Below are 54,668 nucleotides of genomic sequence, written 5' to 3' on the forward strand. Positions count from 1 at the left end.
CCCGATTTCTCACCAATTGAAAATTGTTGGTCGAAAGTCAAAAGTATACTACGTTCGCTCAGTCCCAGAAATTATCCAGATTTAGCCAAAGCAATTGAAGAAGCTTTTAATAAAGTGTCTCTACAAGATATCCGTAACTGGTTTACTCACTCCTGTTACTGTACCTCACTAGAGTAGTAAACGCTATATTGGCATAGACGCTGAGCAAAAGTAGATATTAGGTTTCCTGACGTCAACTAAATCTATGGTTATAGGCGATCGCACTTGAATTAGTTTTTCTGGCGTAGCCCTCTCTGAAAACGATCTGCTAAAATAACAGCCATGAGTGGTTGTGCGAATCCACCCAATAAGGGTATAGAACTTATAAGAGCTAGCGATATGAGCGTCGGGTCAATCTTTTGGTTGAGGACTCCCAAAATAGCATTCTCTGCTGCTCTGCGCGTGTATAAGCGGCAAGTGACATTCGCATTCTTCATATACACATCGATCATATCTGACGCATTGTTGACAGAGATAAGCTCAATATAGACACGATCTCCTGGATTCAAAAGCTCAATATTTAAATCAAGAACACTATTTTCGCGTTTGGCCTCAATAATTTCTCCAAAGCCAACCTCTGGTTGAGTCTTTAGAGTGTAACCGACTATTTTCGCGCCTTTGTCAAGGCGTATCCGTACTGGTTGGTTTCCGATAGCTTGAGTACCGGAATTAAAGACTTCAAGGTTAAACAAGAATACCGAGTTTGCTCGTTCACCTGCATATGTGACCTCAAGATCGTTACGGATGGTGTCTGCAAATGAAAGTAACGAAGATGCATCATTGACAATGCAATCCACACGCCTGATCTTGTTCGTCTTCTGCCAGATGAATACGGATACACTTGCCGTGACTATTGATCCAGCAAGCGCACCAAGGATAGCAGCAACCGTAGGATTATCATACCAAGCCATCCGCTCGTATCACTCCCTATTAACTTAGCGGTCTAACTCTAGTTTAGACACCTCATTCAACTTAGCCTCGGTCGCATCCAACCTAGCTTCAATAGCCGCTAGCCTATCTGATTCCCCTGTATCAGCTTAAATCCCTTGTGAAATGTACCTCAGCACCAGCCTATTGAGACTGGTGTTTTACTGTTTAGCTATCTCCTCCAGTTGCCTCTTTACTTCAGGGTCTAGCTTGATGCTGAGTGTCATCTTGGTTGCTATCTCAAAAGGAGACCCTTAGCGTAGCATCGCTTTCACTAATTTTGGTATTTTCAACAACCAAAATTTCATCAATCAGCCCACTGGGGAGGTACTGCCCCTCGTACAGCAATGTTGTAAGCATTGCACCTCGCTTTTCGGTCTCCAGTGGAAATAATGGGTGGTATAGGAGTTGAACCTATCTCTGCGGATTAAAAGCCCGCTGCACAGCCGATATGCCAACCACCCTCAAATAATCCGAGTGACAGGATTTGAACCTGCAACATAAAAGTCCCCAGACAGACGCGATCGCCAAACTGCGCCACACCCGGATAAAAAGCTTGAGTTTGCAGGGACACGATATATCGTGCCCCTACGATGCAGTACTCCTGCTGCACCTAATTTGTGCAGAAAGAGTCTACTTCAGAATCTTGGAGACAACGCCAGCACCGATAGTGCGACTGCCTTCGCGAATGGCAAAGCGCATACCTTGCTCGATCGCGATCGCCTTGAATAACTCAACCGTCATCTTGACGCGATCGCCCGGTATCACCATGTCAGTTGCACTGCCATCTTCTGCCGTGAAAGATGCGATCGTACCCGAGATATCGCTTGTCCGCACGTAGAACTGAGGACGATAGCCTGGGAAAAATGAAGTTTTGCGACCTCCTTCTTTTTCCGTCAGGAAGTAAACCTCAGACTCAAACTGAGTGTGAGGTTTAATCGAACCGGGCGCAGCAATTACCATACCCCGCTCGACTTCATCTTTCTCGATACCCTGAAGCAACAAACCGGTAGTATTGTGAGAAATCCTGAGCGCGTCGATAACCGTTGTACTGCGAGTGTCTTTGAGTCCAACCAGTTCAAGCGTATCGCCAACCTTGACTCTACCGCCCTCGATCCTACCCGTCGCCATCGTACCCCGACCTTTGATCCAGAAGACATCCTCCACTGCCATCAGGAAAGGCTTGTCCAGTTCCCGTTCTGGTGTGGGAATGTAGGAGTCTACAGCATCCATGAGTTCGTAGATGCGATCGACCCACTCATTCTGACCTCGCTGAGTCTTAGGTGCAGCCGTCATCTTCTCCAACGCTTGGAGTGCCGAACCTGCCACAATGGGAATCTCATCACCGGGGAAGTTGTAGGAACTCAGGAGATCGCGAATTTCCAGTTCCACTAACTCCACCAGTTCTTCATCGTCCACCATGTCTTTCTTATTTAAAAAGACAACGAGGTGAGGCACTCCAACCTGCCGTGCCAGCAGGATATGCTCCCGCGTCTGCGGCATTGGGCCATCAGCCGCCGACACCACCAAGATGGCACCATCCATTTGAGCAGCACCCGTAATCATATTTTTCACGTAATCAGCATGACCGGGGCAGTCTACGTGAGCATAGTGTCGAGCACTGGTTTCATACTCAACGTGAGCCGTATTAATCGTGATTCCCCATTGCCTTTCCTCTGGGGCTGCATCGATTTCATCGTACCCTTTAGCTGTTGCCTGACCCAGCGCTGCTAGAGTCATCGTAATTGCTGCCGTTAAAGTCGTTTTTCCGTGGTCAACGTGACCGATGGTGCCGATATTGACGTGGGGTTTAGTCCGCTCAAATATTGCGCGTGCCATGCATTTGATACTTGATACTCCTTTTACTTTTACTTGGTGGAAACTTCCTCGACCTGAATTGGAACCAGGAACCCTGCGGTTAACAGGTGAGAAATCTGGCGTTGAGCGATCGAGGAATAACCCCTTACCCAAGAGTCGTTCGCGAAGCGTTCTCCGAAGGAGTACTTGGTCGCCGTCCTTAGGAGGGACAGGTCTCCATCCCGCAGGTAAGGGAAGGATTAACCCGTGCAAGTTTGTAAAGCATTAGGTTTAGTCGGTTAACAGCCGAGTATGTATGCTTTACCTGTTAGGGCACGGGTGAGAATTGGCTCCGGGAGTAGGACTTGAACCTACAACGACGCGGTTAACAGCCGCGAACTCTGCCAATTGAGCTATCCCGGAATAACCCCTCGCCCAAGAGTCGAACTTGGTCACCAGCCTTCGGAGGGCTAGGTCTGCATCCCGCAGGCAAGGGAAAAAAGTAATTTCAAATTTCAGATTGAAGTTGCAGATTTAAAAATTGAAATTAATTGTAAAAACTGAATCAGTTCTAATTTGAGAGGTTTTATATTCATGGCTTCTACAAATCCCAGCTTTTTTCATTTTGTAAGGTACGCGATCGCATATTTGTTGCGCTAACGTTACCAATCAACCGCCGCTACTAACCTCAAATACCTAATAGATAACCTTTCGGTGCTCGGGTGCATTGGGGTTGTTATGCTGTTCGACCGGGTAGCATTTTTTTACTCATAACTCACATCTTTCGTAGATTTAGAAACTTCCAAGTCGCTGTCTGACCAAGTTTGCTAACTTCTGATCTGATCCTTGCCTGAACAATATCGCCTTCTTTGATGCCTTCCTTTTCTAAAAGTCGCTTATCTTCTTCTTCCAAATCCACATTGACTTGTAAGCTATTGCTTACATCTTCAAGCGTAATTTCTGGAGGCTCAATGTCCAAATCAACTTCCAACACTGTATAAAATCCTGAAAACACAACTATTTTCGTGTTTGGATGGAAAGCCGTAGGCATTCCAAGAAGAATTGAAGAAGCATTTCTAAGCTTCAAGTTCACATCTTCAGAGTTTTTAACGGACTCATAATTCTCCGACACAGACTGCTTTGTTGCTTCGTCTACGACTTTCAGAAAACGATCAAACGTCATCTCCGGTGTTGGTGGAAGTTCACCAATCAGATCGCTGACTATTTTCTTAAATTCATTCAATACCTGTATTGCATCACTCTTTAACTCATTATTATCCTTTTGTTTGAAGTCTTGATTGTAATGTAGACAGTCATTTCTAATTTTTCGTATTACATCAAGACTGCCGTGAATGGTTTCTGTAATAAGACCTTCATTTTTTAGGGTGTTGATTCTTCTATACTGACTTTCAGTAACTAGCTTTTCCCGCCCCAAATTGGTAGCTAAAAACTTTGTGAAATCTTCAGCCGAGATTCCTGTGAGAGCAATACAGCCAGTGTAAAACCCAAATTCAAATAAATTTTCCGCCTCTTTCAAAAGTTTTATAAAATCGCTGACAGATGCTAAATATAAAATATCTTCAATTAACCATTTTCTTTCAATAATCTCATCAAGATTATTATCGAACCATTCTTTAATAATATCTCTGTATGCTGCTTTATCTCTCTCGATATATACCTTTCTTTGGCTTCCATCTATTAAAGAATAATTATATTTATTAAAGTCAATATACATAATTCTACAGATAGCTTTTCGGTAAATTGATTTCCCTATACTAGCAGATAGTCTCCAAGCAATGCCTTCACCAGCAACCTAGAGCAACAAAGCTATTAATTGTGTCGCAGTTGCGGTTGAACTCTCCTATTGGTAATATTATCCCGCACTGCCGGTCTAAGGCACTCAAGTCTAGAAATACTACCGCATAAAGCGGTCTGCTTATGAGCAATCCACCGGGGAGGTACTGCCCCTCCTACCTCTGCGTTATCAGCACGGTGCCTCGCTTCTCGGCCTCCGGTGGAAAACCGAAGATGAAGGAATCGAACCTTTACAGGTATTACCTGTACCCCAGCTTTCGAGACTGGTTGCCATCCATTTAGCAGCATCTTCCTTAAAGCACACCAAATAACTATTGCCGTCTAGGAGTGCAAGCTTGGAGGAAGGTGGAAGAATCGAACTCCTACGGTTATTAGCCGTACCACGGTGTTCAAGACCGCTTGCCGTCCACTCGGCGGCACCTTCCTTGAGGGTGTCTGACGGGACTCAAACCCGTTACGGCTTGCCTCACAAGCAAGTGCCGCGATCGCTTTGGCTTCAGACACCATAGTGGAGTCAAGGGGACTCGAACCCCTCACATCCTGCGTGCAAAGCAGGCGCTCTACCAAATGAGCTATGACCCCGTAAAGGTGGATCTGGTGGGGGTCGAACCCACAGCCTCTTCTTTGCAAGAGAAGCGTTCTCCCATTGGAACTACAGACCCATTTAGGCAGGAGTGGTAGGACTTAAACCCACATCATCCGAGGTAGAAGCTCGGCGCTCTATTCCCTTGAGCTACACTCCCATGATTGGTAGTCCTGACAGGGCTTGAACCTGTGACATCCTCTTTGTAAGAGAGGCGCTCTCCCGACTGAGCTACAGAACTAAAAGCGGATGATGGGACTCGAACCCATGCGCTAAGTATGGCGAACTCAGATGCTAGCCACTACATCACACCCGCATATCTGAAAGAGCGGATAACAGGACTCGAACCCGTATCATAAGCTTGGAAGGCTATTGTGCTAGCCATTGCACCATATCCGCTTGAGAGCAGGTGGCGAGATTTGCACTCGCAAGAAGGCTTTACAAGAGCCTCATGTTGCTGTTACATCACACCTGCATTATTCAAAGAGCAGACGGCGGGGGTTGAACCCACATCAAGGACTTACCATGCCCTTATGTTTCCGGTTACACCACATCTGCTTGAAGCAGGCGGCGAGAGTCGAACTCGCATCAGAAGATTACGAAACTCCTATGCTTGCCATTGCACCACGCCTGCAATTTGGTGGCGGGGGCAGGAGTCGAACCTGCTGATAAGAGGCTTATGAGACCTCCAAGCCTACCCTGGCTACTTCACCCGCATCGCACCAATACCCTTAACTGGACTGGAAAATCAAAAATTATGACTATAATCTTTTTATCGCAATACCTCACAGTTATGGCTCAGAAAGCAGAAGTTGAGTGCGATTACTGCCATAAGCGATTTACTCGCTCCATTAGTAAGTACAACCAGGATCTAAAAAAAGGTTGGAGGCAGTTCTGCTCTCAAGAATGTCAATGGTTAGCTCGGAACAAGAGAAAACAGGTGATTTGTGCCTGCTGTGGTACTACATTTATCAAAGAAGAAGCCCAAATTAGACAAACCAAGAATAATTTTTGTTCTCAATCTTGCTCGGCCAGTTATTCTAATCGACATAAAACCAAAGGAAACCGAAGGTCAAAACTTGAAGGTTGGATAGAATCTCAACTATCCCTGCTCTATCCAGCGTTAGAAATACATTACAACCGTAAGGATGCTATTAACGCCGAGTTAGACATCTATATTCCATCTCTCAGCCTAGCCATAGAGCTAAATGGAATTTTCCATTATGAGCCGATATATGGAGAGGATAAGCTGTTAAAAATCCAAAACAATGATGAAAGGAAATTTCAAGCTTGTCTAGAAAAAGGTATAGAGCTATGTTTGATTGATACTTCAAACTTCACTTACTTTAAAATAGACAAAGCTCAGAAGTACCTACAAATAGTTACTCAGATCATCGATAAGAAGTTGGCTCATCTTGAAATCTCAAGGTAGTTGACTTATTACCATGCGAAGCTACACCCTACTAATGCTCTTGGTGGGAGTCGAACCCACATATATAGAAATCGGGTCTAAGCCGATCGCGTCTTCCAATTCCGCCACAAGAGCAAGAAATTGAATACTCCTGGTGAGATTTGAACTCACATCCTACCGTCCCTGAAACGGTCGCCTCTTTCCAGTTGGGCTACAGGAGCAAACATAAACGATTTGGGTGATTCGAGTAGTGCGATCGCTGCGCTTCACACATTTAGGATTTAACACCCAATACCCCTGACTGGGATCGAACCAGCATCAACTTTGTACTCAACAAAGTATGTCTACCTGTTGCATCACAGGGGCGTATCGGGATGACAGGATTTGAACCTGCGACCATCAGCTCCCAAAGCTGCTGCGCTACCAAGCTGCGCCACATCCCGTTGATACTCCTGGTGGGGATCGAACCCACAAAAATAAAGCACAGATTTTAAGTCTGCCGCGTCTTCCAATTCCGCCACAGGAGTGAGTTTTGATGCTCCTAGTGGGAGTCGAACCCACACATAAATAACAACTACTTTTGAGGTAGCGGCCTCTTCGAGTTGGGCTACAGGAGCGTGATTTGGCTGCCCTGCCTGGGTTTGAACCAGGACTCTTCCCGTTCAAAGCGGGAGATGTTGCCAGTTACACCACAGGGCAATGAGTGGATGCCGGGACAGGGCTTGAACCTATATCTCAGATTTCAGAGAACTGCGACTTGCCTATTCGTCCACCCGGCAATGAAATAAATGGCTGCCCTGGTAGGGATTGAACCTACGACCGTTCGCTTAACAGGCGATCGCTCTTCCACTGAGCTACAGGGCAACGACAGCCCCCCAGGTCGGAACCGAACCGACGACCTCCTGTGCTTCAAACAGGCGCTACTACCAACTGAGCTACCGGGGGAAGTTTCAACGGAGAGGGAGGGATTTGAACCCTCGTCAAGTTACACTCGATCAATCTTTCCAGGATTGCGCCTTAAGCCACTCGGCCACCTCTCCATTTGAACGAGAGCGGAGGGACTCGAACCCCCACGTCTTCGGTTTCGTAGACCGAGATTTTATCCATTTAAACTACGCTCTCATTTGTTGTAAGGAAAACAGTCAATTGACTGCACTGCCCTGGCAGGAATCGAACCCGCGATCGCCGAGTTAACAGCTCGCTGCTTTACCACTCAGCTACAGGGCATTAGTAGTGCTGACGGGACTTGAACCCGCAAATCACTTGATTGAAAGCCAAGCGGCTTAAACCATTTGCCTACAGCACTATGAAAGGCGAGGGGACTGAGATTTGAACTCAGATCATCGGTTTTGGAGACCGAGATGTTGCCGTTACACCATCCCCACATAGATTTGAACTTTGAATCTAAAATCCAAAATTCAATGGGTCGTGCAGGAGTCGAACCTGCGATGCATGAAAGCCACCGTTTTACAGACGGTTGCCTACACCAGTAGGCGACACAACCCAGAAACGGAGAGGACAGGACTCGAACCTGCAATGGGATTTCCCAAACTTGTTTAGCAAACAAGCGCCTTAACCATTCGACCACCTCTCCAAATAGCCCCAGGGAGATTTGAACTCCTCGTTTCCGCCTTGAGGGGGCAGCGTCCTAAACCGCTAGACGATGAGGCTTTGTGTATCAGTAGGAGTAGCAGGACTTGAACCTGCGACCTGTCATCTTATGAGGATGCCGCTCTACCAACTGAGCTATACTCCCATCTCCGCCTTGCCAGAGCGGCGTCCTAACCACTAGACGAGCGAACCTTGCGAACTGAAGTGGGAGTAGCAGGACTCGAACCTGCGACCATACGGTTAAGAGCCGTCTGCTCTGCCAACTAAGCTATACTCCCTTAAAACAATTGCAAGGTTGAGAGGTCGAGGAGGGATTTGAACCCACGAATTTCTCTTTTGCAGAGAGACGCCTTCAACCACTTGGCTACTCGACCTCGATTATTCAGGCAATTTGTTCTCTGCAAGGAGATGCAGATACTAAATTGCCCGATAGCCCCAACGGGATTTGAACCCGTGTCTTCCGATCGAAATTCAGAAATCCTTGGCCTCTAGACGATGGGGCCATGTGATGAGAGCAACCAGGTTTAACTGTCTGAATTGCTGCTGAACGAGGCTGACGGGACTTGAACCCGCGACATCTTGTTCGACAGACAAGCACTCTACGCAACTGAGTTACAGCCTCATAATTTCAGCAGAAGTTCAGCAAATGCTCTCACTACAATCGTGTTACATCTCAGGTTTGTGGGGTGATGAGCCTTTAGGAAATGCGCGATCGCGTTTACCTTTTCAGCTACATTCCCCACTTGAGATGTCTGTGCCTAACATAATCAGCACAGATTAACTATCAAATAGGTGATTTATTATTTAGTTTTCAAGGTTCAGTAAAAAGCCTGTGAATATTTACAAAAACAACCTGCGCTCTAGGTAATAAACCTCTTGTATATTACGAATAGCTCTGGCGTTTTTGGCTTGTCTGAAGTTTGTATTATCCGCTTGTTTCGTATCTACTTCAGGTTTTTGGGAAGTAGATTCAGGCGGCACTTCAGGCGATTCTGGCTGATGCCAGAGTTTATTAATTAGTCGGATGTAGATTAACACCATGACTCTTTTAGGGGTTAGAGGTTGTTGTCTCTTTCCCTCTCTCCATACATTTATACTACATAAATGCTACAAGTGATGTCAAGGGGTTTGGAAAAATTTTTTTTGAGGGTGTAAGTGCATGGTTTAGCAGCGCTTCTAGTTGGTTGCGGTAGATAGTAGATGGGTATATCCAGATGTAGCGATCGCCCTTCCGCTTTGCACAGTCGCAAGTCGCTTGAAGCAGAGGCGATCGCATACTTTGCAACAAGCTAGGAGTTGTTCAACACAAAACAGATGTTGCACAAAGCGATCGCCCCCCGTTCCCAATAAAAAAGGCGGGCAAGATGCCCGCCCTACAAAGTGTTTTGAATTGTATTACCTCAAAGAAGAGGTACAAACTTGAGAATCCTGCCAAAGCTTGAAGAGGAAGAATTCAGTGCGATCGCCTTCGCCTTCGCGCGACTTTCGCCTTCGGGCAAATGCGAAGGCTACTTGCTTTTCTTATCTAAATACCCTTTAAGACCAAAACCGCTCCCTAAACCACCTGCAAATGCAACGGTCAACTTCAGTAGCTCTCTATAAACTTCTACATCTTTATTGACTAAGAAAACCGTTAACAATCCAAAAAATATTAAAATTATAACCGTATTAATCAAAGTGTACTTTCTAGCTGCTTGAGCATCAGCAAACGTCCTTTCATCATCTTTTTCTACAATATCAAGTATTTTGGAAATATGCCCTTCATTAATTTTGTCTTGAAGCGGCGAGCCAAAAGGTGTAGAAATACGTTGCATTGAGAGGGTTGCTTGCATAACTCTCTTTACTTCTGGAGGAAGGTTTTCTAGTTCAGCAGTAATTTTGTCTAAATCTCCCCCTTCATCATCTTGTTCATCTCTTTTTTTATCGGGGGTTTCATCGGATGCAGGTTCTCGCTCTGACATACTATCTGCTCCTCAAAATACGAGAAAAATCTGCTTTATAAACAGATGCTTCCATCTCAGAAATATCTGATTCTAGTAAAATACATAATTTTGAACGCCAGAACTGCATAAGCTTACGTTCCAGAGCGTCTTGAACCCTTTCTTCTACTTCATTCTCGATAAATATTGAACAGGCGTACCTAACTAAATACTCAAATGTCTTATCGCTAATTTCTCCCTTTGCGTGCAAATAAGAAAAGTAAGACAAAGAACCCTTAAGGCTTTCTACATTCAAGCCCGTAAAATTATCTCGGCTTAATACTAAGTCTTTGTTTGAAGCAGATTTAGCTATTCTCGCGTTTCGTTTGTCTTGTACAAGCACAGGGATATTCCTCAACTCGTAAAAAAATTGTGGTAAATTACCCTACCTAAACTATTGTACTTTTAGATGGGCTAGGGGAATTAGTCTAGAAGAAAAGGGCGGGCAAGATGCCCGCCCTACAAAGTGTTTTGAAGTGTATTACCTCAAAGAAGAGGTACAAACTTGAGAATCCTGCCAAAGCTTGAAGAGGAAGAATTCAGTGCGATCGCTCATCGCCGTCACAAACACACCCTCTCCACACCCGGAACCTGCCGATAACCAAGTTCCATACAGACAGACTTCGACATACTCAGCATCGCAGACAGACATCTGAATAATTTCCGATCCTTCTCGTCGCGCCTCAATCTGCAACTGAGCTAGTTCTGGCAGATCCGCAGGCAGCAAAAACGAAGCCGTACTGGGTTGCACGCAGACGCCGTTTCCGACTCGTAGCGCCAGCATCACTCGCGCACTCACCCAATCTTCTAGAGATTGAGCCAGATGCTCTAAGTGAAATCCGGTTTCCATGTAAGTGAGTTTCAGCATATTCTGGTGTTTTCCCCCTATTCCAGGTGTTCTTGCTGCTCTTTCCAGAACTGTTCGGCAAACGCAACCGCTGGGTGCATTGGTGCTTTGGGCTGGCTAAGGAGTGGCATACCAGCTATAAGCGGCGTGCGATCGCCCTTTCGTTGGTTACACCTCTCGCAAGCTGTAACTACGTTATCCCATTTGTGTTTTCCACCCTTTGACACGGGAATGACGTGATCGATCGTCAGCTGTTTCGTGCTGCCGCAGTATTGGCAGGTGTGATGATCTCGCTTGAGCAGTTCGCGCCTATTGACTGGCGGCACTTTCCACACCCGTTCAGCGCCAGCTATCGTCAAGCGGATATGTTCTGGCACTTGGTAAACTACACTGGGCGATCGCACTGCTATCCCACTCCCACCCGCAAAATCAAGTGGTTCGGCTTTGCCAGTAACAATCAGAATAATTGCTCGTTTGATATTTACTCGACTGACTGGGAGGTAATTTCTAGAAAAAACCACCACCGATCGACCTAACACTTGAGTTGCGCTTGTCACGACTAGGCTCCTTATACAAGAACCCCCGCTTCTACTTAGTAGAAGCGGGGGCTGGAAAAACTTTTTCAGTCTTCTCGTCCTATGTTTGTACAGCTACTATGCGCCTGTACTTCCCGCTTCGCTCGTCTATATGCGGATCTGCTGCTTGCAGATCCTTTCTACCGTCTAGATTATTGCCAATATTTTTAAATTCCTCTGGTAAGCCCTGCCCTCCTATAAATACATACTCCACGCCCATAGCCGCTGATTCCCAACTGCATGAGCGGCTGGCCAAATAATGACTGGGGTTGGAGTAGGTAGGTCGAAGGTTCACTGAAGGCTACTTTAAAAGATAAAGATCAAGGTGACTTTTTAAATACTACACTGATATTACAACCCTGTCCACTGTTTTAAGGAGAAAAGATCGTGCATACCCTTCCTCGGACTTCAACAACTGAAATGGAAGTTACCAGCATTCGCCTCGAACGCGAACTTAAGGAAAGGCTCAAGGAACTTTCCGGCCATCAGGGATATCAAGCGCTCATCCGAGATATCCTCTGGAATTATGTGCAGCATAAATCCGATGACTATAAACCTTTGGTAACAAAAGCGGATATTCGAGCCAGCATTGAAGCGACTGCCCAGCAGGAGGAACGTTGCGTACTTACAGGCAAGTTTATCCGACCAAATGAGCCGATGTTTCTAGGACTGACGACCAAGGGAGATATGGTGCCCTTGAGTATAGACAGTTTATCGTCGAGGTAGAATTTTTCTTCGAGCAATCGGATAAACGAAAAAGGCGATCGCGAAGCTTATCCCCAAAGAGCAATTTGCATAAATTCCACCTGGAACACCTTCGGGGCGATCGCCGGGCAAATCTATTATCAAGAGACAGCAGATTTTGCTTGCGGCATATACCGCAAGCAAAAAGGCGATCGCTCTCAACTCCCTTCAAGGAGAAGAGGCGCGATCGCCCACAATATCATTTTGTATTTGGGGTTAGCGACTAAGGATTAAGAAATTCCGCGATCGCCACTCCTTGTAGAGACGCGATAAATCGGAGTCTCCCACTTCCCAGCATTAAACATCCTGTTCGCTTAAATCGCGAGTCATGTGGTCGAATGGCTTATCCACAAACGACGTATCAGCAACACCAGCTGCTACAACTTGTTCCTTAACAATATCCTTCATAATCTGGATACCGCGAACAGTAGGCCCAATAGGTACGCCTAACGAGTTGTAGGTTTCCCGCAGACCTTGCAGCACGCGCTCGTCCAGCACATTCATATCACCTGCAACCAGTGCATAACTGGCATAGCGCAGGTAATAGTCCATATCCCGCAGACAAGCAGCATAGCGTCTCGTCGTATACGCATTTCCGCCCGGTCTAATCAGTTCCGGCAATTCTTCAAACAGCCGCGAACCCGCCTGTTTGACAATAGCCGCAGCATTAGAATTAATCACAGCCGCCGCCTGGACTCGTGCCGTGCCCGTCTCAAAGTAAGATTTAAGCGAATCAACGGCATTGCGATCTAGGTAACGCCCGGTAACATCGTAATTTTTAATCAGGTTTGTGACTGCGTCGCGCATGAAATAGCTCTCCCAACAACAGATCTTTATACGTTTACAGCAATCTGCTTATCCTATCCATTTATAATCCCACAGCAACGGCTCGTGCAGGTTTAATTGACAACGTGACTTTACAAAGAAACCCGGTTTCATTTGCGAAACCGGGCTTCTGATATCTTGTTCATAGTTGCGTCCACTAAATTTCAGGCGCTAGTACGAAACGCTTCTACCTTCGCCCCGCCTGTAGACGACTTGCGTGCCCCAGCACCCACTTTCCCACGGCTAGCTCGCTTGAACCAATTTATCTCCAATACTGGCCGCGAAACCAATTCCAATTCTTCTGGATATCTGGGCTTTGGATCGTTGACCAACCATATTGGTGGCACCATCATTGGGTCATATTCAGCAATTATATCTACAACACCAGGACGCTGCTTGAGCTGCACCCTAGCCCCAGCGCGGTACTGGAGTTCTTCTTGGTGGTCTAAATCAGCATTTAAATTAAACATCAATCTTTTTTTGGCTAAACAGTATCTTTTGATACTATTTTACAAACTTATGAATGAGATTGGAAAGCCATATATAAGTTTTGCTACAAATTTTAATGTTTCTCGGTTCATCCCCAACTATGAGGGGATATTCTGTATCCCATAATACAAAACGTCATTTAGCCTATCTTTAGGATGATGCAGGTATAGCGAAGGCTTCTGTCCTAAAGATCGGTTGCCCTAATCGAGTCCTTTATCTCCCACCCCTTGACCTCGCCCTCCACTAGACCTGATGATTGGTTACGCTGTTTTCCCGCTTCCCTGGATTTGAGCCAGCTTAGAAATTAAGGAGTCATTCATGTTCCAGACCCCGCAAGAGTTCCTGAATTACGTTAAAGAAAAGAACATTCAAATAATTGACCTAAAGTTCATCGATACGCCAGGTATCTGGCAGCACCTCTCGCTGTACCAAAACCAAATTGACGAGAGTTCCTTTACAGAAGGCGTACCTTTCGACGGCTCAAGCATTCGGGGTTGGAAAGCCATCAACGAATCAGACATGATGATGGTACTAGATCCAACAACCGCCTGGATCGACCCATTCATGGCAGAACCGACTTTAAGCGTCGTCTGTAGCATCACAGAACCTCGCACAGGTCAACCTTACAACCGCGACCCCCGCACCATTGCACAGAAGGCAGTAGACTACCTAATTTCCACTGGCATTGGCGATACCGTCTTCATTGGCCCAGAAGCTGAGTTCTTCATCTTTGATGATGTCCGCTTTGACCAAAACCAGCATGAAGGCTATTACCACGTAGATTCCATCGAGGGACGTTGGAATTCTGGTAGAAAAGAAGAGGGTGGCAACCTCGGTTATAAGCCCCGCTACAAAGAAGGTTACTTCCCAGTTGCGCCGACCGATACCTCCCAGGATATGCGGACGGAAATGCTGCTGACGATGGCGAAGTGTGGCGTGCCGATTGAAAAGCACCACCATGAAGTCGCTTCGGGGGGTCAGTGCGAACTGGGTTTCCGCTTTGATACTTTGATCAAGGCTGCTGACTCGTTGATGACCTATAAGTATGTCATCAAGAACGTTGCCAAGAAATATGGCAAAACCGTTACTTTCATGCCGAAGCCTGTATTTAACGACAACGGCTCTGGGATGCACACCCACCAGTCAATCTGGAAAGATGGGCAACCGCTGTTTGCAGGCGATAAGTATGCTGGCTTGAGTCAAATGGCTTTGCATTACATCGGTGGTTTGCTCAAGCACGCTCCGGCGCTTTTGGCTTTAACTAACCCCACGACCAATTCTTACAAGCGTCTGGTTCCGGGCTTTGAAGCACCAGTGAACCTTGCCTACTCCCAAGGCAACCGTTCTGCTTCGATACGGATTCCCCTCTCTGGCAGCAATCCCAAGGCGAAGCGGTTAGAGTTCCGCTGCCCTGATGCTACCTCTAACCCATACCTTGCCTTTGCTGCGATGCTCTGTGCTGGGCTTGATGGCATCAAGAACCAGATTGACCCAGGCGAACCTTTGGATGTGGATATCTACGACCTCAGCCCAGAGGAGTTGAGCAAGATTCCTTCTACTCCAGGTTCTTTGGATCTGGCACTCGAAGCGCTGGAGAAGGATCACGCTTTCTTGACCGAACCGGGCGTGTTTACGGAAGACTTTATCAATACGTGGATTTCCTACAAGCTTGATAACGAAGTCAACCCAATGCGTCTGCGTCCTCACCCTTATGAGTTCGCTCTCTATTACGATTGCTAATTTTTGGGGTTTAGGTTAGGGAAGAATTTATTACATCTTGCTTCTTCCATCGCAACTTGCGATCGCCGCTACCATTCTCTGGTGGCGGTTTTTTTGCGTCTGGCTAAGGACAGAGGGCAATTATTAAAAGCTAATTACAATTAAAAATATGTTGTTACAAAACGACATAAAAATAATCGCCGTCATCTTGTTGCACGTATGCTTCGGCGAAGGCAGAGGCGAGGCTGGTCAAGAAAGCGCGATCGCGATCCCCTAATTCTCCGCTCACCCCATTTAAGATAATTCCCATGTCTGACACTCTAACCAAGCTGACCTACCAAACTTTTCAGCAGGGCAAAAGTTACTTTGGTTTAGCTCACAAAATTATAAGTACGCGGTTGCTGAACCTAATTTCTCCTAACGATAAGCAGCTGACCAAACCTCTGCCGCCAGAGCTTCTACTCAAAGCACAACAAAAGCTTGAGCAGATTATTGAAGCAGACTGGCAAGATGCCGAACGCGGTATATATCCCGAAAGTTTGCTCTTTGATAACCCTTGGGAAGATTTTTTCCGCTACTACCCCGTGCTTTGCCTAGATACTCTACAAATCTGGGAGCGAGCTAACCAAAAGCGATATCAAGAATTCTCTCCAGAGATTTCAACAGAAGGTTATCCCAGCTACTACCTGCAAAACTTCCATCACCAAACAGATGGCTACTTAAGCGATTTATCAGCAAATCTCTATGATTTGCAGGTGGAAATCTTGTTTGGTGGTTCGGCTGATGCTATGCGGCGGCGAATTCTCGCTCCGTTGAAAAAAGGGCTGAAAGCTTTTGATTCTATTTCACCAAAACAAATTCGCATTCTTGATGTAGCCTGTGGAACTGGTCGCACGCTTAAAGCAATCCGTGCTGCTTTACCTGGGGCATCTCTTTACGGTACGGATTTGTCACCTGCTTACTTGCGTAAGGCAAATCAGCTCTTGTCGGAAATTCCAGGAGAATTGCCGCAACTGCTACACGCTAATGCTGAGGAACTACCTTACCTAGATAACTATTTCCATGCGACAACATGCGTTTTTCTATTCCACGAGTTACCTCCGGCAGTCCGCCAGCGCGTAATCGAGCAATGCTATAGGGTGACGCAACCTGGGGGAGTATTTGTTATCTGCGACTCTATTCAGGCAAGCGATGCTCCGGAACTGGTACCAATGATGGACAGCTTCCACGAAACATTTCACGAGCCATATTACAAGCACTACATGACCGACAATCTCGTAGAACGTCTTGAGCAAGCAGGCTTCGAGGATATAAGAACGGAAGTTCACTTTATGAGCAAGTATTTGATTGCTCAAAAGCCTGTGGCTGTCACGACAACCCTGCATCAGGAGTTCTCAACACAACGAGAACTGTCTGCACAGAAGAATTAAGTTAATATTGCGAAAGGTAAGTTAATAAAGCGAAATAAAGATGACAGTTGCATATCCCCGTAAATTCGGTAATGCGCTAGGCGGGCGCGACATATTAAAGCAAGTGGTGCGCGATCGCGAAATTCATCTACTTACACTCAATCGCTACCGTTTCAGCGAACAACGCAGCTGCAAAGACCTCACAGATGTGATCGAACAGCTCAACGGCAAGCCAGTTGAACTGGTGCGCGACTTGTCTCGTCACATTTCTGATGAGGCGCGTCATGCCATGTGGTTGACAGACTTGTTAGTAGATTTGGGAGCGGGCATCGGTACGCCGCCTGGGGTATCATACATCGATGAATTTGAACGGTTGCTAGACAGCGACCAAAAAGACCCAGTTAAGGATCTCGAAGACTTTGTGATTTCGTCAATGGCAGCGATTAACGTTACCGAAAAGCGAGGTTGCGAGTATTTCTCCGCCCACATTTACGCCCTCAAAAACGCCCCCCAAACTGAAGAGAATATCAAAATCCGCGAAACTATTGAACGGATTCTGCCAGAAGAAGCAGGTCACGTTCGCTGGGGAACGCGCTGGCTGGCACAAATAGCCGATAAAAGTCCGGAACATCGCCAGAAGGTGGAACAAGCCAAGCGCAAGTATGCGGCAATTGAACAAGCTGCCTTTGAATCCGGCATGGATATCATGCTGGGTGCAGAACTGCGCCGAGTCGGGAAGCTAGTGGATATTGCTAATACGATGCCTTTGTGGCAACGTCCCCAGTATTTGATGGAGCGTTTGCCGCAGACATTGCTAGCACCAGATTTGCAGATGACGCGCATTGAAATTGTGCAGCGAGTTATGCGTCGCAATCCACAGGATTTGATGGAAAAGTTTGTGCCGATGTTCTTGAACGGATTGAACGGCGTTCCGAAAAAGGAAAAGAAGGAAACTGTGTAGATTTGAGTTAGAGGCAAATCCCAAAGTTTTTGGGATTTGCCTGCTAAATTTCTGTTATAAATTGCGCCTTAACTTTCTTTTCATCCAGTTCCAAACTCGGCGAAAACTCAAGTAACGACGATATTTCTGAGCCGCTTCTTTACCTACTAGCAATAAACCAAGCCAAAACATCAGTTCCGCCATAACGCCAAGAAGCGGAATTAGTAGTGTTTTTTGGGCCAAGGAAAGTGGCAGCAATGGCACAACCGAGAATATTGCAATCGGGGGCAGAAAAGATACAACAATTAAAAACAAACCCAAATTCTGGGCTTTCAACTTTTAACCCCAGTTGTAGCAATGCCTCGAATAAACTGGCGCTGACCGATGAGGAAAAGCAGCACTACTGGGACGGTGGCAATTACTACAGCGGCCATCATTAAAGGCCAGTTATTAGTGAATTGCTCTTGAAAGCTAGCTAATGCCAGTTGCACTGTCTTAAGTTCAGGTCGAGTTGTAAAGACCAACGGTTTGAAGAGGTCGTTCCATTCACCAATAAAAGTGAAGAGAAACAGCGTTACTAAGGCTGGTCGAGCTAAGGGTAACATTACACGCCACAAAATCTGTAGGCGGTTTGCGCCATCCAGCGCCGCCGCTTCTTCTAGTTCGATGGGGATGGTTTGGAAGTATTGACGCAGCAGAAAAATGCCAAAGCCGTTAGCTGCTGTGGGCAAAATCAGCGCTCCATAGGTATTGATTAAGTGGCCCCATTTTAGTACTAGAAAAATGGGGATTACCAGCAGTTGGAAGGGAATAACGAGGGTTGCGAGGACAACTAGGAGGATGGCTTGCCGACCCTTGAATTTGAGTCTAGCTAGGGCATAACCTGCTAGGGCTGAGGTGATAATTTGAAAAGCGGTTACGGCGATCGCTACTAGAGTGGAATTGGCAAAGGCTAGGAGAAAGTCACCGCCTTTCCATGCCGCTTGGTAGTTAGCCAAAGTAGGGTTAGCGGGAAAAATCCCCCCTCCGGGATTTGCACCCGCGCTTTCAAAAGAGGTGAGGAACACAACGCCTAGTGGTAGCAGTACAATTGCTGCACCCAGCAGTAGCAAAATTAGGCTCGCCTGCTCCCCCAATCGAGATGGTTTATTATTTGGAGGTCTTTTAGGCATAAATACACATTTAACCCTATGCTTTTACTATTAGATGGGATATTCTTCCTTTTGGGGAAACTTAATCAACACCGATTAGGTCTAACATACATAGACGTTTGTTAAATTAAATTTAACCGTTTTGCTCCTCACCCTCAAGCTAAAGCGTTGAGATATCTCATATAACCCTAGTTACGCAAACAGGAGAAAATCGACTTATGCAGCAGATTGCAGCTAATGACGCAATCGACTACCAGAGCGAAACATATAAAGACGCCTACAGTCGCATCAACGCGATTGTGATTGAAGGGGAACAGGAGGCCCACGAAAATTACATCAGTCTGGCCGAGATGCTGCCAGATGATAAGGATGAGTTGAGCCGCCTCTCTAAAATGGAGAGTCGTCACAAAAAAGGATTTGAAGCCTGCGGTCGGAATTTGAAGGTGACGCCAGATATGGAGTTTGCCCGTGAATTCTTTAGCAGCCTGCACGGGAATTTCCAGCAGGCAGCGGCTGAAGGCAAATTGGTAACTTGTCTGCTGATTCAATCGCTAATTATTGAATGCTTTGCGATCGCAGCCTACAACATCTACATTCCCTTTGCTGATGACTTCGCCCGTAAAATTACTGAAGGCGTTGTCAAAGAAGAATACAGCCACTTAAACTTTGGTGAAGCTTGGCTAAAAGCTCACTTTGAGGAAGCGAAAGCTGAACTCGAAGAAGCAAATCGCCAAAACCTTCCCCTAGTCTGGAAAATGCTGAATAAAGTCGAGGCTGATGCTCGCGTTCTCGGCATGGACAAAGATGCCCTAGTTGAGGACTTCATGATTCAGTACGGAGAAGCGTTGAGTAATATCGGTTTCAACAGTCGCGAACTCATGCGGATGTCAGCGCACGGGTTGGCATCTGTCTGAATAAGAAGCATCTTAAATTAGCCATTAGCCCCTCGCGGCTGACGGCTAATTATTGGCAGCTTTTTGTAATATTTTTAACAGCTTTTCCAGGTCGTTTCTACCATCAATACGGTTGCGGTTCGGAAGTTCAGGTCTAAATAGAGTAATTCATGTTTGGTCTAATCGGTCACCTTACCAATTTGCAACACGCCCAGTCCGTCGCTAGAGAGCTAGGCTACCCAGAATACGCCGATCAAGGGCTGGATTTCTGGTGCAGTGCGCCACCGCAAATCGTCGATAACATAACAGTCACAAGCATTACAGGTCAAAAAATTCAAGGGCAATATGTAGAATCCTGCTTTGTGCCAGAAATGCTGGCAATGGGCAGAGGTAAGGCGGCGGTGCGAAAAGTTCTCAACGCCATGGCTCATGCCCAAAAGAATGGAATTAACATAAGCGCTCTGGGTGGCTTTTCCTCGATTATTTTTGAAGAATTTAACCTGCACGAGAGCAGGCAGGTTCGCAACATCCGCTTAGAGTTCGACCGATTTACAACAGGCAATACCCACACGGCTTATATTATCTGCCGTCAGGTGGAAGAAGCATCCAAGAAGCTGGGGATAGAACTATCCAAGGCGACAGTTGCTGTATGCGGTGCGACAGGAGATATTGGCAGTGCAGTCTGTCGGTGGTTGGACGCCCGTACTGATGTAGCCGAGTTACTATTGATTGCCCGCAAGCAGGATCGATTGCAAGCTTTGCAGGCGGAACTCGGACGGGGCAAAATTATGGTACTAGAGGAGGCGCTGCCCCAGGCTGACATTATAGTTTGGGTGGCAAGTATGCCCAAGGGAGTTGAAATCGATCCAACCACATTAAAGCAACCTTGTTTGGTGATTGATGGGGGTTATCCCAAAAACATGGCCAATAATATTCAGCATCCTGGCGTGTATGTTGTTAACGGTGGCATTGTGGAGCATTCCCTGGATATTGACTGGCGAATTATGAAAATCGTCAACTTAATGGAAGCTCCGACACGACAGTTGTTTGCTTGTTTTGCTGAATCAATGCTCCTGGAATTTGAAAAGTGGCACACCAACTTTTCTTGGGGTCGCAATCAAATTACCGTCGCAAAAATGGAGCAAATTGGTGAAGTTTCGGTGAAGCACGGATTCCGACCGCTATTGTCATTCTGAAGGTAAGACTTGTTATCCCTTGGAATGCAACACATCCCCCAACCCCCCGCTCGTCGGGGGGCTAGGGTAAGTAATTCGCAAGCTAAATGTGCTAATTAATTTCAGGTTTTGCCTTCTTGTGACGGGCTAGTGGCAGGGCTGACTTTGATAAAACTGGTTTTATAGATAACAGGGGTAAACTGGCAATCGAGCCGCAGCTCTATGTAGTTTCTTGCTTTTCAGACGGGTTGACGCAAATCTACATGAATGGCAAGTATTGCTGCTTCGACAAAACTCAGAAGGTTGTAATTATCAGCCGAGTTTGATTGAGTTTAATAATTGTTGGTGAAAAAAGCTAGGGCAGGTGGCGGCTATGATTCCTGTGCTAACTAAGCGATTATCGCTGCAAGGCTTGAAAGTGGCAAGCGGGGGTACATTCGCTTGTAGGAGTAGGGGAGAGCGATCGCCCTACTTAACCTGGAAGTGACGGATATAGGTTTATCCAGCCTTGGCTACGTTTCTTGCACTCACTACAGGTTAGGATCTATAAAGTTTCCTAAATGTTATCGAAATTGTTAACGTGGCAAGTCCTGAGCGCAAGCCGTTACTGTTAGATTTTGAAAAGCCGCTCTCTGAGTTAGAGACGCGGATTGAGCAGATTCGCGAACTGGCTGAAGAAAATAACGTCGATGTCTCTGAACAAATTCGCCAACTGGAGGCGAGAGCAGTGCAACTTCGACAAGAAATTTTCAGCAGTTTATCACCAGTGCAGCGGCTACAGCTAGCTCGGCATCCCCGGCGTCCGAGTACGCTGGACTATATCCAAGCGATTAGCGATGAATGGATGGAAATGCATGGCGATCGCGGTGGTTATGACGATCCCGCTTTAGTTGGTGGCCTCGCCCGTTTAGCTGGTCGTCCCGTCGTGATGCTCGGACATCAAAAAGGCAGAGACACTAAAGATAATGTCGCCCGTAATTTTGGGATGGCGGCTCCTGGTGGCTACCGTAAAGCAATGCGGTTGATGGAACACGCCAATCGCTTTGGGATGCCAATCATAACTTTAATCGACACCCCTGGCGCGTCACCAAAATTGGAGGCTGAACAACTAGGGCAAGGAGAAGCGATCGCCTTCAATCTCCGCGAAATGTTCCGGCTTGACGTACCCATTATCAGCACCGTCATTGGCGAAGGCGGCTCGGGAGGAGCGCTTGGCATTGGCGTCGCCGACCGACTGTTGATGTTTGAACACTCAGTTTACACGGTTGCCACCCCGGAAGCTTGTGCGGCAATCCTCTGGAAAGACGCAGCTAAATCTCCCCAAGCGGCAGAGGCGCTAAAAATTACCAGTACCGATTTGAAAAACCTGGGCATTCTCGACCAAGTGTTGCCAGAACCAGTTGGCGGGGCACACTCTAATCCCCTTAAGGCAGCAGAAATTCTTAAATCCGCGCTGTTGCAGAACCTAACGGAACTTAGTCAACTTACTGGCCACGAGCGTCGAACTCTACGTTATCAAAAGTTTCGTAGCATTGGTGTTTTTACGGAAATGTCTGCCTGAGAAGACTTGGCTTAGCCTATTTCTCGATTAGCAGTGGTATAGTTAGCAAAGTAATAAACTTTTACAATTTTCTCATCTCAGGCAACTCACAATTTTGTCCAGGGAATTGGATGACCCCTATTTCTTCAACAGAACGACGTGCCCTAATTACTGGGGCGAGTAGTGGAATTGGCAAGGAAACAGCTTTGGCATTTGCTAAAGCTGGAATTGATGTGGCGCTAGTAAGCCGCTCTGAGGATAAGTTAGAGGCGGTTGCTGGTGTTGCAAGGGAGGCTGGGGTGAAAGCTAAGGCTTATCGCTTGGATCTGGCAAAAGTTGAGGATGTTCGAGAAAAGATAGGAGCGATCGCGGCTGATTTTGGCCCAATTGATATTCTGGTAAACAATGCAGGGATGGGATATACGGGCAGCTTGATAGAAACACCACTATCTGACTGGCAATCCGTAATTAACTTAAATCTCACCAGCGTGTTTCAGTGCATACAAGGGATTTTACCGATGATGCGCGATCGCAAAAAAGGTCTAATTATCAACGTTGCTTCGATTGCAGGGAGCCAAGCTTTTCCCGGTTGGGGAGCCTACTGCGTCAGCAAAGCTGGTCTGATTACCCTTTCTAAAGTAACCGCGCTAGAGGAACGCACCCACGGAATTCGTGTTGCTACCATCAGCCCTGGTTCTGTCAATACCCCCATCTGGGATACAGAAACAGTTGGGGCTAACTTTGACCGCAATTCCATGCTGAGTGCAGAAACTGTCGCGCAGTCAATTCTGCATATTGCTCTCGCGCCAGAACAAGCCGTAGTTGAGGAATTAACTTTAATGGCTAGCGCTGGGACATTATGAGTGTTGAGTGTTGAGTTGCAATACTGAGTTTTTAGCTTTGAATTAAAACCTAAAATCCTAACTAACACATTCAAAGAATTCCTAACTAACTCAAAACTCATAACTCTCCAAAACACTCAAAACACTAACGTAAACTTAGCATGAGTATTGCTTTTCCCAATGGGTCTAATGGCTCTCAATCACCAGTAGATAAAAGCTGCCAAAACGCTGACAGTACAAACATGAGCAATCGAGACACAGTCAACCAAATCTCTACAAGACCCGACCGCAATACACTTAATGGTCGCGAACCCAACCTGCATCCACCCTCGGAAGAAAGCAACCAAGAGATGATCGATGCAGTGCGAACCATGTTAGTGGGAGTAGGCGAAGACCCAGAACGTGAGGGGCTGCTGAAGACACCCAAGCGTGTAGCTGACGCTATGAGGTTTCTCACGAGTGGCTACAACCAGTCCCTCGAACAGCTTGTCAACGATGCTATTTTTGATGAAGGCCACAACGAGATGGTTCTCGTGAGGGATATAACTTTCTTCAGCCTCTGCGAACACCATATGCTGCCGTTTATGGGTAGAGCGCACGTCGCCTATGTTCCCAATCAAAAAGTAGTGGGACTTAGCAAGCTAGCACGGATTGTGGAAATGTATGCCCGCCGCTTGCAGGTTCAAGAAAGGCTGACACGCCAAATTGCTGAAGCGATTCAAACAATTTTGGAGCCGCAGGGAGTAGCTGTTGTTATGGAAGCTACCCATATGTGCATGGTGATGCGGGGCGTACAAAAGCCCGGTTCTTGGACTGTCACCAGTGCGATGGTGGGCGTGTTTCAGGATGAGCAAAAAACCCGCGAGGAGTTTCTTAACTTAATTCGTCACCAACCCGCTTTCTTTTAATTAGCTCTAATTTTGAAGAATGCTGAAATTGGCATCCTCACGTGAGGATGTCAATTTTGCGATCGCAACTTGTTACGGCATTGTTCGCCCTGATTTATACTATCTTTTGCAGAAGTAAGTATTGCTAGCGAGCTAAAGATGTCCCAGCGAAAACTGGGTACTACGCAGGTTCTCAAATAGCTGCGCTACTTTGTCTAAATCTTTATCCCCAGGCGATCGCTCCACGCCACTGGACAAATCAATTCCACTAGGAGACACTATCCTCAGCGCCTCTGGGATGTTTTCTGGCGTCAACCCACCCGCCAGGAACCAAGGACATCTAGGATTAAACTGTTGCAGAGTTGTCCAGTCGAGGGTTTTGCCCGTCCCGCCTAACATTTGGGGATGGTAGGCGTCAAGTAACAGAGTATCAACACAGGTTGTATAAACATCTGCTAGAGCTAAATCTTCAGGCGTCTTTACTCGCAACGCTTTAATAATTTCCACACCTAGCACAGACTGGCGCAACTGCTGGCAAAAATGTAGCGATTCTAGCCCATGTAATTGCACGCCTGTCAACCCCGCGATCGCTACTGTTTGAGAAATTTCCTCTTCAGTTGTGTTAGCAAATACGCCAATTTTGTCAACAGTAGCGGGCAGTTGTTCTACAATTGCGCGGATTTGTGATGGAGTCACGTAACGAGGGCTTTGGGGGACGCAGATAAATCCCAGTGCGGTTGCGCCTGATGTAGCGATCGCTCTTCCCTGCGCCGCTTTCGTAATCCCACAAATTTTGATCCGCATTCAAATTTCCTAAATTTGTATCAAAAATTTATATAACTGTTAACTCTTAAAACAAATTCTGGCTCTTTGCTAAGAGATTTATATAATCTTTCTTGATTCTAGATGTCTATAAAAGCAGGAGACCGCAACTTGATTAACTTAACCTTACTTGCCGCCGTACAGTCTACGGTTCCCCCTACACCAGGTTGGACTCCTACTATAGGGCTGATAATGATTCTTTGCAACCTGCTTGCCATTGCCATCGGTCGCTTTGCCATTCAGCAGCCTGGGGTTGGCCCAGATCTTCCCGCTGACAAGCCAGCACTGTTCCGCAAGTTTGGCATCCCCGAATTGCTGGCAACAATGAGCTTTGGTCATATCATTGGAACTGGCGTTATCTTGGGGCTAACCAACGCGGGTGTTATTTAGAAAATTCCCCCCTTGTTTGGCTGAAAAACACGCCCACCTCATCCACAAGGAAGAATAAGAGTTTGTTGGTTGGGTCTTATAATCCCTACCATACTAATTTTATCGATGCAGGAGAAAAGAAGTTGATTGACTTAAGTTTACTTGTGGCAGCACTGCCGAGTACTCCCCAACTACCCGAGTGGAGTCCAGGTGTAGGGATAATCATGACTGTTTTCAACATTATTGGCTTGATCGTCGCCCGTTATGCTGTCCAAAAGCCAGGAGTTGGCCCCAAAATGCCTTTTCCCATACCTGGTCTGTCGGGGAAAAACTTTAGCTTGTCTCAATTTTTAGCGGGTCTGAGTTTTGGGCACATACTAGGAGTCGGGACTGTCTTGGGGCTGACCAATACTGGCCTCCTTTAGTCGATTTTGAATTTTGCTTTAATCGGGCTTTAGACTTTAGACTTTAGACAGGTCTAGAGTCTAGAGTCCATCGTTTAAGGTGGTAAGTGGAGGTTGTTTTTAGGGAAATTGGATGCAGGCAGGTTGGCGAATTGGATCTTTATTTGGAATTCCGCTGTTTATAAATCCTTCGTGGTTTTTTATATTAACTTTTGTAACGCTTGCAAATGCTTGGGATTTTTATCCAGACTGGGGGTTGATTGCGGCTGGAAGTGCGGGGCTGGCGATCGCATTATTGATGTTTGGCTCGCTATTGCTGCACGAATTGGGTCACAGTTTAGCAGCGCGATCGCAGGGAATCGGGGTTAACTCGATTACTCTATTTCTGTTTGGTGGAATTGCATCTATAGAACAAGAATCAAAAACCCCAGGCGAAGCTTTTAAAGTTGCCGTTGCTGGGCCTGCCGTAAGCATAGCGCTGTGGTCTTTATTTTATCTGCTGGCGACTGTAATACCAGCATCAACGCCAGCACGAGCCATAGTTTTACAGTTGGGCACGATCAACTTAGTCGTAGCCTTATTTAACTTAATTCCCGGACTGCCCCTAGATGGGGGACAAATTTTGAAAGCAGCGGTGTGGAAGCTGACTGGAAACCGCTATGACGGCGTGCGGTGGGCAGCAAAAACCGGACAAATTTTGGGCGGAGGAGCGATCGCGCTGGGTTTGGCAGTTGCTTGGCTACAGGATCAGTGGTTTAGTGGCTTGTGGATTGGCGCCCTCGGCTGGTTTGCTTTCCGCAACGCCAGTACCTACAACCGCATAACTAATCTCCAAGAAGCACTGTTGCAACTGGCGGCGTCAGATGCAATGACAAGGGAATTTAGAGTTGTGGATGCAAACCAAACACTGCGCCAGTTTGCCGACGAGTATATTTTGGCAAGTACGGGGGCGGACTGCCCCTACTATGCAGCATCTGACGGACGTTATCGGGGACAGGTGTTTGTCGAAGATTTACAGGTTGTAGAGCGCAGCCAGTGGGACATCCAAACCGTTGAAAGTATAGCGCGATCGCTCAATGACATTCTCAGCGTGCAAGAGAAGACGCCTCTAGTTGAAGTAATTAATTACCTAGAAACACAACAATTACAGCGCGTCACCGTGCTATCACCAGCGGGGACGGTGGCGGGTGTAATCGACCGGGGGGACGTTGTACGTGCTTTGGCGTCCAAAATTAATTTAAATATTGCTGATACGGAAATTAAGCGGATTAAAGCTGAGGGGACTTATCCACCTTCTTTGCAACTAGACGCGATCGCTAAAGCAACAACTGTGTAGGAAGGAAAAAGCAAGAAGTTTTCTTAATTACTCTTTCTTTTGCCTTTTTACTTTTTACTTTTTACTGTGATAGCTTGCCACTCGTCTTCAGATAAAGGTTGCATTACCAACTCGACGCCAAAACAATTAGCCGCAGCGGAAGTCAAAGCGTCTACAACAGTATGAATTAACGCATCTCCACGTTGGGATATGGGTAACTTTACTGGTAACAGTTCTTCACCAAATACCTGAGTAAATAGCTGGGTATCTGGTTGCAAACGCATCGAGCCATGCTGCAAAATAGCGTTACCTCGTCGCAGTTGGGCGCTACCAATAAACTTGCGACCATCAGATGAGACTAAATCTGCACCAGTAGCAGTACCAAAACAACTGGGGTTGTGGATGTAATTGCGCCCGGAGTCGCCGTAGTGTAATTCTAAGCCGAGCGATCGCCACCCTTGAATTAAAAACTCGCAAATATCCTGATAAGCCTGAATGCGACTTCCCTTCAACCCAGACATTACCACCGCGTAAGTAAGATCTCCCTGGTGTAAAACCGCACGTCCACCAGTCGGACGCCGTACCAAATCCAAAGGCAAAATTTGCCAAAATTCCGGCGATCGCTGTTGATGATAACCCAGCGATATCGCCGCCGGACGCCAAGTATAAAACCGCAAAGCTGGCGGATGCAAACCCTGGCGGTGCTGTTCTAGCAACCACTCATCGATAGCCATCTGCACCCTTCCCGAAGCTTGAACTAGGGGAATCAAACGCCAAATAGATGCATGCATTAAGAGATGGTAACAACGCACCAGGTAGCGGGGGGAATCGCACAGGTAGCAGAGTCAAAACCTACACTCTGCGTACCTTTGCCTTTAAAAAACTAAAGTAGAGGGGGAAGAGTAGCGAGCGATCGCCTATTGTCCAAATTCAGCTTGTAGAGTTTCATCGTTATTATCAGCAATAGTCGCCACAATAGTCATGATGCGGGAAATTTCGCCAGCAGAAAGTTCTGCTAAGGTGCGAGTAGATAGCACCATTACCTGGTTGTTGATGATGCAGAAACGAGATTCTAGAGTTTGAGTACCGTTCATTTCTAGAAGCTTCCGCATTAATTGCGGCTCATTCTTTGCAGGTAGTTGCAGAACAAACGACCAAACAGTTAGGGTGTCGTCATCGGTCAAACCAGTGAGTTGTACAAAAACCTCTACACTACCGTATTTAAACTTCCACAGATGACCGCTATCGGTTTGACTAACCATCGCGCTATCATCCTTATCCATACCAGCGATGACAGTTTGAATTACATCTATGTAGTTCCTGCTGGTTGCTTCTTCGATAAGGTCGTTGACTTGTTCTTCGCTTAAGGTGGAAGTAGTTTCTGAATATTCCTGTTGTGTTGTCATAAAATCCTCTATTTTGGGGAACGCAACCGAAACGATCTTACTCTGAGAGGACTCGGAGGCGAACTGTGCGTTCGCCTTCTTCATCGAGTTGCAGTTCGATGACTTCGCCGGAGATACGTTCTAGGGCGGTAAGCAGCGATCGCAGGTTGGGCGTACTTGCGCCAGTGTCCACATACAGTCTATCTGCCAGACTGCCCACTCGCTTCCAAGTGGTGTAGAGTTTGGCGATAGTCTGTTCTAGTTGAGAGGCTTGGCGTACTAAGTCGGCGGTGGTGTTGAGACAGCCAACTCGCAGCGCTTCCTCTAGCGCCATTTCTACATCTAGGGAAGTTTGATTGATGGCTTGCACTTGCGCGGCGGCGTCGAGATACTTAGATAAGCTGCGGGCGTTTGAGGTAAGTTGTTTGACAGTATCTACGTCTGGGCTTCCGGCGATTTCTTCTTGTAATGCAGTTTGATGGGATTCTGGTAATTTTTCCATCTCGCGCACTAGGGGAGCAAGATAACGGGTGGGTACTGACCCGTTAGCTGCTTTTTCCTTAACTTCTTCTGGTAGTAAGTCGGAACTCATCGCCATCCACTCGTCGGCGAGTTGGCGGACTTCGCGCCTGGTGATGCGATCGCCTTTGTTAGCTGCGTCTGTTACTAGCTGTTGTATTTCTGGGGATGATTTGGATGTTTCGATGAAGGCGCGTTTGCTAAAGCTGCGAATAGCGCTGGGTTCAAGCTGTCCGTCTTCTAAGAGAGTATCGGCGCTATTGGCTAGCTGGATTAGGGAATAAGCCTGACTTTTGGTAATTTCGCGTTCTTTTAGCCAGTTGAGAAAGCCAGTACCGCGACCTTCGCCGCCTTTTTTCTCTCTGTCGCGGACAACGCGAAGAATGCGACCCCGCCAGATTTCCGTTTGCAAGTCGAAGCGATCGCATACCAGCCAAGCGTTATCTAGCTGCTGCTGAAATTCTAGCTCTGGAATCTCTTCATCTTCGGGGTCGGGGAGTTGGAAATCTAGATCGGCTGGTTCAGATAAAGCAGCGGCGAGATCTTCGGGAGTTTCGGGGACTGGAGGCATTGGGAGCGATCGCGCTAAGACAGACTGATTATTATCGCACGATCCGGATGTCATAAAGGAGCCGCTTCTGGGGAGGCGATCGCTGCAAGGTTAGAATATGAGCCAAATCAATAGAGGTAAATATGTCAATTATTACTAAACCAAGAGGCCAATTATCTATATTTTGTTTAATGGTAACTTGGACAGCCTAGAAATAACGGTATCTTACCCATCCGCAGGTCTGATTAAACTTGGAAAGGTTCTTGTAAGCATCAGTGAAGATTTAATTTCTATGTGTAGCAATAAAATTGAGAATTTTATCCAGATAATTCAATCTGTTTAATAACTTTATCTCAAGTTTGTTTCTAAAAGATATTTCGTATTTACAATCTATCTTAGATAAAAACGCCGCGATGCTGCTATCGCAACCGCTGCTTTAATTATTTTAGAAATTGAATTAGTGGATGCGATCGCTATTTTCCAGCGTGGAAAGTGCGATCGCTTCATGGCTAGGTTTAGCCTAACTTGGCTTTATCTGTATCGTCCAAAAACTCAATTATTGCTGCATTAACTGCATCTGGACTATTCGCCGCCGCATCGTGTCCGCAATTTGGAATAACCTTTAACTTAGAATTGGGTAAGCGTGTCTGTAGTTTCTCGCCATCGCTGACAGGAAACCATTTATCTTGGTCGCCCCATAAAATTAAAGTAGGACAAGCGATCGCGCTTAAATTATCTTGCACCTTGCGAATAAGATTCGGTTCATTATCTACCAAACGCTTAATTTCACGCGCCGCGTGTTGAAAATTTTCGCTAGTTTTCGTTAAAGTATTTTGCATTTCAATGTATGGATAAGTAATCCAATACACGTCTTCTGCTGTTATCTGTGTCGGATCTACAACAATCTCACCACGCCCTAACGCCACAACTTCCCTAACCAATGGTGCAAATAATTGTGCCAGCCGCAAATTATCCACAATCCGAATCAGATCGAGGGGCACATCTGCCAACAATTGCATACCCCAAAATGGCAGTTTTTGTGGAAAAATCGGTACGTTGATCAATACTAATCTGGCGAATAATTCTGGATATTCCTCAGCCGCAGCCATCGCCACCAGCGCCCCTAGTGATTCTGCCACCACAATAGCAGGTTCATCGCACAATGCCTGGATTATCCGCGCCAACTCAACAACTTGATGACCTGGTTTTTCTTCATAGCTAGGCTTTTCGGAAAAACCGCCTCCCTTTGCATCAAAACAAATTACTCGAAACTGTTGGGATAACGCATTAATAGAGTGACGCCACCGGTAACTCCAACTCGCTACTCCATGCACCAAAAATAACGGTTTACCCGTACCTTTTTCGCCGTAAGCAATTCTTGCGGGGTATCCCCAGGCGTCGGTAATTGTAATTGTTTGACGCCCTTTGGGAAATGTCTCTTGCCACCAATCAGATCTAAACATCAGCCGCCGCTTATGAGTCGCCAAAGCAAAGTAAGAATAATCACGCCGATGGCTGTCATTAAAGTCACCACCAGCATCAACCCACCGAACAGCATGGCGAGGAACCACCAATCTGCCTTTTCACTCGCTTGAGGAGAAGCCATGTGAGTTTCCAGCATAGCCATATTTCTGGCATTGGCTTTCCAAGTCACGTCAAAAATATCTCCCACGATGGGTACGGCGCCTGCTATGGTCTCGAAGATGATATTCAACACCATTCTGAGCAAGCTTTGTCGAGGTAAGCCCATCAACGCCGCTTCGAGGACAATATATGCTGAAAACGCACTTCCCAGGTAATCGCCAGCAATGGGCAGCATTCCCAACAGGGGGTCAAGTCCAACCCGATAGTTAGTACCGGGAATGGCGATCGCGTTATCCAACAAATGACTAAGCTTGCGGAGGCGATCCAGCCTAGCTGCCTTGGCTTCTGCTGGTTGGGGAGATGGCTGGGGACTAGACTGGGACATTGCAACCAAGTAGGTATTAGTTTTTATGGGCAATTTGCACTAAAAAGCAGGATTCGGCCAAGTGCCCGGTAGCTTGTTCAAACCCCGCAGCAGTTGTTAAACATAGACTAGCGATTTTAAAGCCGCTTCTTATCTCTACTATTACAGATTCTCAGAAAACAGGTACCTTATGTATTTTTAGTCTGTTGATTTTGTTATCTCTATGGGTTTAGAAGCTTCTTTTTTACCCTTAGTTTTGTGTCGCATTGTATCTCCCACCGTAACATTTAATTGGTCGCCAATCAGAAGTACCAAAGAAGTAACGTACAACCACAACATTAAAACGATTACAGCACCCACAGCGCCATAAGCTCTGTTGTAATTGCCGAAGTTGGCAACATAAAGCCTAAAGCCAGCTGATACTATCGCCCACAACACCGCCGCCAAAATTGCTCCTGGCATAATTGGCGTACCAGGAACCCAACGACTTGGCCCGTAGCGATAGACAAAGCCACTGGCGATTGAAACAATTCCCAAAGCTAGGGGCCAGCTTAAAAGACGCCAAAAGCTCAATACTTCCCAAAACCCACTTTCGCGAACCAGGAGTTGCACGATCAGGTCGCTGATAAATACCACAAATGAAGCTGTAATCAGTAAGACAATCGTGCCAATCGTTAGGGCGAGAGAGACTAACTTAGCTTTCCAAAACGGTCGCACCTGTGATTGGGGAATTTCATGGATTTGGTCGAGAGCAGTCATCGCCGCACTCAGCGCCCCAGAGGATGCCCAGATAGCGGCAATAAAGCTGATGGAGAACAGCCCTTGATTGTGCGATAGGCTGATTTCTTGGACAAAACCTTCAATTAAAAACAGCACTTCTTGGGGTGCAACCTCGCTCAGTTTAGCGGCGATTCCTTCAAAGGCCGATTTTGGAGACTGAAATAAACCGATGGCAGTAAGAACCGCTAAAATCGCTGGAAACAACGCTAACATGGCGTTGTAGGCCATTTCAGCAGATAAGCCCATTAACCGCCGTTGGCCAGCCTGCTGGAAAATTGTCTTTAGGGTTGCCCAGTTGAGGTGTTGAAAAAAACGGACAAAGCGGGGCGATCGCATCAGGTAAAGTAAGTCGGTCAGGTTTGCTCTAGTATAGCGATCGCGCCGCTACTAGCTCACTTTTGATCGCTGCTATCGACTAACTACTCAAAAATAATAACTATATGAGCAACGAACTAACGCAGTGGTTGGCGGAAATCCGGGCGCTTAAGCAGCAGATGACAGAATTAGAGCGCGATCGCGCTGCGGCTCTTGCTGCTGAGGCTAACTGGCGTCAGCTTTACACTACTGAAGCACAGCAACGCCGCACTGAAGCCAAGCTTGCCCAGCAACAAATTCAAACGCTTAAAGCGCAAATTAGGCAGCTCCAGGATTCGCCGCACGCTTCACCGGACGATCCTACGGCTGTGCAAGCGATTCAGCAAGAAATTGGACAGCTACAAAACATCGAGCAATTAAAAGCAAAATTAACTTCTGTAATGTTTGAGCGCGATCGCTTGCTCGATGCCTTAAAAGCCGAACAAGCTAGCCACGCTCAAACTCGCAAAAGTTTAACTACCGTAATCGGCGATACTATCGATAAGCTTGCCAGAGATAAGCAAAAGTAAGTAATGGGGACTAGGGAAGGTTTTTCCCATCACTAATTACCCATTACCCATTACCTAAAATCCCATCGCGCTAGCCACTGCTTCAAGCGTTGGCTCAACGCCCTGCTTAAATGTATTTTGGCTATGTTTAATTGCGGTATCTGGGTCTTTCAAACCATTCCCAGTAAGGACGCAAACGACAGTAGCACCTGTAGGAACTTGGTCTTTTACCTTCAGCAAACCCGCGACAGAAGCCGCACTAGCAGGTTCGCAGAAAACACCTTCTTGAGATGCTAACAGTCTATAAGCTTCTAAAATTTCTTCATCGGTGACTGGTGCGAACTGTCCCTGACTTGCGTGTTGAGTAGCGATCGCTTTCTCCCAATTCGCCGGATTTCCAATCCGAATCGCTGTCGCCAATGTCTCTGGATGCGGTACTGCAATCCCGCTAACTAACGGCGCTGCACCCGCCGCTTGAAATCCCATCATCCGGGGCAAGCGATCGCATTTCCCTTCTTGATGGTATTGACAAAATCCCATCCAGTATGCTGTTATATTTCCGGCATTACCCACAGGTATGCACAGCCAATCGGGAGCGTTCCCCATTGCGTCCACAATTTCAAACGCAGCCGTCTTTTGTCCCTCCAACCGATAGGGATTTACAGAGTTAACCAGCGTCACCGGATAACTTTCCGCCATTTCCCGCACGATTTCTAGCGCTTGGTCAAAATTACCCCTAATAGCTAGAACTTCTGCTCCGTAAAGCAACGCTTGCGCCAACTTACCCAGCGCCACATATCCATCGGGAATGAGGACAAACGCTCGCATTCCGCCGCGTCTGGCGTAAGCTGCTGCTGCTGCTGAAGTATTGCCCGTACTGGCACAGATGACTGCTTTTGCTCCAGCTTCCTTAGCTTTGGAAATCGCCATAGTCATCCCCCGATCTTTAAAGCTACCAGTCGGGTTGAGGCCATCGTATTTTACAAACACGCGCACCCCTTTACCAATTATTTGCGCGATCGCCGGAACTGGTATCAGGGGGGTGTTACCTTCGAGCAACGTTACAACTGGTGTTGTTTCCGTCACTGGTAGATAGCTACGGTATGCTTCGATTAAACCGGGCCAAGACTGAGAGCGAGAGGGAGCCAGAGGAATAGAGGGCGCAGAAGGCATAAGGACAAGCAAATTATGAATTATAGATTATGAAGTATAAACATTGTTTTTAAACTTTAGACTTCATACTTCATACTTTGTGAGGCACGGAGCAAGAGAAAGAAACTAACCCAGGCGGGAGAGGCAACCTTGAAATCAGAGAATTTCTCTAATTTCAAGGTTGCCACATAAAGAAATTCAAATCTGCGAATTTCACAGATTTGAATTTAGCCAAATTAGTGGAGTGACAAATTTGCCTTTAGGGGCAGGGTAAACTAGCCCCTAAATAACCACTAATTTCTGGCTTCTATCTTTTTGATTCCCCGATCTTCGTTGGTGTCCTGAAAAGTCGGCTTGGTGGTAATGACTCGCTTGATCGGCTTCGGCTTGTTGCCGCCCGCCGTTTCTTCGGCTGTGGGTTCCCAGTCGGTTTGCATCCAGGCTGGGCGAGTTTGGTCATACACCATTTGTAAAGCTGCCGCGGCGATCGCGTGAGGATCGTATTCCTCGCTCAACTCGCGCACGATCGGCAAGAATGATGCCATACGCTCGCCAGTTAAAGCTTCGCGCACTTCCGCTTCTAGTTTCTCCAACCACCGCGCTTCAATTTGGGCGCGGGTTGGGATTGTACGCACTTTCAGCATTTGGCGAACTCGGCGCTCAATCATCTGCAACTTGCGCCGATCCATTGGTTGAATCAGGGAAATTGCTGTTCCTGTCTTTCCAGCGCGACCCGTGCGGCCAATCCGGTGGATGTAGCTTTCCACGCTATCGGGCAAGTCGTAGTTGATTACGTGGGTTAGGTGGTCAACATCCAAACCCCGTGCTGCAATATCGGTAGCGACAACCCAGCGTACTTGGTGTTGGCGGAAGCGCATCAACAGCCGTTCCCGTGCTTGTTGATTGAGATCGCCGTGATACTCGTCTACGCTGTGGCCTGATGCTTGCAGTTGGTTGGTCAGTTCCGCAGCAGTGCGTCGCGTCCGCACGAATATCAGGGCTGATTCGGGGTCTTCCAGTTCCAGGATGGGTTGCAAGGCTCGTGATTTTGTCCAACCGCGAGGCACTTGGTAGATGACCTGGTTAATCTGAGATGGAGCCGCTTTGGGTTGTTCGACTGTAACTGTGACGGGCGATCGCAGGAACTTGGCGATCAACTCCTGAATCGAGCGCGGCATGGTTGCCGAGAAAAAAGCCGTTTGCCGCTCTGGTGGCACTTGGCTGAGGATTTTCTCTACATCATCGATAAAGCCCATGCTCAACATTTCATCGGCTTCATCCAGTACCAGCCAGTTTACTTGATCGAGATTGAGACTCTTGCGATCGAGCAAATCTATCACTCGTCCGGGCGTTCCCACTACAATCTGAACGCCCTGTCTCAGGCGCTGCATTTGCCGCTCGATAGATTGACCGCCATATATAGTCAATATTCCCAATCGGCGATCGTCGCTGAAGCTACGGATAGCTTCGTTTACTTGTTGGGCTAGTTCCCGCGTGGGCGTCAGAATTAGGGCTTGAACAGCAGGCTTTTTAACATCTATCTGCTCCAAAATTGGCAGGGAGAAAGCGGCTGTTTTGCCTGTTCCTGTTTGTGATTTCCCCACTACATCGCGTCCAGCCAGCAGATGTGGAATCGCTTGGGCTTGAATTTGAGTAGGGATTGTGAGACCTAACTTTTCTAGCTGGCTAACGCGAGCTTCAGAAAGGCCCAGGCTATTGAACGAAAGGGTCATAAGTATTTGTTCGTTGTTTATGGTCAGTGGTCAAAAAATTTGTTTGTCATCAGTCATTGCTCTTTGGCTTGGAAAATATGACTGCTGACGTGGGGGCATATCGAAGCGATATCTAATTCGCCGCTACATGACCGTAGAGGTCGTAAATGTCTGCCCTAGTAATCTCTACCGGGACTATCGACCCCAGAGTGGCTTGTCCTTGCACGTAAACCCAGCCATCCACCTCTGGGGCAAACCGCGCTGAGCGTCCCAGCAATTCTCCTGTCTCCGGATGTTCTTGCTCGATCAACACTTCCGTGACTTTACCTACCTCGGCTTGATTTTTCTTCAGCGAGATTGGTTGTTGGACTTGCATCAGGGCGTCCCGGCGCCAGTCCATGACTTCTTGGGGTAGCTGATTAGGCAATTTGTACGAAGGGGTTTCTTCTTCTGGAGAGAAGGTGAATACTCCTACATGGTCGAACTCGTGGCGCTGAACGAATTGCAGCAGGTGTTCAAAATGTTCATCTGTTTCCCCTGGGAATCCCACAATAAAGGTGGTTCGCAGGATCGCATCGGGCAGCGCTGTCTTTATCCTGTAAATAATCTCGTCGTTTACCTGCCCCTGCCAGGGCCGATTCATAGCGCGGAGAATTTCTGGATGAGAGTGTTGTAGGGGTAAGTCTAGATATGGTAATACATTTTGCGTCTCCTGCATTGCTTCGATGACTCTGGGAGTAAGGCCGGTGGGATATGCGTAGTGCATCCGAATCCAAGGGATATCTACTTTTCCCAGCGCCTTTAGTAGTTCTGCCAGTTTTGGTTCACCGTACAGGTCGAGGCCGTAGTTTGTTGTTATCTGGGAGATTAATATTAGCTCTTGGACGCCTTCATCTGCCAGATGCTGGGCTTCTGTCACTATGGATTCTATGGAGCGGGAGCGCTGTTTGCCTCTTAGCATTGGGATGATACAGAAGGCACATTTGTAATCACATCCCTCTGCCACCCGCAGGTAAGCTACCGCCTCTGAAGTTGTTCGGTATCGCGGCGTCGTTTCATCGGCAATGTAGGTCGGTTCAGCTGAAACTTGCTTTACCCGCTCTCCGGCTTCTACCCGTTGAATCACATCGACGATTTTATTATAGTCGCCTGTTCCTACCAAAGCTACTGCTTCTGGTATTTCTTCTAGCAGCTGATCCTGGAAGTGCTGCGCCATACACCCGGTAATGACTATTTTTTTATCTGCTTCCGCCAGTTCTACCAGGGTACGGACGGACTCTGCCCTTGCGGCCTCAATAAAACTACACGTATTAACTATAACATAATCTGCCAATTCTTCATCAGAATCGACCTGGTAGCCTGCTTCTACCAGCAGACCTAGCATATGTTCGGTGTCAATACGGTTTTTCTCGCATCCCAAGTGGGAAATCGCAACGGTTGGCTTTGTGCCCATGCAATAGTATATAAAGTGATTTGCTCAAATTAAGTGACCTCAGCTGGTGAAACGGTGTTAATGGCCTAAGTCGCAGGCTAATATTTATGACCCGCGCTCGTAGCGGGGGACTGTCAATCGCCCCTCACGCAGTTGAGATGCAAGGATCATAGTAGCGCAAAATTAACCATCTCAACAAAACTTTATTTTTTAGGCCGAAGTTATCCTACCTTGGGATAGATCCTCTTAAGATGAGTCAAGGATAAAGAATTCAGGCCAAGTACGACCCAAGACAGTTGCAGTGGAGGGGATTACTGGTAGAGTGAGAAATTGGACTAAAAGCGCGATCGCTCTATTTTTAGGATATGCTCGGCGCAAAAACTGGGTTAATCGACTTTGCTGCTGAGTCCGACGGGGACAGACGTGGACTTAAATAAAATCTTCAACACAAAAAATCCCATCATTGGTGTAGTTCATTTACTACCGCTGCCAACTTCCCCCCGTTGGGGAGGTAGCCTGAAAGCAGTAATCGACAGAGCTGAACAGGAGGCGGCGGCGCTGGCGGCGGGTGGCGTAGATGGAATGATTATTGAAAATTTCTTCGATGCGCCGTTTAGTAAGGATCGAGTAGATCCCGCTGTAGTAAGTGCCATGACGCTGGTTGTACAGCGGCTGATGAATCTGGTGACGCTGCCAGTGGGGATAAATGTATTGCGAAATGATGCCCAAAGCGCTCTAGCGATCGCCACCTGCGTCAGAGCTTCCTTTATCCGCGTCAACGTCCTCACGGGGATTATGGCAACAGATCAAGGACTGATTGAGGGACAAGCTCATCAACTCCTACGCTACCGCCGGGAACTGGGCAGCGATGTCAAAATTTTGGCAGATGTCTTGGTAAAACACGCCAGACCTCTGGGTTCCCCCAACCTGACCACAGCCGTGCAAGAGACAATAGAGCGGGGCTTGGCAGATGGAGTAATTCTATCGGGCTGGGCAACGGGTAGCCCCCCAACGTTGGAAGACTTGGAGCTAGCCACTGCTGCTGCTAGAGGCACGCCTGTTTTTATCGGCAGCGGTGCCAGCTGGGAAAATATTTCTACCCTCATGCAGGCGGCAGACGGAGTAATTGTTTCTAGTTCTCTCAAGCGACACGGGCGAATTGAGCAACCAATCGATCCAATTCGCGTACATACATTTGTGGAAGCCACGCGACGTTCTCTAGAAGCGTTGGCAAACCCTCAACCTGTGTCCGAACAAGCACTTAGGAGTCAGGAGTCAGGAGTTAGGAATTAGCGCCAAGGAAGTGAATGTTGAATTTTGAATAAAGAAGTTTCAGCTCAATCTTGAACTCCAAACTCAAAAGCGTGCAGATGAGTTGAGTAAAAATGTAGTAGGGATAATTGTAGGGCTGGCTTCTAGCATCCTGCTACTGTGGTAGCGAGACAAGCATTTAAATCATTGCACTGCAAAAGCCCGTACACAATGGAAGATATCTAGCTAAATCCGCACCTACAACTCAAAATTCAAAATTTAACACTCAAAACGATTATGAGCCGCCGACGTTCTACTCCCTGGATTCAACGCTGGTCTCGACAGATAATAGGCGCGATCGCGATCGCAGGTGCCTTGTTAACAGCTTATCTAACCATTGTTAAGCTAACCGGAGGCACAGCTGCCTGCCTAGCCAGTGCTGCATCATCGGGAGGTTCCAGTTGCAATGATGTCCTTTCGAGCAAATACGCCACCGTTTTTGGTTTGCCTCTATCCTTATTTGGGCTTCTGGCCTATATAAGCATGGCAGCTTTCGCCTTAGCTCCTTTGGTTATCAAGTCAGAAAACAACAAACAACTGCGTGCCAATTTAGAAAACTGGACATGGCTGCTGCTGTTTGCTGGTGCTACATCAATGACCATCTTCAGCGGCTACTTGATGTATCTGCTGGCGTTTCAAATCAAATCTTTCTGTCTCTATTGCTTCGCCTCTGCTTTCTTCTCTTTGAGCCTGCTTGTACTAACACTAATAGGCCGTGCTTGGGAAGATTTAGGGCAATTATTATTCACTGGGATTGTTGTCGGAATGGTAGCGCTTATTGCCACTCTGGGCATTTATGCCAGCGCTAATGCACCCGTCGGCAAGAGCCAGATACCGCCTATATCGGGCGATCCCACACCTGGAGTAGGCTGGCCAATTACCACCACATCTGGAGAGTCAGAAATAGCTCTGGCCGCTCATTTAAAACAGACTGGAGCCAAGATGTACGGTGCTTACTGGTGCCCTCACTGCCACGAGCAAAAGGAGCTTTTTGGTAAAGATGCCTTTAAGCAGATCGTTTACATAGAGTGTGCTGACGCCAAAATTCCGCAGAAGCAGTCAGACGCCTGTCGTCAGGCTGGCGTTCAAAGCTATCCTACTTGGGAAATCAACGGTAAATTAGATCCTGGTGTCGAAGCTCCGGAGACACTGGCTGAATTATCCGGTTACCAAGGCTCGCGCAACTTCCAGTATTCACTTTCTAATCGTTAACTTTGACATAGGGGTAGAGAATAGGGTTAGGAGTTATGATGAGTAAAAATTTTGTGACTCCTAACTCTTTCTTGCGTAGCGAAGCGAACGAGCCTGCGAGTATCGCCTGTTGTTTTACAGATAACTTCTGTTGTTTAGAAGCCAGCCTAAACTTGTAACATAAAATTCTAAACAATGTATCGCACTCAGGGCTGAGCTGAGAGCAAGTAGCAATTTGTATGATGAAGTCTGTTAGTAAACAAAATGGCTGATTGGAGCGGACAATTTAGACACATTAAAGAGAGCTAAATCACGCTCATTTATAAAATCTAAGGTTAACATAAGCGTGCAGCCTGGGCAAATGCCAAAAGAAAATTTATGGGCAAGATTGAAGCAATGGGTGCAGCAAGAGCGCAGAGTGCTAATTACTGCTTCAGGCGTTGCAGGCTGCGTAATTATACTGCGAATGGCTGGGCTGTTGCAGTTAGCAGAGTGGGCAGCGGTTGACCAGGTTTTTCGTCTGCGTCCCCTAGAAAAAATTGATGAGCGGATAGTTATTGTCGAGATTAATGAAACCGATCTAAAGAAGATAAAAAAATGGCCGATTCCCGATGGAGTCATGGCTGAACTGCTGAATAAATTAGATACTTTCAAGCCTAGAGCCATCGGGTTAGACATTTATCGCGATCTGCCAGTTCAACCTGGTCATGATGAATTCGTTAAGGCTTCTAAATCCATCCCTAATGTAGTTGGAATTGAGCTAATTAAGAATACAGAAAGCATAGATGTTCCACCACCGCCTGTATTGAACGAGCTGAAACAGATCGGGTTTAATAATGTGGTGATCGATGCCGATAACAAGGTGCGCCGCAGTTTGCTGTATTGGCACGTAAATGGCAAAACGCATACAAGTTTGGCACTCAAGCTGGCTTCGATTTATCTAAAAGCAGAAGGAATTACTCCCAAAGCGGCGCGGGTTAATCCGAAGTATTTGCAGTTGGGTAAAGCCGTTTTTAGAGCCTTTAAACCAAATGACGGCGCTTATGTGCGTGCTGATAGCAGCGGCTACCAGGTTTTGGCAAACTTTCGCCGAAATGGTGGTTTTCGTACAGTGTCGTTGACAGATGTTTTGGCAGGGAATGTGGACGCAAATTTGATACGCGATCGCATTGTTCTGATTGGTTCAACTGCACCCAGCCTCAAGGATTTTTTCTACACTCCTAGTACTAGCAACCTCATCCAAGTCGTCCAGCCTATGTCTGGCGTTGAATTGCATGCTCATTTTGTCTCTCAAATCTTGAGCGCAGCACTTGACGGACGACCCTTAATTAATATTTGGCCTGAACTAACAGAAGCATTGTGGATTTGGGCTTGGTCGTGGCTTGGTGCTAGCCTCAGTTGGCGTTGTCGTTTCCCTAGAAAGTCGGCTTTTAGTATCCTTTTGGTCGGTACTGTGCTGGTTATCGGTTCTTACGCCGCGTTCATTTTTGGTTGGTGGATACCCCTCGTCCCTCCCACTATTGCTCTAGCTGGTTCGGGTATTGCAATTATGGGTTATCTAGCTCATTTGGAGGAGGAGGGGAAACGCTCTAAAGAGTTTTTGCAAAAAGTTATTAATACTATAGCCGATCCAATTTTTGTTAAAGACAGAGAACATCACTGGATTATCTTGAACAGAGCTTATTGTAAATTTATCGGCTATGCTTATGCAGAGTTAATTGATAAGTCAGATTATGATGTTTTTCCTAAACACGAAGCTGATGTTTTTAGACAGCAAAATGAGCTAGTTTTTAGAAGTGGTGAAGAACAGGAAAACGAGGAAGAATTTACAGATGCGTGGGGAAATACTCATGTAATAGCTACTAAGCGATCGCTCCATAAAGACTCTGCTGGTAATCTCTTCCTTGTCGGCGTTATCCGCGACATGACAGAACGCAAGCGGATGGAAGAAGATCTGAAGAGAACAGCAGAAGAGTTAATCCGTTCTAACACAGAATTAAAAATTTCAGAAGATCGGTTGCGTTATCTCGCTTACCACGATCAGCTCACAGGTCTACCCAATCGCAAACACTTCCACGAAAGCATTATTCAGTCTATCGAATGGGCTGCTAGCAATAAACAACTGGTGGCGTTGCTGTTTCTCGATCTAGATGGTTTTAAAGATGTTAATGACACTCGTGGTCATGATATGGGCGACCTTTTGCTTAAAGTAGTTGCCAAGAGGCTAACTGGTTGCTTGCGCGGTAGCGATACAGTTTCGCGGTTAGGCGGCGATGAGTTTACCGTGATTCTTCCAGGAATTCCAAAACCGGAAGATGCCGCAATAGTTGCAGAAAAAATTGTCAGGACGCTGGCTAAGGTTTTTATCCTAGAAGGACATAGTATTTATATCAGTGTAAGTATTGGTATTAGCATCTATCCTCTCGATGGCGAGAATATGGATACTTTAATGAAGAATGCGGACTCGGCCATGTATCGTGCGAAGCAATTAGGCCGCAATCAATTTTACCATCTTCATAGTTAAAATTATTGCATTGTTATGTTTAACGCTTAAATAAAATCGGGATTAGGCTTGTAAATTTATTTATTTAATACGAAATCTATCAAATTTATACTTCAATTCGGGTAGAAATACAAAATGGTATAACCTGGTTATAGCTTTGTTAAATAAATTGTAAAGATAATTTCCAAAGGTTTCATATCATGGTTTTCATGCCCTTCAATTTCCTGTTTGTATGGTTGGTTGGACTGCTGTCCAGCGGCATACTCGGCGGGGGTATTTATATCCTTTATGAGTGGTACACAGGCGAACTGGCGGAAACGTCCTATTTGGTAGGCGGAGTGGCGATGGTTTTGTGGTCTTTGGGCGGTCGTTTTATCAGTTTGCCCCTTTTTCGTCGCGGGGGTACTGACGAACCTAAGCTAATGCGTAGCAAGACTGTAAAGCGGGTAGAAAGACCTGATGGTAGCGTCATTCAGGTGGAGTTTTATGGCCCCGAAGATGGACAACCGATTATTTTGTCGCACGGTTGGGGGCCTAACAGTACAGTATGGTATTACGCCAAGCGACAGTTGAGCGATCGCTTCCGAATTATTGTTTGGGATATGCCGGGATTGGGAAAATCCACTAGGCCGAAAAACAAAGACTACTCCCTAGAAAAATATGCTAGAGATCTTGAAGCCGTTGTTGCGATCGCAGGCGATAAACCTGTTGTTTTACTCGGTCATAGTATGGGCGGCATGATCGGGCTAACATTTTGTCGCTTGTTCCCAGAACATTTAGGTCGGAAAGTAGCTGGTTTAATCCTTGTAGATACCACTTACACCAATCCGGTAAAAACTTGTATTGGCAGCAATATATTACGCAAGTTGCAAAAACCCCTCCTTGAACCTTTGCTGTACTTAGCTATTGTGCTGTCACCTTTCTTGTGGTTGATGACTTGGTTGAGTTACTTAAATGGTTTGCTGCACGTTAACGTAGAATTATCTGGGTTTACTGGTAAGGAAACACGCGGTCAATTAGAATTTTCGTCTTTATTATCAGCTTTGGGTTCGCCTGGTGTTCTCGCTAGGGGCACGTTGGGTATGTTCAAATTAGAAGAAACTGACACTTTGAGAACGATTAATATTCCCTGTCTGGTCGTCACGGGGGCTTCAGATATAGCGGTTCTGCCTCCGACGGGGGTTCGCATGAAAGCGGAATTGCCTAATGCCGAACTCATAACCTTACAGCCTGCTGGACACATGAGTTTGATGGAGAGAAACCAGCAGTTTTCTGAAGCTGTGAGCGCTTTTTGTACTGAAATATTGTAATTCAGCAAAGGTGTTATAAATTTAGCCCAAGGCGAGGTTGGTGCTAAATCCGACTAAATATAGCGCTGAGTGAAACTGCGGAAAATGGCAAAGAGGAATATCTAGCTTTAATTAAGCTAGCAATACTACTAAAACAGTTGAGTGGTAGAAGTCTCTTTGTCTGTGTTTTCTTGAGGTAAATCTTTGACTGAGATGACCGACTCTGTTGTTAGATGAGGGTCTTTTTGTGTAGTATCCCCGGCTGCTCTAGCCTCGCGCACTACTTCCAAGGCTTCTTTGATCACAACGGCGGTTGGCACTGCCACAACTACCCCCAACAATCCCCCTACCCGTGCGCCAGTCAGGAGGGAAATAAACACCCAGAAGGGATTTAATCCCGTGACGCTGCCCAAGACTCTGGGGGCGATCAAATTCTCGACAATTTGCTGCACGACCAATGCCACAGCTAGCACTTGCAATGCCGAGCCAATGTCTCGCAGTGCCACCAGTAGGGTGACGAGGGCAATCCCAACAGTACCGCCGAAGGGTATTAGTGCCATTGCTCCAATGGTTAAGCCAAACAGCAGACCGAAGGGCACTTTCAGCAGCACAAACAGGGAAATTAACCCGACGCCCATACAGATAGCTATAATGAGCTGCCCAATAAAGTAGTTTTGGAAGCTCAACCGCAGAGTATTAGAGAAGGGCTGCTGAATTTTAGCAGGGAGCCACTCAATTAAGCTGCTCCACACGTCACGACCGTGCTGGATCAAATAAAACGTAGAAATTACGGTTAACAGCACGTCCACTAACTTGGCAACGGTAAACACTGCCAGATTCACGGTTAGATTTAGGGCTTGCGAGGCAATGGTTTGCAGTTGCCCTTTGAGTCGGTCATTAATTTGGGCTATGAAGGCATCGAGGCTAATGGGCCAACCCATAGTATCGATGCGTTCATCGAGCATTACTAACTGACGTTGCCCGGAGTCTAACCATTCGGGCAAACGAGAATATAGCTGTTGTGCTTGAGTCAGAGCCAGTGGCAGTAACGTCACCCCTAGCCCCACTAAGAGCAAGAGGGCTACCAAAAAAACCAGGATCGCCGCTGGCTCGCGTTGGGTTCCCCTTGCCTCTAACCAGCTGACGGGATAGTTCAGCAGAAAAGCTAGCAGGGATGCTACCAAGACGGTGGCGGACAGCGATTCAAAATAACCGAAAATTTCAGAGAAAGCCCAAGCATTCAACACTGTCAGCGGTGCTGCCAGGGCGATCGCCAGCAAACGCGATAGTGGAGTTAGGGATTCCCACCAGCTCAGGAGGCGATTTTTGGGTGTTTTTGGCCCAGAACTAAGCATGAAACCATCTCAATGAAAGAAGCAGTCATAGTAGCTATTATCCCGAACTCTAGAGCTGTAGAGCTATTGTCTAGATTTACTCAGTTTTCTTCTATCCAAAGAGATATCCTTTCGATTTCTGGGGACGGCGATCGCTTTTATGTCTGAGAATTGAAAGCATAAGAGCAATCGGCAGACACAGTATTTATACGTAAAGCTGCCTGCTGACAAGAGCTTTACTATGACATATGAATAAAAATTAAGCAGGCTGGGAGAGAGGTTATGGTAAACAAAAAGAGGAGTAGTAGGATTAATGGGCAAGTGATTCCACATTTTTTTCTTCAGGATCATTATGACTGGCAGTTCTTTCTTCGATGAATCCAGAGAACAATCCTTAGTCAAAGCTGAAATAGTTGCTAAATACTTTTGGGCCTGGGCAAAAGTCATTATTCCGCAGGCAAAGAAAAAGAGTCAAAAAAATATTGCCTATATTGATTTATTTTCTGGCCCAGGTCGTTACAAAGATGGATCTAAGTCTACACCTTTACTTATCTTGGAGCGTGCGATTCGCGATGCAGATATGCGAGAAATGTTACTAACCCTCTTTAACGATGTAGACTCAAACAACACTCAGTCGCTTCAACAGGCAATAGACTCCCTCCCCAATATCGGCAGCTTGAGGAACAGACCAGTAGTTGAAAACAAAGCGGTTGGAGAAGAACTTGTCGAGGAATTTGAAAAAATTAGGCTTGTTCCTACACTCTTTTTTATAGATCCTTGGGGTTACAAAGGGTTGTCGCTCAGGCTCATCGGCTCATTAATAATGAGCTGGGGATGTGATTGCATATTTTTCTTTAACTACAACCGGATCAATATGGGATTGCATAACACAGCTGTGGAAGAACACATGAACTCTCTCTTCGGCAAAGAACGTGCTGATACTCTTCGAGAACAACTCCAACCAATGCAGCCTTATGAGCGTGAGTTAACTATTGTAGAGTCTATTTGCCAAGCTCTCAAAGAAATAGGCGGCACTTATCCTTTACCATTTCGCTTTAAAAATGCTGACGGCAACCGTACTAGCCATCACCTAATTTTCGTTTCTAAGAATGTGCTTGGTTATTCAATTATGAAAGATATTATGGCAAAAGAAAGCTCTATTACAGAACAAAATGTGCCATCTTTTGAGTACAACCCGGCTACTATATATCAACCATTACTTTTCGAGCTTTCACGACCACTGGACGCTCTTGCAGATATGTTACTTGATGAATATGCAGGGCAGACAATGGCTAGGGTAGAGGTCTACAATCGACACCACGTTGGAAAGCGCTATATCGAGAAAAATTACAGGGAAGTTCTGCTAAAACTAGAGTCTCAGGGAAAAATTATGGCAGATCCACCTGCTAATCAGCGAAGGAAGAATACACTTGCCAAAACAGTAAAAATCACCTTCCCACTGAAGCAGTAAGACTGGATTTACCCAGTTGGCGCGGAGATTTCACAGCGACGTTCCCCCACTGCTGAAAGTGTTGCTCCCAGGCTTTTGGCATCTCATCCCAGATTTGCCCATCCAAAAGCCGCCCTCCAGCTTTGGGTGTTCTACCGCCAACCTGCTTGAAGAAAAATGCAACTCCCTCCGCCTGACACTGGTTATGGATGTTCTGCACCCACTCTAGTTGCATAGGACGGTGTTTTTGTCCAGACTCCCCCCCAACAATTACCCAATGAATGTCTGTTAGATCAAGTTGCAAAGAACCTAAAAGCGGTTCGCATGATAGAAATCTTACAGTTGCAGGTACTTGTCGCAAGTAATCAACGCGGTGAACATATTGCTGATTCTCAACAGACACACCCATCCAAACATTTTCAGGCCAGTCCAGTTGAGGAGTTAGTTCAAGTAGACGCTCATGCCGTTTGGTCAAGATTTGATACACATGCCTTGGGGTTTGACGCATCACCTCAAAGACTTCCTTGAGGAATGAAATAGGCACGTTTTCGTGGAAGAGGTCGCTCATTGAGTTGACGAAGATGCGACTTGGAGTACGCCAACGCTTGGGATCTTCTAATCGTTCTGGGTGCAACGTCAAGTCAAATCCCTGGGGAAAATTTTTTCTGAAACGCTTCGTGAGTGCTTCAGCATAGCAGTGTGTGCAACCTGGACTAACTTTGTTGCAGCCCGTTGTGGGGTTCCAGGTTCTGTCAGTCCATTCTATACCAGTCTTAGTGCTAGCCATACCTTGACTCTACCACTCGGTGTGATTGGTTTTACGTTTAGTGTTACTAACATTATATAGTACAATTGTACTATATAATGTTTCCAGGTTCCTCCATAACCGGAAACAACATTGACAAGGAGGAGATCGCCACACACAGTCTTGTCCCAGCGACACCAATCTGTGGAGCTTTACACTAATTAATAGTCCTTGGTAATAAAGCTGGCATGAAAGCACTAGAGGTTGATAACCTCAGAAAAACTTATCGCTACGGTGGAAAGCTTGTTGAAGCCGTGCGTTCCGTCTCCCTAACCCTAGCAACGGGTGAAGTGCTGGCTTTTCTTGGCCCTAACGGTGCAGGCAAGACCACTACTATTAAAACGATCGCGGGTCTAATTAGACCGGATGCTGGTAGGGTTCGCATTGCAGGACTAGACCCCCACCGCAACCCACAAGCTTTGCAATTGCTGGGTGCGGTATTGGAAGGCAATCGCAACCTCTACTGGCGGCTGACTCCAGAAGAGAATCTGGAATATTTTGGAGTTTTGAAGGGCTTAACTGGTCGAGAAGCGCGACGGCGCGGTAAGGTGCTTTTAGAGCGATTTGACCTTGTATCGAAACGTCGCACACCAGTTCAGACGCTATCGCGGGGGATGCAGCAAAAGCTAGCGATCGCTGTTGCTTTAATTCACGAACCCAAGTTGTTACTCTTAGATGAGCCAACTTTGGGTCTGGATGTAGAAGCGACTCAGCACGTCAAAGCTTTGGTACGCGCGATCGCTGCTGAAGGTTGCGCCATCCTCCTGACTACACACCAATTGGACATCGCCGAGGAACTCTCAGATCGAGTGGCGATTATCCAAAAAGGCGAAATTATTGCCTCTTCATCGACTCGCGATTTGATCCGCCAGTTTTCCGGCACTGCGTACACCATTGATGTAGAAGGCGAACTCGACCAAGTACGGGTTAAGGCGCTGCACGCCATTGGTGCAGAAATTCAGGCTGATAAAGTTGTTTATATGGGTAGTTCGGAAGGGTTATATCAAGTGTTTGAGGTACTCAAACCTTTACCTTTAATACAGGTTAAAAAAGACTCTGCTGACCTAACAGAAATATTCTTGAAATTAGTGCGAGAAGGAAGTAATGTTTGAGTTGTTTCTCGCTGAATTTCGGCGTGGGTGGATTCAGTTTATTCGCTACCCGATTGAGGCGATCGCGGGAGTCATAATTACCACTTCTTTCTTTTACGGGCTGTTTCTTAGCGTCCGTTACATTGCTGGCCCATCGTTGCAGCTTGGCGACCGACTCGATGCGATTGTCATCGGCTATGTGCTTTGGAGTTTGGTGACTTTCATTCTGTTGGATATTGCTGGCGGATTGCAAAGCGAGGCTCAGACTGGCACTCTAGAACAACTATTTCTCTCGCCTTTTGGTGCGCCGCTAGTGTTTATTATGCGGACTTTAGCCAGTCTGGTGCGGCAATTGATTCTCATCCTGGCTATTCTGCTAATTATTATGGGTCTGACTGGCAGCCGCTTGCAATTTCCCCCGTCGCTATTTCTTCCCCTGCTGACTATATTGCTGGGGGCTTACGGTCTATCATTTATCATGGGTTCTTTGGCGCTGTTGTTCAAGCGAGTCCAGCAGTTGTTGGGAATATTTCAGTTTGCTTTGTTGTTTTTGATGGCAACTCCTACTGAAACTTGGACTGGTTCGCTACAAATAATAAGATGGCTGCTGCCAATGACTGGGGGTGCGGGATTGCTGCGCGATTTAATGGCGCGAGGGGAAGGTTTGGACTTTGTTGATTTTAGTTTTGCTTTGCTGAATGGAGTTGGATATTTTGGACTGGGGTTATTTATTTTCTGTTTTGCGGAACGCGAGGCAAAACGGCGAGGAATGCTGGGTGGATATTAATTGAATAAGAGCGATCGCGTGAATTTAATAGCGGCAATTTTAATTGCGCGATCGCATCGCTATATTAAGAGGTTTTAGTAATTAGCTAAAAAGTGCGGTAAGGGAAGTCCTGGCGATCGCCTAAACTAGAAGTATTACTAAGGAGCGATCGCCCATGACTGTTAGCAAAAGCTATACTTACGTCTCCCCAGAAGACTATTTAGAAGGTGAGACAATAAGCCCAATCAAGCACGAATATATTCGAGGGGAAATCTATGGCATGGCTGGGACAAGCAAAGCCCATGACATCATTTCCCTGAATGTGTTAACGCTGTTGAGAAACCATGTTCGGGGTAGTGGATGCCGTGCCTATACGGGAAACGTGAAAGTTCATATCGAGCAAGTCAATACCTTTTATTATCCCGATGCAATGGTGAGTTGTGATGAACGGGATAATAGCACTCTTGAAGACTACTTTATTCGCTACCCGCGCTTAATCGTTGAAGTTTTGTCTCCCTCGACGGCAGCTTTCGATAGAGGTGAGAAATTTGCTGACTACCGAACGTTAGAGACTTTGCGAGAATATGTGCTAATCAGTCAAGACCGGATAAGAGTAGACTGTTTCCGTCGCAATTCTGAGGGGCTTTGGGTTTTGTATCCCTACGCGGAAGGGGAAGAAGTTCGCTTGGATAGCATTGATTTTAATTGTGCGATCGCATCGCTATATGAAGACGTTTTAGGAATTAGCTAAAAAGCGCGGTAGGGAAACCCCCGCGATCGCCGGAGAAAAACCCAATAAAAGTTGTCGCTTGATTGAGGTTAGTCTAAAACGCGCAGCGCTATGATTGTTAAGCACTGTTCCGCTCTGCTTCCATGTCTCAACCAGCCGACCTTTCAGACTCTCTGCCAGTTGCATCTCAAAACGGTCATCACCCTAAAGGCGTAAAAGATAACAGCGATAACACGATTCGCATTCGTGGCGCTAGGCAGCATAACCTGAAAAATCTCGATTTGGAACTGCCGCGCGATCGCTTAATCGTCTTCACTGGTGTCTCTGGTTCTGGCAAATCTTCCCTCGCCTTCGATACCATCTTTGCAGAAGGGCAACGCCGCTACGTTGAATCTCTCAGCGCCTATGCTAGACAATTCCTGGGACAGCTAGATAAACCTGATGTAGACGCCATCGAGGGACTTAGCCCAGCTATCTCGATTGACCAAAAATCAACATCCCACAACCCGCGCTCTACAGTCGGGACGGTGACAGAGATTTACGATTATCTGCGTCTGTTGTTCGGACGCGCTGGCGAACCTCACTGTCCGATATGCGATCGCTCTATTGCGCCTCAAACTGTCGATGAGATGTGCGATCGCATCATGGAACTCCCCGACGGCACGCGCTTCCAAATCCTCGCACCCGTCGTGCGCGGTAAAAAGGGGACTCACCAAAAACTCTTATCCAGTCTCGCTTCTGAAGGGTTTGTCCGCATCCGCATTAACGGCGAGGTGCGCGAACTTAGCGATTCCATCGACTTAGATAAAAATTATACACACACTATAGAAATTGTCGTTGACAGGCTTATCAAGAAACTCGGTATTCAGGAGCGTCTGACCGATTCTCTCACCACCTGCTTGCGTCATGCCAGTGGAATTGCGGTCATTGACATATTAAATGATACATCGGCTAGACATAGTTCTGCCTTGCATAAAGGTAATTCTAGCCCAGACAGTACAAAAATGTCAAAAAATTCAGAGGAAACCTCTACAGATGGGGAAGATTCCCATCAGCAAAAGCCTCACGAATTAGTCTTTTCAGAAAACTTTGCGTGTCCCGAACATGGGGCGGTGATGGAAGAACTTTCGCCGCGATTGTTTTCCTTTAACTCGCCTTATGGTGCGTGTCCCGAATGTCACGGGTTGGGCAATTTGCGGAAGTTTTCGCCATATTTAATAGTACCAGATCCCAGCAAGCCATTAAAAGAAGCGATCGCGCCTTGGGCAGAAAAAGAAAGCGGTTTGTCCCAGCTGTCTGCGATGGGTAAAGCATACGGTATCAATCTCCAAACCCCTTGGAACCACTTATCGCCCGAACATCAACATAATATTTTATATGGTGGTAGCGACAACGGTGGACATCGAAGATTTTCAGGAGTTATTCCACTTTTACAGCGCCACTATGACGAAACTAGCTCAGAACAGTATAAGCAGAAATTAGAACAATATCTTGTAGACGAGCAATGCGAAGTTTGTAAGGGGAAGAGACTCAAACCGGAAGCCCTAGCGGTGCAGTTGGGGAATTGTCGGATTGCAGAATTAACCGCTGTTTCAATTCGGGATTGTCGGGAGAGAATTGATAATTTGAAGTTGAGCGATCGCCAATCGCAAATTGGCCATCTTGTCCTTAAAGAAATCTGCTCTAGACTGCAATTTCTCTTGGATGTCGGCTTAGATTACCTAACTTTAGACCGTCCAGCAATGACACTTTCTGGCGGAGAAGCGCAGCGAATTCGCCTCGCCACTCAGATTGGTTCTGGACTTACGGGCGTACTCTACGTTTTAGACGAACCTAGTATCGGATTGCACCAAAGAGATAACGGACGATTGTTGCAAACTCTGGTAAAATTGCGCGACTTGGGTAATACATTAATTGTCGTGGAACACGATGAAGAAACCATTCGCGCTGCCGATCATATTATAGATATTGGCCCTGGTGCGGGAACTTGGGGCGGGCACATTGTCGCGCAAGGTAATTTTGAGACATTGCTAGCAGCAGACGATTCTCGCACGGGTGCTTATCTTTCCGGGCGACAAGTTATCGAAACGCCAGCGCAGCGACGGGATGGAAATGGGAAATTTCTCGCCCTCAAAAATGCCCATCGCAACAACCTAAGAAATATAGATGTAGAAATTCCACTGGGAAAACTTGTCTGCATTACTGGCGTGTCTGGTTCTGGCAAATCGACGCTAGTTAATGAGTTACTTTACCCAGCTTTGCAACACCATCTCACTCGGAAAATACCGTTTCCAAAAAATGTGGATGCTGTTGAGGGATTGGATTGTATTGATAAAGCAATTGTAATCGACCAATCTCCAATTGGTAGGACTCCGCGTTCTAATCCGGCTACCTATACTGGTGTGTTTGATGCGATTCGGGATATTTTTTCTGCAACTATCGAGGCTAAGGCTAGGGGATACAAGCCAGGGCAGTTTTCTTTCAATGTTAAAGGCGGAAGATGCGAAGCTTGTGGCGGGCAGGGAGTGAATGTAATTGAGATGAATTTCCTGCCAGATGTGTACGTGCAGTGCGAAGTTTGTAAGGGCGATCGCTACAATAGAGAAACTCTGCAAGTAAAGTACAAAGGGCATTCTATTGCTGATGTTCTCAACATGACAATCGAAGAAGCTGCGGAGGTTTTCAAGAATATTCCCAAAGCTGCGCCTCGGTTGAAAACTTTAATAGATGTAGGTTTGGGTTATGTTCATTTAGGACAAACAGCGCCTACGCTTTCTGGTGGTGAAGCACAGCGAGTGAAGCTGGCGTCGGAACTATCTCGCCGCGCTACGGGTAAGACTCTTTATTTAATAGATGAACCGACGACGGGTTTATCTTTTTACGATGTCCATAAGTTGCTGGATGTGTTGCAGCGATTGGTGGATAAGGGTAATTCAATTTTGGTGATCGAACACAATTTAGATGTGATTCGTTGTGCGGATTGGGTGATAGATTTGGGGCCAGAAGGTGGCGACAAGGGAGGAGAATTAATTGCCATTGGAACGCCAGAAGAAGTGGCGAAAAATTCGAGGTCTTACACGGGGCAATATTTGCAGCAGGTTTTGCAGCAACATCCTGCGAAGGTGAAAAGTGAATAAAAAGGAGATGGCGATCGGCGATCGCCATCTGACTCAGCCAACACCAAGCACGCGATCGCTACAAGTGTGTAGCTGCAAACCCGAATCCAGAGACGATTCCACTAGAACTCGCACTGCATAAATAATTCCCCAGAACGTTCGGTGCAGAGGCTTTGCGCTATCAACGCCATTGCCTGAGTGACTGGCGTCACAATTATTAAATACTTGCCTCACAGCTTCGTGCGGCGACTGTCATAAACTATCAAGACCTTCAATCACCCAGTATAGGAGGAAAAACAATTACATTTAAAATTAAGAATTCTTTATAACACCATGTCAGCTCAGAGCTTATTACCTGAAGTTACAACTAAGCAAGCAAGGGTTCTGAGGACTCCTATACTCGACTATGCCTTGCCAAACGATCATCCGACTGAGCTACTGCTTAAGTCATACACTTCAATGCAGCATCTTTCCACGCCGCAGGAAACAATTTGCCAGTTTTTTCTGGACATTGTTAAGCAATGGTCTCCAGAGCTAGTTTTATATGAGTTCAACAACTTATTTATTAATGCTGCTAAAACTGGTTCCTCAAATCCCCATCAAGCTATACACCAGCTAATTTCATCTGCCAATGAACAAGATTTTATTAATACTTTAAAGCGCTGCTGTTATATTTTACTGAATAACTGGGTCGCTACTAGACAATATAAATATACTCAAGATTTAGTCAAAATTTTTTCTAATTCAGCTGCTAATGCACGTACATCTTCGGGAAATTTAAAAACTCTCAATGTTTGGATTCATAATTTTGTTAACAGCCAGAACTATCAAGACCTTAAGTTATTTGTAGCTAAATACGCTGATTGGGATAAAGGTCACTGGAAGTCTCGTTATACTTCTTATTTGCTAGCTCCTCAATATATTGATTCTAACAACTCAATAGAACAACGCCAAGCTGCTAAAGGATTAGCAAAGCAGTTAAAAGATCAGTTCAAGTTCGATCTGGCGATGTACACAGCTCGGTCTGAATCTGCTGCATCAAGGCATAGGAAACCTGAAAACCCTACAGCTCTAGGTGATGAAGCACTGCGGTTAATCAAGAAAGTAGTCGCAAAACGCGGTAATTTCAGCTACGCAAATATAGCTAATATTTTTTTAAAACAAACTGAAGGTATTAAGTACAATTATTTTAAACAGAGCTTAGTTAAATATTTATTTTATTCTTCAGAAAATTATGAGTTTGTAGAATCTATAAAAAAACAAATAGGAGAAAAGCTAGAGGTTGCTTATGAAGATTATAGTGACTATACTGTAAATAAATCGCTTATTCTCAAAACTTGCAATCGCCTTATTGACTATTTAATTACTGAGAAAAATGGCGAACCTTCTCCGCTGTTTATGGCATTAGCTTCTCAAGGTAATGCCCTAACTTTAGTAATGCTTTTGCTCAAAATCATTCTTATTTCACCCCCTACTCGTACTCATTTAGAAGTTTGTATTGCCAAAGTAATTGAATACTATGAATGTTACGATCAAGAAGAATGTCAGTGGGTGATTAATTTCTTAGAAATATTAAAAATTACAATTACAATTTATACTGAAAATGTTCAATACAACTTGGTTAACATGAAAA

Annotated in this window: 56 protein-coding genes, 35 tRNA genes and 1 pseudogene (1 of these 92 running past the window's edge); 30 read left to right on the forward strand and 62 right to left on the reverse strand. The window is 46.3% G+C overall.

What is annotated here, in order from left to right; translation table 11 throughout:
• Positions 1-177: pseudogene (locus tag H6F77_RS27790) on the forward strand (IS630-like element ISMae26 family transposase); the annotation flags it as partial.
• Positions 178-269: 92 nt separating this feature from the next.
• Here the strand turns inward: H6F77_RS27790 and H6F77_RS05280 are convergent.
• The 17 genes from H6F77_RS05280 to H6F77_RS05355 form a co-directional block, all read right to left on the reverse strand.
• Positions 270-950 carry a hypothetical protein gene (locus H6F77_RS05280; RefSeq protein WP_190486105.1) on the reverse strand — a complete coding sequence of 227 codons (681 nt, stop codon included), beginning with the start codon at positions 948-950 and terminating at the stop codon, positions 270-272.
• A 409-nt stretch (positions 951-1,359) separates the two neighbouring features.
• Positions 1,360-1,430 (reverse strand) — tRNA-Lys (locus tag H6F77_RS05285).
• Positions 1,431-1,599: 169 nt separating this feature from the next.
• Positions 1,600-2,805 (reverse strand): elongation factor Tu, encoded by a 1,206-nt coding sequence (tuf, locus tag H6F77_RS05290; RefSeq protein WP_190486255.1) that lies wholly within the window; start codon positions 2,803-2,805, stop codon positions 1,600-1,602.
• Positions 2,806-3,110: 305 nt separating this feature from the next.
• Positions 3,111-3,186, reverse strand: a tRNA-Asn gene (locus tag H6F77_RS05295).
• Between the two features lie 352 nt (positions 3,187-3,538).
• Positions 3,539-4,498, reverse strand: coding sequence for a DUF4145 domain-containing protein (locus H6F77_RS05300; protein ID WP_190486107.1), 960 nt, complete (start codon positions 4,496-4,498; stop codon positions 3,539-3,541).
• 287 nt (positions 4,499-4,785) lie between these two features.
• Positions 4,786-4,871, reverse strand: a tRNA-Ser gene (locus H6F77_RS05305).
• A 43-nt stretch (positions 4,872-4,914) separates the two neighbouring features.
• Positions 4,915-5,003, reverse strand: a tRNA-OTHER gene (locus H6F77_RS05310).
• Positions 4,968-5,096 carry a hypothetical protein gene (locus H6F77_RS28240; RefSeq protein WP_255515692.1) on the reverse strand — a complete coding sequence of 43 codons (129 nt, stop codon included), beginning with the start codon at positions 5,094-5,096 and terminating at the stop codon, positions 4,968-4,970. Before H6F77_RS28240 ends, H6F77_RS05310 begins: the two co-directional genes overlap by 36 nt.
• Positions 5,088-5,160, reverse strand: a tRNA-Ala gene (locus H6F77_RS05315). Before H6F77_RS05315 ends, H6F77_RS28240 begins: the two co-directional genes overlap by 9 nt.
• Before the next feature lie 7 nt (positions 5,161-5,167).
• A tRNA-Ala gene (locus H6F77_RS05320) sits at positions 5,168-5,240 on the reverse strand.
• A 7-nt stretch (positions 5,241-5,247) separates the two neighbouring features.
• Positions 5,248-5,321, reverse strand: a tRNA-Arg gene (locus H6F77_RS05325).
• Between the two features lie 5 nt (positions 5,322-5,326).
• Positions 5,327-5,402, reverse strand: a tRNA-Val gene (locus H6F77_RS05330).
• 3 nt (positions 5,403-5,405) lie between these two features.
• A tRNA-Gly gene (locus H6F77_RS05335) sits at positions 5,406-5,477 on the reverse strand.
• 11 nt (positions 5,478-5,488) lie between these two features.
• Positions 5,489-5,560 (reverse strand) — tRNA-Gly (locus H6F77_RS05340).
• 5 nt (positions 5,561-5,565) lie between these two features.
• Positions 5,566-5,636 (reverse strand) — tRNA-Thr (locus H6F77_RS05345).
• An 11-nt stretch (positions 5,637-5,647) separates the two neighbouring features.
• Positions 5,648-5,719: transfer RNA gene (locus tag H6F77_RS05350), tRNA-Thr, on the reverse strand.
• A gap of 4 nt (positions 5,720-5,723) precedes the next feature.
• Positions 5,724-5,795, reverse strand: a tRNA-Thr gene (locus tag H6F77_RS05355).
• Positions 5,796-5,954: 159 nt separating this feature from the next.
• Here H6F77_RS05355 and H6F77_RS05360 point away from each other — a divergent pair.
• On the forward strand, positions 5,955-6,593 hold the full coding sequence (locus tag H6F77_RS05360; RefSeq protein ID WP_190486109.1) for a PDDEXK family nuclease: 639 nt from the start codon (positions 5,955-5,957) through the stop codon (positions 6,591-6,593).
• A gap of 35 nt (positions 6,594-6,628) precedes the next feature.
• Here H6F77_RS05360 and H6F77_RS05365 read toward each other — a convergent pair.
• The 22 genes from H6F77_RS05365 to H6F77_RS05470 form a co-directional block, all read right to left on the reverse strand.
• Positions 6,629-6,707: transfer RNA gene (locus tag H6F77_RS05365), tRNA-Leu, on the reverse strand.
• 11 nt (positions 6,708-6,718) lie between these two features.
• A tRNA-Leu gene (locus tag H6F77_RS05370) sits at positions 6,719-6,793 on the reverse strand.
• Positions 6,794-6,941: 148 nt separating this feature from the next.
• Positions 6,942-7,015: transfer RNA gene (locus H6F77_RS05375), tRNA-Pro, on the reverse strand.
• 4 nt (positions 7,016-7,019) lie between these two features.
• Positions 7,020-7,099, reverse strand: a tRNA-Leu gene (locus tag H6F77_RS05380).
• A gap of 9 nt (positions 7,100-7,108) precedes the next feature.
• A tRNA-Leu gene (locus tag H6F77_RS05385) sits at positions 7,109-7,189 on the reverse strand.
• A gap of 6 nt (positions 7,190-7,195) precedes the next feature.
• Positions 7,196-7,271 (reverse strand) — tRNA-Gln (locus tag H6F77_RS05390).
• A gap of 5 nt (positions 7,272-7,276) precedes the next feature.
• Positions 7,277-7,351: transfer RNA gene (locus tag H6F77_RS05395), tRNA-Gln, on the reverse strand.
• Between the two features lie 10 nt (positions 7,352-7,361).
• A tRNA-Asn gene (locus H6F77_RS05400) sits at positions 7,362-7,436 on the reverse strand.
• Positions 7,437-7,443: 7 nt separating this feature from the next.
• A tRNA-Phe gene (locus tag H6F77_RS05405) sits at positions 7,444-7,517 on the reverse strand.
• Between the two features lie 9 nt (positions 7,518-7,526).
• Positions 7,527-7,612: transfer RNA gene (locus tag H6F77_RS05410), tRNA-Ser, on the reverse strand.
• 7 nt (positions 7,613-7,619) lie between these two features.
• A tRNA-Arg gene (locus H6F77_RS05415) sits at positions 7,620-7,694 on the reverse strand.
• A 33-nt stretch (positions 7,695-7,727) separates the two neighbouring features.
• Positions 7,728-7,799: transfer RNA gene (locus H6F77_RS05420), tRNA-Asn, on the reverse strand.
• 4 nt (positions 7,800-7,803) lie between these two features.
• Positions 7,804-7,878 (reverse strand) — tRNA-Glu (locus tag H6F77_RS05425).
• 8 nt (positions 7,879-7,886) lie between these two features.
• A tRNA-Trp gene (locus tag H6F77_RS05430) sits at positions 7,887-7,957 on the reverse strand.
• Between the two features lie 37 nt (positions 7,958-7,994).
• A tRNA-Tyr gene (locus tag H6F77_RS05435) sits at positions 7,995-8,077 on the reverse strand.
• A gap of 5 nt (positions 8,078-8,082) precedes the next feature.
• Positions 8,083-8,166: transfer RNA gene (locus H6F77_RS05440), tRNA-Ser, on the reverse strand.
• Positions 8,167-8,169: 3 nt separating this feature from the next.
• A tRNA-Glu gene (locus H6F77_RS05445) sits at positions 8,170-8,243 on the reverse strand.
• A gap of 11 nt (positions 8,244-8,254) precedes the next feature.
• Positions 8,255-8,328, reverse strand: a tRNA-Met gene (locus H6F77_RS05450).
• Positions 8,329-8,388: 60 nt separating this feature from the next.
• A tRNA-Lys gene (locus H6F77_RS05455) sits at positions 8,389-8,461 on the reverse strand.
• Positions 8,462-8,483: 22 nt separating this feature from the next.
• Positions 8,484-8,557: transfer RNA gene (locus H6F77_RS05460), tRNA-Cys, on the reverse strand.
• Between the two features lie 56 nt (positions 8,558-8,613).
• Positions 8,614-8,686 (reverse strand) — tRNA-Glu (locus H6F77_RS05465).
• A gap of 45 nt (positions 8,687-8,731) precedes the next feature.
• Positions 8,732-8,805, reverse strand: a tRNA-Asp gene (locus tag H6F77_RS05470).
• A 24-nt stretch (positions 8,806-8,829) separates the two neighbouring features.
• Here H6F77_RS05470 and H6F77_RS28245 point away from each other — a divergent pair.
• Positions 8,830-8,964 (forward strand): hypothetical protein, encoded by a 135-nt coding sequence (locus tag H6F77_RS28245; RefSeq protein ID WP_255515693.1) that lies wholly within the window; start codon positions 8,830-8,832, stop codon positions 8,962-8,964.
• 59 nt (positions 8,965-9,023) lie between these two features.
• Here H6F77_RS28245 and H6F77_RS05475 read toward each other — a convergent pair whose 3' ends face one another.
• Positions 9,024-9,224 (reverse strand): hypothetical protein, encoded by a 201-nt coding sequence (locus H6F77_RS05475; RefSeq protein ID WP_190486111.1) that lies wholly within the window; start codon positions 9,222-9,224, stop codon positions 9,024-9,026.
• Positions 9,225-9,363: 139 nt separating this feature from the next.
• Here H6F77_RS05475 and H6F77_RS05480 point away from each other — a divergent pair, with 139 nt between their 5' ends.
• Positions 9,364-9,606 carry a hypothetical protein gene (locus H6F77_RS05480; RefSeq protein WP_190486113.1) on the forward strand — a complete coding sequence of 81 codons (243 nt, stop codon included), beginning with the start codon at positions 9,364-9,366 and terminating at the stop codon, positions 9,604-9,606.
• 85 nt (positions 9,607-9,691) lie between these two features.
• Here H6F77_RS05480 and H6F77_RS05485 read toward each other — a convergent pair whose 3' ends face one another.
• The 5 genes from H6F77_RS05485 to H6F77_RS05505 form a co-directional block, all read right to left on the reverse strand.
• On the reverse strand, positions 9,692-10,144 hold the full coding sequence (locus tag H6F77_RS05485; protein ID WP_190486117.1) for a hypothetical protein: 453 nt from the start codon (positions 10,142-10,144) through the stop codon (positions 9,692-9,694).
• A gap of 1 nt (position 10,145) precedes the next feature.
• A complete protein-coding gene (locus H6F77_RS05490) occupies positions 10,146-10,505 on the reverse strand; it encodes a hypothetical protein (RefSeq protein WP_190486119.1) in 360 nt (119 codons plus the stop codon).
• Positions 10,506-10,643: 138 nt separating this feature from the next.
• On the reverse strand, positions 10,644-11,030 hold the full coding sequence (locus H6F77_RS05495; protein ID WP_190486121.1) for an alr0857 family protein: 387 nt from the start codon (positions 11,028-11,030) through the stop codon (positions 10,644-10,646).
• Between the two features lie 17 nt (positions 11,031-11,047).
• Entirely contained in the window at positions 11,048-11,566 is a 519-nt protein-coding gene (locus H6F77_RS05500; protein WP_190486123.1) for an HNH endonuclease, read from the reverse strand.
• 79 nt (positions 11,567-11,645) lie between these two features.
• Positions 11,646-11,879 carry a hypothetical protein gene (locus H6F77_RS05505; RefSeq protein WP_190486125.1) on the reverse strand — a complete coding sequence of 78 codons (234 nt, stop codon included), beginning with the start codon at positions 11,877-11,879 and terminating at the stop codon, positions 11,646-11,648.
• A gap of 92 nt (positions 11,880-11,971) precedes the next feature.
• On the opposite strand from H6F77_RS05505, the gene H6F77_RS05510 reads away from it, so the two are divergent.
• Positions 11,972-12,310, forward strand: coding sequence for a hypothetical protein (locus tag H6F77_RS05510; RefSeq protein WP_190486128.1), 339 nt, complete (start codon positions 11,972-11,974; stop codon positions 12,308-12,310).
• Positions 12,311-12,625: 315 nt separating this feature from the next.
• Here the strand turns inward: H6F77_RS05510 and apcB are convergent, their stop codons facing one another.
• Together apcB and H6F77_RS27795 are read right to left on the reverse strand one after the other, a co-directional pair.
• On the reverse strand, positions 12,626-13,135 hold the full coding sequence (apcB, locus tag H6F77_RS05515; protein ID WP_190486129.1) for an allophycocyanin subunit beta: 510 nt from the start codon (positions 13,133-13,135) through the stop codon (positions 12,626-12,628).
• A gap of 182 nt (positions 13,136-13,317) precedes the next feature.
• Positions 13,318-13,623 carry a hypothetical protein gene (locus H6F77_RS27795; RefSeq protein ID WP_242021926.1) on the reverse strand — a complete coding sequence of 102 codons (306 nt, stop codon included), beginning with the start codon at positions 13,621-13,623 and terminating at the stop codon, positions 13,318-13,320.
• Positions 13,624-13,960: 337 nt separating this feature from the next.
• Between H6F77_RS27795 and glnA the strand changes: the two genes are divergently transcribed.
• Positions 13,961-15,382 (forward strand): type I glutamate--ammonia ligase, encoded by a 1,422-nt coding sequence (gene glnA, locus H6F77_RS05525; RefSeq protein WP_190486131.1) that lies wholly within the window; start codon positions 13,961-13,963, stop codon positions 15,380-15,382.
• Between the two features lie 154 nt (positions 15,383-15,536).
• Here glnA and H6F77_RS28250 read toward each other — a convergent pair whose 3' ends face one another.
• Positions 15,537-15,671, reverse strand: coding sequence for a hypothetical protein (locus H6F77_RS28250; protein ID WP_255515694.1), 135 nt, complete (start codon positions 15,669-15,671; stop codon positions 15,537-15,539).
• Between H6F77_RS28250 and H6F77_RS05530 the strand changes: the two genes are divergently transcribed.
• Together H6F77_RS05530 and H6F77_RS05535 are read left to right on the forward strand one after the other, a co-directional pair.
• The gene (locus tag H6F77_RS05530; RefSeq protein ID WP_190486133.1) at positions 15,670-16,791 is read left to right on the forward strand and encodes a class I SAM-dependent methyltransferase; all 1,122 of its coding nucleotides are present in this window, start codon (positions 15,670-15,672) and stop codon (positions 16,789-16,791) included. The genes H6F77_RS28250 and H6F77_RS05530 overlap by 2 nt on opposite strands.
• A gap of 40 nt (positions 16,792-16,831) precedes the next feature.
• The gene (locus tag H6F77_RS05535) at positions 16,832-17,731 is read left to right on the forward strand and encodes a ferritin-like domain-containing protein (protein WP_190486135.1); all 900 of its coding nucleotides are present in this window, start codon (positions 16,832-16,834) and stop codon (positions 17,729-17,731) included.
• 54 nt (positions 17,732-17,785) lie between these two features.
• On the opposite strand, the gene H6F77_RS05540 is transcribed toward H6F77_RS05535, so the two are convergent.
• The gene (locus tag H6F77_RS05540) at positions 17,786-18,046 is read right to left on the reverse strand and encodes a transporter suffix domain-containing protein (protein ID WP_190486138.1); all 261 of its coding nucleotides are present in this window, start codon (positions 18,044-18,046) and stop codon (positions 17,786-17,788) included.
• Positions 18,043-18,882 (reverse strand): carbohydrate ABC transporter permease, encoded by an 840-nt coding sequence (locus H6F77_RS05545; RefSeq protein WP_190486140.1) that lies wholly within the window; start codon positions 18,880-18,882, stop codon positions 18,043-18,045. The genes H6F77_RS05540 and H6F77_RS05545 overlap by 4 nt, the downstream gene beginning before the upstream one ends.
• A 197-nt stretch (positions 18,883-19,079) precedes the next feature.
• Here H6F77_RS05545 and H6F77_RS05550 point away from each other — a divergent pair, with 197 nt between their 5' ends.
• The 6 genes from H6F77_RS05550 (at position 19,080) to folE (ending at position 24,219) form a co-directional block, all read left to right on the forward strand.
• Positions 19,080-19,775 carry an aldehyde oxygenase (deformylating) gene (locus H6F77_RS05550; RefSeq protein WP_190486141.1) on the forward strand — a complete coding sequence of 232 codons (696 nt, stop codon included), beginning with the start codon at positions 19,080-19,082 and terminating at the stop codon, positions 19,773-19,775.
• Positions 19,776-19,924: 149 nt separating this feature from the next.
• Positions 19,925-20,950 (forward strand): long-chain acyl-[acyl-carrier-protein] reductase, encoded by a 1,026-nt coding sequence (locus H6F77_RS05555; protein WP_190486143.1) that lies wholly within the window; start codon positions 19,925-19,927, stop codon positions 20,948-20,950.
• A gap of 161 nt (positions 20,951-21,111) precedes the next feature.
• Positions 21,112-21,255 (forward strand): WG repeat-containing protein, encoded by a 144-nt coding sequence (locus H6F77_RS28820; protein WP_375335923.1) that lies wholly within the window; start codon positions 21,112-21,114, stop codon positions 21,253-21,255.
• Between the two features lie 254 nt (positions 21,256-21,509).
• A complete protein-coding gene (gene accA / locus H6F77_RS05560; RefSeq protein ID WP_190486146.1) occupies positions 21,510-22,490 on the forward strand; it encodes an acetyl-CoA carboxylase carboxyl transferase subunit alpha in 981 nt (326 codons plus the stop codon).
• Positions 22,491-22,600: 110 nt separating this feature from the next.
• Positions 22,601-23,332, forward strand: a complete 732-nt coding sequence (locus H6F77_RS05565; RefSeq protein ID WP_190486148.1) for an SDR family oxidoreductase — start codon at positions 22,601-22,603, stop codon at positions 23,330-23,332.
• 140 nt (positions 23,333-23,472) lie between these two features.
• Complete coding sequence (gene folE / locus H6F77_RS05570; RefSeq protein ID WP_190486150.1) at positions 23,473-24,219, forward strand: GTP cyclohydrolase I FolE; 747 nt, start codon at positions 23,473-23,475, stop codon at positions 24,217-24,219.
• A 132-nt stretch (positions 24,220-24,351) separates the two neighbouring features.
• Here the strand turns inward: folE and H6F77_RS05575 are convergent, their stop codons facing one another.
• Positions 24,352-25,002 (reverse strand): phosphoribosylanthranilate isomerase, encoded by a 651-nt coding sequence (locus tag H6F77_RS05575; RefSeq protein WP_190486152.1) that lies wholly within the window; start codon positions 25,000-25,002, stop codon positions 24,352-24,354.
• A 102-nt stretch (positions 25,003-25,104) separates the two neighbouring features.
• Between H6F77_RS05575 and psaK (H6F77_RS05580) the strand changes: the two genes are divergently transcribed.
• From psaK (H6F77_RS05580) to H6F77_RS05590, 3 genes are all read left to right on the forward strand, one after another.
• Positions 25,105-25,410, forward strand: coding sequence for a photosystem I reaction center subunit PsaK (gene psaK / locus H6F77_RS05580; RefSeq protein ID WP_190486154.1), 306 nt, complete (start codon positions 25,105-25,107; stop codon positions 25,408-25,410).
• Between the two features lie 122 nt (positions 25,411-25,532).
• Positions 25,533-25,814, forward strand: a complete 282-nt coding sequence (gene psaK, locus H6F77_RS05585; protein ID WP_190486156.1) for a photosystem I reaction center subunit PsaK — start codon at positions 25,533-25,535, stop codon at positions 25,812-25,814.
• Positions 25,815-25,926: 112 nt separating this feature from the next.
• Entirely contained in the window at positions 25,927-27,129 is a 1,203-nt protein-coding gene (locus tag H6F77_RS05590) for a site-2 protease family protein (RefSeq protein WP_190486157.1), read from the forward strand.
• Between the two features lie 47 nt (positions 27,130-27,176).
• Here the strand turns inward: H6F77_RS05590 and H6F77_RS05595 are convergent, their stop codons facing one another.
• The 6 genes from H6F77_RS05595 to H6F77_RS05620 form a co-directional block, all read right to left on the reverse strand.
• Positions 27,177-27,899: a lipoate--protein ligase family protein gene (locus H6F77_RS05595; RefSeq protein ID WP_190486159.1), complete on the reverse strand. Its 723-nt coding sequence runs from the start codon at positions 27,897-27,899 to the stop codon at positions 27,177-27,179.
• Positions 27,900-28,025: 126 nt separating this feature from the next.
• Positions 28,026-28,514 (reverse strand): YbjN domain-containing protein, encoded by a 489-nt coding sequence (locus H6F77_RS05600; protein ID WP_190486161.1) that lies wholly within the window; start codon positions 28,512-28,514, stop codon positions 28,026-28,028.
• A gap of 37 nt (positions 28,515-28,551) precedes the next feature.
• A complete protein-coding gene (locus H6F77_RS05605; protein ID WP_190486257.1) occupies positions 28,552-29,583 on the reverse strand; it encodes a type 2 periplasmic-binding domain-containing protein in 1,032 nt (343 codons plus the stop codon).
• Positions 29,584-30,077: 494 nt separating this feature from the next.
• Positions 30,078-31,025, reverse strand: coding sequence for an alpha/beta fold hydrolase (locus tag H6F77_RS05610; protein WP_190486162.1), 948 nt, complete (start codon positions 31,023-31,025; stop codon positions 30,078-30,080).
• Positions 31,025-31,531: a DUF4112 domain-containing protein gene (locus H6F77_RS05615; RefSeq protein WP_190486164.1), complete on the reverse strand. Its 507-nt coding sequence runs from the start codon at positions 31,529-31,531 to the stop codon at positions 31,025-31,027. The genes H6F77_RS05610 and H6F77_RS05615 overlap by 1 nt, the downstream gene beginning before the upstream one ends.
• Positions 31,532-31,708: 177 nt before the next feature.
• Positions 31,709-32,626, reverse strand: coding sequence for a YihY/virulence factor BrkB family protein (locus H6F77_RS05620; RefSeq protein ID WP_190486166.1), 918 nt, complete (start codon positions 32,624-32,626; stop codon positions 31,709-31,711).
• A 104-nt stretch (positions 32,627-32,730) separates the two neighbouring features.
• On the opposite strand from H6F77_RS05620, the gene H6F77_RS05625 reads away from it, so the two are divergent.
• Positions 32,731-33,174: a hypothetical protein gene (locus H6F77_RS05625; RefSeq protein ID WP_190486167.1), complete on the forward strand. Its 444-nt coding sequence runs from the start codon at positions 32,731-32,733 to the stop codon at positions 33,172-33,174.
• Positions 33,175-33,228: 54 nt separating this feature from the next.
• On the opposite strand, the gene thrC is transcribed toward H6F77_RS05625, so the two are convergent.
• The 3 genes from thrC to rimO all read right to left on the reverse strand — a co-directional run bounded on the left by thrC (position 33,229) and on the right by rimO (position 37,470).
• The gene (gene thrC, locus H6F77_RS05630) at positions 33,229-34,326 is read right to left on the reverse strand and encodes a threonine synthase (RefSeq protein ID WP_190486170.1); all 1,098 of its coding nucleotides are present in this window, start codon (positions 34,324-34,326) and stop codon (positions 33,229-33,231) included.
• Positions 34,327-34,598: 272 nt separating this feature from the next.
• Positions 34,599-36,038, reverse strand: coding sequence for a DEAD/DEAH box helicase (locus H6F77_RS05635; protein WP_190486171.1), 1,440 nt, complete (start codon positions 36,036-36,038; stop codon positions 34,599-34,601).
• Positions 36,039-36,150: 112 nt separating this feature from the next.
• Positions 36,151-37,470 carry a 30S ribosomal protein S12 methylthiotransferase RimO gene (gene rimO / locus H6F77_RS05640; RefSeq protein ID WP_190486173.1) on the reverse strand — a complete coding sequence of 440 codons (1,320 nt, stop codon included), beginning with the start codon at positions 37,468-37,470 and terminating at the stop codon, positions 36,151-36,153.
• Between the two features lie 402 nt (positions 37,471-37,872).
• Between rimO and btpA the strand changes: the two genes are divergently transcribed.
• The 4 genes from btpA (at position 37,873) to H6F77_RS05660 (ending at position 43,764) form a co-directional block, all read left to right on the forward strand.
• Positions 37,873-38,742, forward strand: a complete 870-nt coding sequence (gene btpA / locus H6F77_RS05645; RefSeq protein ID WP_190486259.1) for a photosystem I biogenesis protein BtpA — start codon at positions 37,873-37,875, stop codon at positions 38,740-38,742.
• Between the two features lie 255 nt (positions 38,743-38,997).
• Positions 38,998-39,972: a vitamin K epoxide reductase family protein gene (locus H6F77_RS05650; RefSeq protein ID WP_190486175.1), complete on the forward strand. Its 975-nt coding sequence runs from the start codon at positions 38,998-39,000 to the stop codon at positions 39,970-39,972.
• 340 nt (positions 39,973-40,312) lie between these two features.
• The gene (locus tag H6F77_RS05655) at positions 40,313-42,475 is read left to right on the forward strand and encodes a CHASE2 domain-containing protein (RefSeq protein WP_190486177.1); all 2,163 of its coding nucleotides are present in this window, start codon (positions 40,313-40,315) and stop codon (positions 42,473-42,475) included.
• Between the two features lie 179 nt (positions 42,476-42,654).
• Entirely contained in the window at positions 42,655-43,764 is a 1,110-nt protein-coding gene (locus H6F77_RS05660; protein WP_190486179.1) for an alpha/beta fold hydrolase, read from the forward strand.
• Positions 43,765-43,892: 128 nt separating this feature from the next.
• Here H6F77_RS05660 and H6F77_RS05665 read toward each other — a convergent pair whose 3' ends face one another.
• Positions 43,893-45,098, reverse strand: coding sequence for an AI-2E family transporter (locus H6F77_RS05665; RefSeq protein WP_190486181.1), 1,206 nt, complete (start codon positions 45,096-45,098; stop codon positions 43,893-43,895).
• A 12-nt stretch (positions 45,099-45,110) separates the two neighbouring features.
• Between H6F77_RS05665 and H6F77_RS28255 the strand changes: the two genes are divergently transcribed.
• Positions 45,111-45,245 carry a hypothetical protein gene (locus H6F77_RS28255; protein ID WP_255515695.1) on the forward strand — a complete coding sequence of 45 codons (135 nt, stop codon included), beginning with the start codon at positions 45,111-45,113 and terminating at the stop codon, positions 45,243-45,245.
• Between the two features lie 184 nt (positions 45,246-45,429).
• Complete coding sequence (locus H6F77_RS05670; RefSeq protein WP_190486182.1) at positions 45,430-46,548, forward strand: three-Cys-motif partner protein TcmP; 1,119 nt, start codon at positions 45,430-45,432, stop codon at positions 46,546-46,548.
• Here H6F77_RS05670 and H6F77_RS05675 read toward each other — a convergent pair.
• Positions 46,526-47,314, reverse strand: coding sequence for a DUF5131 family protein (locus tag H6F77_RS05675; protein WP_190486184.1), 789 nt, complete (start codon positions 47,312-47,314; stop codon positions 46,526-46,528). The two genes, H6F77_RS05670 and H6F77_RS05675, sit on opposite strands and share 23 nt — an antisense overlap.
• Before the next feature lie 206 nt (positions 47,315-47,520).
• Here H6F77_RS05675 and H6F77_RS05680 point away from each other — a divergent pair, with 206 nt between their 5' ends.
• The 6 genes from H6F77_RS05680 to H6F77_RS05700 all read left to right on the forward strand — a co-directional run.
• Positions 47,521-48,444: an ABC transporter ATP-binding protein gene (locus H6F77_RS05680; RefSeq protein ID WP_190486186.1), complete on the forward strand. Its 924-nt coding sequence runs from the start codon at positions 47,521-47,523 to the stop codon at positions 48,442-48,444.
• Positions 48,437-49,210 (forward strand): ABC transporter permease, encoded by a 774-nt coding sequence (locus H6F77_RS05685; protein ID WP_190486188.1) that lies wholly within the window; start codon positions 48,437-48,439, stop codon positions 49,208-49,210. The genes H6F77_RS05680 and H6F77_RS05685 overlap by 8 nt, the downstream gene beginning before the upstream one ends.
• Before the next feature lie 154 nt (positions 49,211-49,364).
• Positions 49,365-49,940, forward strand: coding sequence for a Uma2 family endonuclease (locus H6F77_RS05690; protein ID WP_190486190.1), 576 nt, complete (start codon positions 49,365-49,367; stop codon positions 49,938-49,940).
• Between the two features lie 122 nt (positions 49,941-50,062).
• Positions 50,063-53,056: an excinuclease ABC subunit UvrA gene (gene uvrA / locus H6F77_RS05695; RefSeq protein WP_190486193.1), complete on the forward strand. Its 2,994-nt coding sequence runs from the start codon at positions 50,063-50,065 to the stop codon at positions 53,054-53,056.
• On the forward strand, positions 53,049-53,177 hold the full coding sequence (locus H6F77_RS28260; RefSeq protein WP_255515696.1) for a hypothetical protein: 129 nt from the start codon (positions 53,049-53,051) through the stop codon (positions 53,175-53,177). Before uvrA ends, H6F77_RS28260 begins: the two co-directional genes overlap by 8 nt.
• A 191-nt stretch (positions 53,178-53,368) precedes the next feature.
• Positions 53,369-54,668 carry the 5' portion of a Sll1247 family protein gene (locus H6F77_RS05700; RefSeq protein ID WP_190486195.1) on the forward strand. Its footprint extends 83 nt past the window's final position, so 1,300 of the gene's 1,383 nt are visible here — the first part of the coding sequence; it begins with the start codon at positions 53,369-53,371; its stop codon lies off the right edge, out of view.

The organism is Microcoleus sp. FACHB-831, from assembly GCF_014695585.1.
Classification (GTDB): Bacteria; Cyanobacteriota; Cyanobacteriia; order Cyanobacteriales; family FACHB-T130; genus FACHB-831.

What these genes read in the sequence shown, in the direction of transcription:
- rimO (WP_190486173.1), bottom strand. Translation starts at nt 37,470, where the DNA reads ATGGGCACAAAGCCAACCGTTGCGATTTCCCACTTGGGATGCGAGAAA.
- H6F77_RS05495 (WP_190486121.1), bottom strand. Translation starts at nt 11,030, where the DNA reads ATGCTGAAACTCACTTACATGGAAACCGGATTTCACTTAGAGCATCTG.
- H6F77_RS28245 (WP_255515693.1), top strand. Translation starts at nt 8,830, where the DNA reads ATGCTCTCACTACAATCGTGTTACATCTCAGGTTTGTGGGGTGATGAG.
- apcB (WP_190486129.1), bottom strand. Translation starts at nt 13,135, where the DNA reads ATGCGCGACGCAGTCACAAACCTGATTAAAAATTACGATGTTACCGGG.
- H6F77_RS27795 (WP_242021926.1), bottom strand. Translation starts at nt 13,623, where the DNA reads ATGTTTAATTTAAATGCTGATTTAGACCACCAAGAAGAACTCCAGTAC.
- H6F77_RS05475 (WP_190486111.1), bottom strand. Translation starts at nt 9,224, where the DNA reads ATGGTGTTAATCTACATCCGACTAATTAATAAACTCTGGCATCAGCCA.
- H6F77_RS05535 (WP_190486135.1), top strand. Translation starts at nt 16,832, where the DNA reads ATGACAGTTGCATATCCCCGTAAATTCGGTAATGCGCTAGGCGGGCGC.
- H6F77_RS05565 (WP_190486148.1), top strand. Translation starts at nt 22,601, where the DNA reads ATGACCCCTATTTCTTCAACAGAACGACGTGCCCTAATTACTGGGGCG.
- H6F77_RS05550 (WP_190486141.1), top strand. Translation starts at nt 19,080, where the DNA reads ATGCAGCAGATTGCAGCTAATGACGCAATCGACTACCAGAGCGAAACA.
- folE (WP_190486150.1), top strand. Translation starts at nt 23,473, where the DNA reads ATGAGTATTGCTTTTCCCAATGGGTCTAATGGCTCTCAATCACCAGTA.
- H6F77_RS05620 (WP_190486166.1), bottom strand. Translation starts at nt 32,626, where the DNA reads ATGCGATCGCCCCGCTTTGTCCGTTTTTTTCAACACCTCAACTGGGCA.
- H6F77_RS05545 (WP_190486140.1), bottom strand. Translation starts at nt 18,882, where the DNA reads ATGCCTAAAAGACCTCCAAATAATAAACCATCTCGATTGGGGGAGCAG.
- H6F77_RS05690 (WP_190486190.1), top strand. Translation starts at nt 49,365, where the DNA reads ATGACTGTTAGCAAAAGCTATACTTACGTCTCCCCAGAAGACTATTTA.
- H6F77_RS05595 (WP_190486159.1), bottom strand. Translation starts at nt 27,899, where the DNA reads ATGCATGCATCTATTTGGCGTTTGATTCCCCTAGTTCAAGCTTCGGGA.
- uvrA (WP_190486193.1), top strand. Translation starts at nt 50,063, where the DNA reads ATGTCTCAACCAGCCGACCTTTCAGACTCTCTGCCAGTTGCATCTCAA.
- H6F77_RS05605 (WP_190486257.1), bottom strand. Translation starts at nt 29,583, where the DNA reads ATGCCTCCAGTCCCCGAAACTCCCGAAGATCTCGCCGCTGCTTTATCT.
- H6F77_RS05635 (WP_190486171.1), bottom strand. Translation starts at nt 36,038, where the DNA reads ATGACCCTTTCGTTCAATAGCCTGGGCCTTTCTGAAGCTCGCGTTAGC.
- H6F77_RS05615 (WP_190486164.1), bottom strand. Translation starts at nt 31,531, where the DNA reads ATGTCCCAGTCTAGTCCCCAGCCATCTCCCCAACCAGCAGAAGCCAAG.
- H6F77_RS05650 (WP_190486175.1), top strand. Translation starts at nt 38,998, where the DNA reads ATGAGCCGCCGACGTTCTACTCCCTGGATTCAACGCTGGTCTCGACAG.
- H6F77_RS28250 (WP_255515694.1), bottom strand. Translation starts at nt 15,671, where the DNA reads ATGGGAATTATCTTAAATGGGGTGAGCGGAGAATTAGGGGATCGCGAT.
- psaK (WP_190486154.1), top strand. Translation starts at nt 25,105, where the DNA reads ATGTCTATAAAAGCAGGAGACCGCAACTTGATTAACTTAACCTTACTT.
- H6F77_RS05625 (WP_190486167.1), top strand. Translation starts at nt 32,731, where the DNA reads ATGAGCAACGAACTAACGCAGTGGTTGGCGGAAATCCGGGCGCTTAAG.
- H6F77_RS28255 (WP_255515695.1), top strand. Translation starts at nt 45,111, where the DNA reads ATGAAAGAAGCAGTCATAGTAGCTATTATCCCGAACTCTAGAGCTGTA.
- thrC (WP_190486170.1), bottom strand. Translation starts at nt 34,326, where the DNA reads ATGCCTTCTGCGCCCTCTATTCCTCTGGCTCCCTCTCGCTCTCAGTCT.
- H6F77_RS05555 (WP_190486143.1), top strand. Translation starts at nt 19,925, where the DNA reads ATGTTTGGTCTAATCGGTCACCTTACCAATTTGCAACACGCCCAGTCC.
- H6F77_RS05280 (WP_190486105.1), bottom strand. Translation starts at nt 950, where the DNA reads ATGGCTTGGTATGATAATCCTACGGTTGCTGCTATCCTTGGTGCGCTT.
- H6F77_RS05300 (WP_190486107.1), bottom strand. Translation starts at nt 4,498, where the DNA reads ATGTATATTGACTTTAATAAATATAATTATTCTTTAATAGATGGAAGC.
- H6F77_RS05660 (WP_190486179.1), top strand. Translation starts at nt 42,655, where the DNA reads ATGGTTTTCATGCCCTTCAATTTCCTGTTTGTATGGTTGGTTGGACTG.
- H6F77_RS05600 (WP_190486161.1), bottom strand. Translation starts at nt 28,514, where the DNA reads ATGACAACACAACAGGAATATTCAGAAACTACTTCCACCTTAAGCGAA.
- H6F77_RS05680 (WP_190486186.1), top strand. Translation starts at nt 47,521, where the DNA reads ATGAAAGCACTAGAGGTTGATAACCTCAGAAAAACTTATCGCTACGGT.
- H6F77_RS05685 (WP_190486188.1), top strand. Translation starts at nt 48,437, where the DNA reads ATGTTTGAGTTGTTTCTCGCTGAATTTCGGCGTGGGTGGATTCAGTTT.
- H6F77_RS05670 (WP_190486182.1), top strand. Translation starts at nt 45,430, where the DNA reads ATGACTGGCAGTTCTTTCTTCGATGAATCCAGAGAACAATCCTTAGTC.
- H6F77_RS05360 (WP_190486109.1), top strand. Translation starts at nt 5,955, where the DNA reads ATGGCTCAGAAAGCAGAAGTTGAGTGCGATTACTGCCATAAGCGATTT.
- glnA (WP_190486131.1), top strand. Translation starts at nt 13,961, where the DNA reads ATGTTCCAGACCCCGCAAGAGTTCCTGAATTACGTTAAAGAAAAGAAC.
- H6F77_RS05590 (WP_190486157.1), top strand. Translation starts at nt 25,927, where the DNA reads ATGCAGGCAGGTTGGCGAATTGGATCTTTATTTGGAATTCCGCTGTTT.
- H6F77_RS05655 (WP_190486177.1), top strand. Translation starts at nt 40,313, where the DNA reads ATGCCAAAAGAAAATTTATGGGCAAGATTGAAGCAATGGGTGCAGCAA.
- H6F77_RS05575 (WP_190486152.1), bottom strand. Translation starts at nt 25,002, where the DNA reads ATGCGGATCAAAATTTGTGGGATTACGAAAGCGGCGCAGGGAAGAGCG.
- H6F77_RS05665 (WP_190486181.1), bottom strand. Translation starts at nt 45,098, where the DNA reads ATGCTTAGTTCTGGGCCAAAAACACCCAAAAATCGCCTCCTGAGCTGG.
- H6F77_RS05530 (WP_190486133.1), top strand. Translation starts at nt 15,670, where the DNA reads ATGTCTGACACTCTAACCAAGCTGACCTACCAAACTTTTCAGCAGGGC.
- H6F77_RS05610 (WP_190486162.1), bottom strand. Translation starts at nt 31,025, where the DNA reads ATGTTTAGATCTGATTGGTGGCAAGAGACATTTCCCAAAGGGCGTCAA.
- H6F77_RS05485 (WP_190486117.1), bottom strand. Translation starts at nt 10,144, where the DNA reads ATGTCAGAGCGAGAACCTGCATCCGATGAAACCCCCGATAAAAAAAGA.
- H6F77_RS05675 (WP_190486184.1), bottom strand. Translation starts at nt 47,314, where the DNA reads ATGGCTAGCACTAAGACTGGTATAGAATGGACTGACAGAACCTGGAAC.
- tuf (WP_190486255.1), bottom strand. Translation starts at nt 2,805, where the DNA reads ATGGCACGCGCAATATTTGAGCGGACTAAACCCCACGTCAATATCGGC.